The sequence below is a fragment of the Stenotrophomonas sp. TWI809 genome (assembly GCF_039673205.1).
Lineage (GTDB): Bacteria > Pseudomonadota > Gammaproteobacteria > Xanthomonadales > Xanthomonadaceae > Stenotrophomonas.
Window position 1 is genome coordinate 114,639 of sequence record NZ_JBDJLE010000001.1, and the last position, 57,671, is coordinate 172,309.

Annotated in this window: 51 protein-coding genes and 1 pseudogene (2 of these 52 cut by a window edge); all 52 read left to right on the forward strand. The window is 67.5% G+C overall.

Annotated features, from left to right (window positions below; all coding sequences use genetic code 11):
- Positions 1 to 573 carry the 3' portion of a chemotaxis protein gene (locus ABE472_RS00520; protein WP_346462269.1) on the forward strand. 372 nt of this gene lie to the left of the window's left edge, so the window shows 573 of its 945 coding nt (coding positions 373-945); the start codon falls outside the window, past its left edge; its stop codon occupies positions 571 to 573.
- A 159-nt stretch (positions 574 to 732) separates the two neighbouring features.
- Positions 733 to 1,128 carry a flagellar basal body rod protein FlgB gene (gene flgB / locus ABE472_RS00525; RefSeq protein ID WP_152150781.1) on the forward strand — a complete coding sequence of 132 codons (396 nt, stop codon included), beginning with the start codon at positions 733 to 735 and terminating at the stop codon, positions 1,126 to 1,128.
- A 3-nt stretch (positions 1,129 to 1,131) separates the two neighbouring features.
- Positions 1,132 to 1,539 carry a flagellar basal body rod protein FlgC gene (gene flgC, locus ABE472_RS00530; RefSeq protein WP_019184776.1) on the forward strand — a complete coding sequence of 136 codons (408 nt, stop codon included), beginning with the start codon at positions 1,132 to 1,134 and terminating at the stop codon, positions 1,537 to 1,539.
- Positions 1,540 to 1,565: 26 nt separating this feature from the next.
- The gene (locus ABE472_RS00535; RefSeq protein WP_346462267.1) at positions 1,566 to 2,252 is read left to right on the forward strand and encodes a flagellar hook capping FlgD N-terminal domain-containing protein; all 687 of its coding nucleotides are present in this window, start codon (positions 1,566 to 1,568) and stop codon (positions 2,250 to 2,252) included.
- A gap of 31 nt (positions 2,253 to 2,283) precedes the next feature.
- Complete coding sequence (flgE, locus tag ABE472_RS00540) at positions 2,284 to 3,507, forward strand: flagellar hook protein FlgE (protein WP_070471591.1); 1,224 nt, start codon at positions 2,284 to 2,286, stop codon at positions 3,505 to 3,507.
- Positions 3,508 to 3,539: 32 nt separating this feature from the next.
- Positions 3,540 to 4,295 (forward strand): flagellar basal body rod protein FlgF, encoded by a 756-nt coding sequence (locus tag ABE472_RS00545; RefSeq protein ID WP_019184779.1) that lies wholly within the window; start codon positions 3,540 to 3,542, stop codon positions 4,293 to 4,295.
- Between the two features lie 105 nt (positions 4,296 to 4,400).
- Entirely contained in the window at positions 4,401 to 5,186 is a 786-nt protein-coding gene (flgG, locus tag ABE472_RS00550) for a flagellar basal-body rod protein FlgG (RefSeq protein ID WP_346462265.1), read from the forward strand.
- 22 nt (positions 5,187 to 5,208) lie between these two features.
- The gene (gene flgH / locus ABE472_RS00555) at positions 5,209 to 5,901 is read left to right on the forward strand and encodes a flagellar basal body L-ring protein FlgH (protein ID WP_346462263.1); all 693 of its coding nucleotides are present in this window, start codon (positions 5,209 to 5,211) and stop codon (positions 5,899 to 5,901) included.
- Between the two features lie 106 nt (positions 5,902 to 6,007).
- Entirely contained in the window at positions 6,008 to 7,123 is a 1,116-nt protein-coding gene (locus ABE472_RS00560) for a flagellar basal body P-ring protein FlgI (protein WP_346462694.1), read from the forward strand.
- Between the two features lies 1 nt (position 7,124).
- The gene (gene flgJ / locus ABE472_RS00565; RefSeq protein ID WP_313218277.1) at positions 7,125 to 8,339 is read left to right on the forward strand and encodes a flagellar assembly peptidoglycan hydrolase FlgJ; all 1,215 of its coding nucleotides are present in this window, start codon (positions 7,125 to 7,127) and stop codon (positions 8,337 to 8,339) included.
- Between the two features lie 8 nt (positions 8,340 to 8,347).
- A complete protein-coding gene (gene flgK, locus ABE472_RS00570) occupies positions 8,348 to 10,228 on the forward strand; it encodes a flagellar hook-associated protein FlgK (protein WP_346465014.1) in 1,881 nt (626 codons plus the stop codon).
- Positions 10,225 to 11,427 carry a flagellar hook-associated protein FlgL gene (gene flgL / locus ABE472_RS00575; protein ID WP_346465016.1) on the forward strand — a complete coding sequence of 401 codons (1,203 nt, stop codon included), beginning with the start codon at positions 10,225 to 10,227 and terminating at the stop codon, positions 11,425 to 11,427. The genes flgK and flgL overlap by 4 nt, the downstream gene beginning before the upstream one ends.
- Positions 11,428 to 11,668: 241 nt before the next feature.
- Positions 11,669 to 12,916: a flagellin gene (locus tag ABE472_RS00580; RefSeq protein ID WP_346465018.1), complete on the forward strand. Its 1,248-nt coding sequence runs from the start codon at positions 11,669 to 11,671 to the stop codon at positions 12,914 to 12,916.
- Between the two features lie 72 nt (positions 12,917 to 12,988).
- The gene (locus ABE472_RS00585; protein ID WP_346465020.1) at positions 12,989 to 14,236 is read left to right on the forward strand and encodes a flagellin; all 1,248 of its coding nucleotides are present in this window, start codon (positions 12,989 to 12,991) and stop codon (positions 14,234 to 14,236) included.
- Between the two features lie 453 nt (positions 14,237 to 14,689).
- A complete protein-coding gene (gene fliD, locus ABE472_RS00590) occupies positions 14,690 to 16,072 on the forward strand; it encodes a flagellar filament capping protein FliD (protein ID WP_346465022.1) in 1,383 nt (460 codons plus the stop codon).
- Positions 16,073 to 16,200: 128 nt separating this feature from the next.
- Positions 16,201 to 16,617: a flagellar export chaperone FliS gene (gene fliS / locus ABE472_RS00595; RefSeq protein ID WP_070427331.1), complete on the forward strand. Its 417-nt coding sequence runs from the start codon at positions 16,201 to 16,203 to the stop codon at positions 16,615 to 16,617.
- On the forward strand, positions 16,614 to 16,910 hold the full coding sequence (locus ABE472_RS00600; protein WP_070427330.1) for a hypothetical protein: 297 nt from the start codon (positions 16,614 to 16,616) through the stop codon (positions 16,908 to 16,910). Before fliS ends, ABE472_RS00600 begins: the two co-directional genes overlap by 4 nt.
- Complete coding sequence (locus ABE472_RS00605; RefSeq protein WP_313218271.1) at positions 16,907 to 17,488, forward strand: PilZ domain-containing protein; 582 nt, start codon at positions 16,907 to 16,909, stop codon at positions 17,486 to 17,488. The genes ABE472_RS00600 and ABE472_RS00605 overlap by 4 nt, the downstream gene beginning before the upstream one ends.
- A gap of 87 nt (positions 17,489 to 17,575) precedes the next feature.
- The gene (locus tag ABE472_RS00610; protein WP_346465024.1) at positions 17,576 to 18,208 is read left to right on the forward strand and encodes a response regulator transcription factor; all 633 of its coding nucleotides are present in this window, start codon (positions 17,576 to 17,578) and stop codon (positions 18,206 to 18,208) included.
- Positions 18,209 to 18,472: 264 nt separating this feature from the next.
- Entirely contained in the window at positions 18,473 to 19,885 is a 1,413-nt protein-coding gene (gene rpoN, locus ABE472_RS00615) for an RNA polymerase factor sigma-54 (protein ID WP_313218269.1), read from the forward strand.
- 14 nt (positions 19,886 to 19,899) lie between these two features.
- Positions 19,900 to 20,277, forward strand: a complete 378-nt coding sequence (locus ABE472_RS00620; RefSeq protein ID WP_026070040.1) for a response regulator transcription factor — start codon at positions 19,900 to 19,902, stop codon at positions 20,275 to 20,277.
- Complete coding sequence (locus ABE472_RS00625) at positions 20,274 to 21,770, forward strand: sigma-54 dependent transcriptional regulator (protein WP_346465027.1); 1,497 nt, start codon at positions 20,274 to 20,276, stop codon at positions 21,768 to 21,770. Before ABE472_RS00620 ends, ABE472_RS00625 begins: the two co-directional genes overlap by 4 nt.
- Positions 21,771 to 22,080: 310 nt before the next feature.
- Positions 22,081 to 22,443 carry a flagellar hook-basal body complex protein FliE gene (gene fliE, locus ABE472_RS00630; protein ID WP_346465029.1) on the forward strand — a complete coding sequence of 121 codons (363 nt, stop codon included), beginning with the start codon at positions 22,081 to 22,083 and terminating at the stop codon, positions 22,441 to 22,443.
- 12 nt (positions 22,444 to 22,455) lie between these two features.
- Positions 22,456 to 24,096 carry a flagellar basal-body MS-ring/collar protein FliF gene (gene fliF / locus ABE472_RS00635; RefSeq protein ID WP_346465031.1) on the forward strand — a complete coding sequence of 547 codons (1,641 nt, stop codon included), beginning with the start codon at positions 22,456 to 22,458 and terminating at the stop codon, positions 24,094 to 24,096.
- A gap of 13 nt (positions 24,097 to 24,109) precedes the next feature.
- On the forward strand, positions 24,110 to 25,096 hold the full coding sequence (gene fliG, locus ABE472_RS00640) for a flagellar motor switch protein FliG (protein WP_026070041.1): 987 nt from the start codon (positions 24,110 to 24,112) through the stop codon (positions 25,094 to 25,096).
- Positions 25,093 to 25,728, forward strand: a complete 636-nt coding sequence (locus ABE472_RS00645) for a FliH/SctL family protein (protein WP_346465033.1) — start codon at positions 25,093 to 25,095, stop codon at positions 25,726 to 25,728. Before fliG ends, ABE472_RS00645 begins: the two co-directional genes overlap by 4 nt.
- Positions 25,725 to 27,104: a FliI/YscN family ATPase gene (locus ABE472_RS00650; RefSeq protein WP_346465035.1), complete on the forward strand. Its 1,380-nt coding sequence runs from the start codon at positions 25,725 to 25,727 to the stop codon at positions 27,102 to 27,104. The genes ABE472_RS00645 and ABE472_RS00650 overlap by 4 nt, the downstream gene beginning before the upstream one ends.
- 3 nt (positions 27,105 to 27,107) lie before the next feature.
- Complete coding sequence (fliJ, locus tag ABE472_RS00655) at positions 27,108 to 27,566, forward strand: flagellar export protein FliJ (protein WP_070471607.1); 459 nt, start codon at positions 27,108 to 27,110, stop codon at positions 27,564 to 27,566.
- Complete coding sequence (locus ABE472_RS00660) at positions 27,566 to 28,717, forward strand: flagellar hook-length control protein FliK (RefSeq protein ID WP_346462693.1); 1,152 nt, start codon at positions 27,566 to 27,568, stop codon at positions 28,715 to 28,717. The genes fliJ and ABE472_RS00660 overlap by 1 nt, the downstream gene beginning before the upstream one ends.
- 114 nt (positions 28,718 to 28,831) lie before the next feature.
- A complete protein-coding gene (locus ABE472_RS00665; protein ID WP_313211868.1) occupies positions 28,832 to 29,350 on the forward strand; it encodes a flagellar basal body-associated FliL family protein in 519 nt (172 codons plus the stop codon).
- 8 nt (positions 29,351 to 29,358) lie between these two features.
- A complete protein-coding gene (gene fliM, locus ABE472_RS00670; RefSeq protein WP_313211869.1) occupies positions 29,359 to 30,366 on the forward strand; it encodes a flagellar motor switch protein FliM in 1,008 nt (335 codons plus the stop codon).
- Positions 30,363 to 30,701, forward strand: coding sequence for a flagellar motor switch protein FliN (gene fliN, locus ABE472_RS00675; protein WP_121036738.1), 339 nt, complete (start codon positions 30,363 to 30,365; stop codon positions 30,699 to 30,701). The genes fliM and fliN overlap by 4 nt, the downstream gene beginning before the upstream one ends.
- The gene (gene fliO / locus ABE472_RS00680) at positions 30,698 to 31,099 is read left to right on the forward strand and encodes a flagellar biosynthetic protein FliO (RefSeq protein ID WP_346465037.1); all 402 of its coding nucleotides are present in this window, start codon (positions 30,698 to 30,700) and stop codon (positions 31,097 to 31,099) included. Before fliN ends, fliO begins: the two co-directional genes overlap by 4 nt.
- Before the next feature lie 2 nt (positions 31,100 to 31,101).
- On the forward strand, positions 31,102 to 31,884 hold the full coding sequence (gene fliP, locus ABE472_RS00685; protein ID WP_121036736.1) for a flagellar type III secretion system pore protein FliP: 783 nt from the start codon (positions 31,102 to 31,104) through the stop codon (positions 31,882 to 31,884).
- Between the two features lie 39 nt (positions 31,885 to 31,923).
- The gene (locus ABE472_RS00690) at positions 31,924 to 32,193 is read left to right on the forward strand and encodes a flagellar biosynthetic protein FliQ (RefSeq protein WP_019184809.1); all 270 of its coding nucleotides are present in this window, start codon (positions 31,924 to 31,926) and stop codon (positions 32,191 to 32,193) included.
- A gap of 10 nt (positions 32,194 to 32,203) precedes the next feature.
- Positions 32,204 to 32,995, forward strand: coding sequence for a flagellar biosynthetic protein FliR (fliR, locus tag ABE472_RS00695; RefSeq protein ID WP_346462244.1), 792 nt, complete (start codon positions 32,204 to 32,206; stop codon positions 32,993 to 32,995).
- A 179-nt stretch (positions 32,996 to 33,174) separates the two neighbouring features.
- Positions 33,175 to 35,319: an EAL domain-containing protein gene (locus ABE472_RS00700; protein WP_346462243.1), complete on the forward strand. Its 2,145-nt coding sequence runs from the start codon at positions 33,175 to 33,177 to the stop codon at positions 35,317 to 35,319.
- Between the two features lie 70 nt (positions 35,320 to 35,389).
- Complete coding sequence (locus ABE472_RS00705; protein ID WP_346462242.1) at positions 35,390 to 37,222, forward strand: AAA family ATPase; 1,833 nt, start codon at positions 35,390 to 35,392, stop codon at positions 37,220 to 37,222.
- Positions 37,219 to 37,878 (forward strand): 4Fe-4S single cluster domain-containing protein, encoded by a 660-nt coding sequence (locus ABE472_RS00710; RefSeq protein WP_080341543.1) that lies wholly within the window; start codon positions 37,219 to 37,221, stop codon positions 37,876 to 37,878. The genes ABE472_RS00705 and ABE472_RS00710 overlap by 4 nt, the downstream gene beginning before the upstream one ends.
- 4 nt (positions 37,879 to 37,882) lie before the next feature.
- A complete protein-coding gene (locus tag ABE472_RS00715; protein ID WP_346465039.1) occupies positions 37,883 to 44,185 on the forward strand; it encodes an AAA domain-containing protein in 6,303 nt (2,100 codons plus the stop codon).
- A complete protein-coding gene (locus ABE472_RS00720) occupies positions 44,182 to 45,543 on the forward strand; it encodes a hypothetical protein (protein ID WP_346465041.1) in 1,362 nt (453 codons plus the stop codon). The genes ABE472_RS00715 and ABE472_RS00720 overlap by 4 nt, the downstream gene beginning before the upstream one ends.
- Before the next feature lie 54 nt (positions 45,544 to 45,597).
- Positions 45,598 to 46,728 carry a flagellar biosynthesis protein FlhB gene (flhB, locus tag ABE472_RS00725; protein WP_313218260.1) on the forward strand — a complete coding sequence of 377 codons (1,131 nt, stop codon included), beginning with the start codon at positions 45,598 to 45,600 and terminating at the stop codon, positions 46,726 to 46,728.
- A 17-nt stretch (positions 46,729 to 46,745) separates the two neighbouring features.
- Complete coding sequence (gene flhA / locus ABE472_RS00730; RefSeq protein ID WP_183073735.1) at positions 46,746 to 48,827, forward strand: flagellar biosynthesis protein FlhA; 2,082 nt, start codon at positions 46,746 to 46,748, stop codon at positions 48,825 to 48,827.
- A 149-nt stretch (positions 48,828 to 48,976) separates the two neighbouring features.
- Positions 48,977 to 50,623, forward strand: a complete 1,647-nt coding sequence (gene flhF / locus ABE472_RS00735) for a flagellar biosynthesis protein FlhF (protein WP_346465044.1) — start codon at positions 48,977 to 48,979, stop codon at positions 50,621 to 50,623.
- Positions 50,610 to 51,497, forward strand: coding sequence for a MinD/ParA family protein (locus tag ABE472_RS00740; protein WP_313211874.1), 888 nt, complete (start codon positions 50,610 to 50,612; stop codon positions 51,495 to 51,497). The genes flhF and ABE472_RS00740 overlap by 14 nt, the downstream gene beginning before the upstream one ends.
- The gene (locus tag ABE472_RS00745; RefSeq protein ID WP_019182907.1) at positions 51,494 to 52,240 is read left to right on the forward strand and encodes an RNA polymerase sigma factor FliA; all 747 of its coding nucleotides are present in this window, start codon (positions 51,494 to 51,496) and stop codon (positions 52,238 to 52,240) included. The genes ABE472_RS00740 and ABE472_RS00745 overlap by 4 nt, the downstream gene beginning before the upstream one ends.
- A gap of 16 nt (positions 52,241 to 52,256) precedes the next feature.
- Complete coding sequence (gene cheY / locus ABE472_RS00750) at positions 52,257 to 52,649, forward strand: chemotaxis response regulator CheY (RefSeq protein WP_019182908.1); 393 nt, start codon at positions 52,257 to 52,259, stop codon at positions 52,647 to 52,649.
- A complete protein-coding gene (locus ABE472_RS00755; protein ID WP_346465046.1) occupies positions 52,649 to 53,263 on the forward strand; it encodes a protein phosphatase CheZ in 615 nt (204 codons plus the stop codon). The genes cheY and ABE472_RS00755 overlap by 1 nt, the downstream gene beginning before the upstream one ends.
- 5 nt (positions 53,264 to 53,268) lie before the next feature.
- Positions 53,269 to 55,095, forward strand: coding sequence for a chemotaxis protein CheA (locus tag ABE472_RS00760; RefSeq protein WP_346465048.1), 1,827 nt, complete (start codon positions 53,269 to 53,271; stop codon positions 55,093 to 55,095).
- Between the two features lie 113 nt (positions 55,096 to 55,208).
- On the forward strand, positions 55,209 to 55,949 hold the full coding sequence (locus tag ABE472_RS00765) for a flagellar motor protein (RefSeq protein WP_121036725.1): 741 nt from the start codon (positions 55,209 to 55,211) through the stop codon (positions 55,947 to 55,949).
- A gap of 1 nt (position 55,950) precedes the next feature.
- A pseudogene (gene motD, locus ABE472_RS00770) lies at positions 55,951 to 56,796 on the forward strand (flagellar motor protein MotD); the annotation flags it as partial.
- A gap of 161 nt (positions 56,797 to 56,957) precedes the next feature.
- Positions 56,958 to 57,671 carry the 5' portion of a ParA family protein gene (locus tag ABE472_RS00775; RefSeq protein ID WP_346465051.1) on the forward strand. It continues 69 nt past the right edge of the window, so only the first 714 of its 783 coding nucleotides appear in the window; its start codon is at positions 56,958 to 56,960; its stop codon lies off the right edge, out of view.

Sequence of the window (57,671 nt, forward strand, 5' to 3'; positions counted from 1 at the left end):
CACCCGCCGCCCGAACTGGGCGCCGAGTCGAGCTACCTGACCGCCGTGACCCGTTTCCAGGGCGAGCTGATCCAGGTGATCGACGTGGAAAGCGTGCTGGCCGACATCGCTGAGATCCGCGGTGAGGCGGTGCTGGATCCCTCCATGGCCCTGCCGCCCGATGCCCCGCCGATGCAGGTGCTGGTGGTGGACGACTCGCGCGTGGCCCGCCAGCAGATCCGCAGCGTGCTGGACCAGCTGGGGGTCGGGGCGACCCTGCTCTCGGACGGCAAGCAGGCCCTGGATCACCTCCTACAGATCCATGCTTCGGGCGAGAACCCGGCCGAGCGCTACGCCATGGTGATCTCCGATATCGAGATGCCGGCGATGGACGGCTACACCCTGACGACGGAAATCCGGCGTCACCCGGGCCTGGCCGGCCTGTACGTGCTGCTGCACACCTCCCTGTCGGGCGTGTTCAACAACGCGATGGTGGAACGGGTCGGCGCGAACGCGTTCGTGGCCAAGTACTCCCCGCATGAGCTGGCGGACTTCCTGCTGGACCGCCTGCGCAAGGTGGCGATGGCGGCATGACACGCCGCCCACCGCGGCCGGAATGACCCCCGGCCGCTAGGCGACATCCACGCCCGGCGTGGATCCACCCCGGCGTGAACACGCCGCCGGGGAGCGGCCCGCCGCCCCCTCTGGCACGCCGCTTGCACTGCCCCAGGCATCGTCCCGTGGGAGTGCGTCATGCCCAATCTGATTTCGAACTATCTGGGTGTCCACGCCCAGGCCATGCCGTTGCGCGAGCAGCGGATGAAGCTGATCGCCAGCAACCTGAGCAATGCCGACACCCCCGGGTACAAGGCCCAGGACCTGGACTTCGATGCCGCCCTGCGCAATGCCCAGGGCCTGGATGGCAACGGTCTGCTGAAGACCACCAGTGAAAAGCACTATGAGATCGGCGGCGGGTTGAACCCGTTCCAGATCGCCAAGGAAGGCGTGCAGCCGAGCATCGACGGCAACACCGTCGACCCGGATGCCGAACGCGCCGCCTACGGCCGCGCCGCGCTGGAGTACCGCGCCTCGCTGAGCTTCGTCGAATCCAAGGTGCGCTCCATGCTCACCGCGATCACGGGGCAGTAAGCCATGAGCAATCTGCCCATCTTCGACATCGCCGGTTCCGCGCTGCAGGCGCAGTCCGTGCGCATGAGCACCATCGCCTCCAACCTCTCCAATGCCGACACCGTCGCCGGCTCGGCCGATGCGGTCTACAAGCCGCTGGAGCCGATCTTCCAGTCGGTCACCAGCCGCAACGATCCGAACATCACCACGGTGCAGGTCAAGGAGATCAGCCAGAGCAACGCCGCGCCGATCCAGCGCTACGAGCCGGGCCACCCGCTGGCCGATGCCGATGGCTACATCTACCAGCCGGACGTGGACCCGGTCGCGCAGATGGTCAACCTGATCTCCACCTCGCGCAATTACCAGGCGGGCGTGGAAATGCTGACCACCGCCAAGGAACTGGCGCTGGCCACGCTGACCATGGGTCGCTGACCCTCTAACCGCAGGAATCCCCTCCCATGAGCAGCACCACCGGCGTCGGCCAGAACAGCAGCGACATCTACAGCGCACTGGGCCTGAACGCGCCCAACAGCGATACCAGCAAGAAGAAGAGCACCCTGGACCAGGCCGATTTCATGCGCCTGATGACCGAGCAGCTGCGGCACCAGGATCCGCTCAAGCCGATGGACAACACCCAGATGGTCGCGCAGATGGCGCAGCTGTCGCAGGTCCAGGGCATCACCGACCTCAACAACACGGTCAAGGGCTTCCAGGATTCGATGTCCAGCGACCAGATCCTGCGCGGCGCGGCCCTGGTCGGCCACGAAGTGCTGGTGCCATCGGAAAAGCTGGCCCTGGAGAAGGATGGCGATGTGACCGGCATGGTCGCCGCGCCCGGTGCGGGCTTCGTGACGGTGGACATCACCGACGCCAACGGCGTCAAGGTCAACCAGATCAGCGTGGAAGCCAAGGCCTCCGGCGAAGTCACCTTCGATTGGGACGGCAAGGATGCCAACGGCAACCGCATGGCCGAAGGCACCTACACCATCGCCGCCTCGCACACCGATACCGCCGGCACCAAGACCAAGCTCAACACCTACGTGCAGGCCCCGGTGGAGAGCGTCACGGTCGGCACGGACGGCCTGTACCTCAACCTCAAGGGTCTGGGCACGGCCCCGATCGACTACGTGCTCCGCATCAGCTGAGCCGCCTCACCCGCATCCACAGGAGCATCCCATGGGCTTCAACGTCTCGTTGTCCGGCATCAACGCAGCCAATGCCGATCTGAACGTCACCGCGAACAACATCGCCAACGTCAACACCACCGGCTTCAAACAGTCGCGCGCGGAGTTCGCCGATCTGTTCTCGGCCACCAGTTATGGCCTGTCAAAGAACGCGGTCGGTTCCGGCGTGCGGGTGACCAACGTGGCCCAGCAGTTCTCGCAGGGCAACAACGAACAGACCGGGCGCAGCCTGGACATGGCCATTTCCGGCGAAGGTTTCTTCACCCTGACCATGAACGGTGAGCGCGTGTACTCGCGCGCCGGCAATTTCCAGACCGACCAGGCCGGTTACGTGACCAACCCGCAGGGTGCGCGCCTGCAGGTGTTCGCCCCGAATGCGGACGGCACCAACTTCGATGCCGGCCGCCTGACCGACCTGCAGCTGATGACCACCGACAGCCCGCCGCGGCAGACCGGCAAGGTCGATGTGAGCTTCACCCTGCCGGCCAACGCCAAGCAGCCGACGGTCGCCGCCTTCGACCCGACCGACTCCAACAGCTACAACCACTCCACCGGCGGCATCACCGTGTACGACTCGCTGGGCGTGAGCCACACCCAGACCTCCTACTTCGTGAAGACCGAAAACCCGAACGAGTGGCAGGTTTACAACTACGTGGACGGCAAGGCCGCTGGGACCCCGACCACGCTGCAGTTCTCCGACAGCGGTGCGTTGACCAGCCCGGCCAACGGCCAGATCGTCATGGATCCGTTCACCCCGACCACCGGCGCCGGCGTGCTGTCGATGTCGCTGAACCTGAGCGGCTCGACCCAGTACGGCGAGAAGTTCGCGCTGCGCAACACCCAGCAGGACGGCTATGCGGCAGGCAAGCTCAACGAGATCACCGTCTCCGAAGAGGGCATCGTCTACGCCCGCTACTCCAATGGCGATGACAAGGCGCTGGGCCAGGTCGCCCTGACCACCTTCAACAACGCACAGGGCCTGGAAGCCAAGGGCAACAACCTGTGGACGGAAAGCTTCGCCTCGGGCACGCCCCGCACCGGTGCGCCGGACAGCTCCAACCTGGGCAAGATCCAGGCCGGTTCGCTGGAAGCCTCCACGGTCGACCTGACCGAGCAGCTGGTCAACATGATCACCGCCCAGCGCAACTTCCAGGCCAACTCGCAGATGGTCTCCACGCAGGACCAGATCACCCAGACCATCATCAACCTGCGTTGATGAGCCACTGACCGCAACACGGGACTACACCGATGGACAAGGCACTCTACGTCGCGATGACCGGTGCACGCGCCTCCCTGCAGGCGCAGGGCACGCTGTCGCACAATCTGGCCAACACCGATACCCCCGGCTTCAAGGAGGCGCTCGCCAACACCGAGGCCTTCCCGATCAAGGGGACCGGCTATGCCTCGCGCGTGGATGCCCTGCACGTGGATGCCGGCTTCAACCGGCGCATGGGCGCCCAGCAGATCACCGGCAACCCGCTGGATCTGTCCCTGCAGGCCGGCAACTGGCTGGCCGTGCAGGCACCGGGCGCCAATGGCGGCGAGGCGTATACCCGGGGTGCGGCGCTGTCGATCACGCCCAATGGCCAGCTGGTGACCGCCGGCGGCCATCCGGTGCTGGATGAGAACGGCAACCCGATCGCGATCCCGCCGCACCAGGCGATGGACATCGGCAACGACGGCACGATCTCGATCATCCCGCTGGGCGAAGGCCCGCAGACGATGGCCAACATCGGCCGCATCCGCGTGGTGCAGGCCGACGACGCACGGCTGGAACGCGGCCTGGATGGGCTGATGCGCAACAACGACCCGCAGCAGCCCTTCGTGCAGGCCCAGGGCAAGTCGCTGGAAAGCGGCCAGCTGGAAGGCAGCAACGTCGATGCGGCCGGTGCGCTGGTGCAGATGATCCAGCTGCAGCGCCAGTACGAAATGCAGGTGAAGGTCATCAAGCACGGCGATGACAACGCACGCAGCGCCAACAGCCTGCTGCGCCTGGGCGGTTGACCGCGCGCCGTGACGTAATCCCGGCGCCGTTCTGGCACGCGCCATGCATTGCCCTTCGCAAGGGCCGCACCACGCGGCCACCCGCTACAACACAGGAATGACGCCATGAACCAGGCATTGTGGATCGCCAAGACCGGACTGGATGCGCAGCAGACGCGCATGTCGGTGGTTTCCAACAACCTCGCCAACACCAACACCACCGGTTTCAAGCAGGACCGTGCCAGTTTCGAAGACCTGCTGTACCAGCAGGTCCGTCAGCCGGGCGGTGCGTCCTCGGCGCAGACGCAGCTGCCTACCGGCCTGCAGATCGGCACCGGCGTGCGCGTGGTGGCCACCGCCAAGAACTTCGAGCAGGGCAGCCAGCAGCAGACCGGCCGCGCACTGGATGTGATGGTCAACGGCCGCGGGTTCTTTGAAGTGCAGATGCCGGACGGTTCCTCGGCCTATACCCGCGACGGCTCGTTCCAGCGCAACCAGGATGGCGAGCTGGTCACCAACAGCGGCTACCCGGTGCAGCCGGGCATCCAGATTCCCGAAGGCGCGCAGTCGCTGACCATCGGCACCGACGGCACGATCAGCGTGAAGATGGCCGACGCCGCCGCCTCGGTGGAAATCGGCGCACTGACCCTGACCGACTTCGTCAACCCGGCCGGCCTGCAGGCCCGCGGTGAAAACCTGTTCCTGGAAACCACCGCCTCCGGCCCGGCGCAGAACGGCAATCCCGGCCTCAACGGCCTGGGCACCGTGGTGCAGGGTGCGCTGGAAGGCAGCAACGTCAACGTGGTGGAAGAGCTGGTCTCGATGATCGAAACCCAGCGCGCCTACGAAATGAACGCCAAGGCGATCTCCACCACCGACGCGATGCTCGGCTACCTCAACCAGAACGTCTGATCGGTCGACCCGGGAACCTGCCATGTCGCGTCTTGCCCCTATCCTTCGCCTGCTCGCCGCCGCCTTCCTCATCGCCACCCTCGGTGGCTGCGTGATCGCCGGCGATGTCCGCCCCTACCCGGCCATGGCGCCGGTGGAACCGATCATGCCCCCCTCGGCCCAGGCCACGGCCGGTGCGATCTACGCCGCCGGCCCGGGCCTGCAGCTGTACTCGGACCGTCGCGCCCGCGATGTCGGTGACCTGCTCACGATCACCCTGACCGAGAACACCACCGCGCAGACCACCGCCAACACCTCCACCTCGAAAGAGTCGGAGCTGAGCATCGGCACGCCGACGATCTTCGGTGCCCCGGTGACGCTGGGCGGCAAGGACATCCTCAGTGCCAGCGCCGCCGGCTCGCGCGACTTCACCGGTAAAGGCACCAGCGCGCAGAGCAACCGCCTGCAGGGCAGCGTGACCGTCACGGTGATCCAGCGCCTGCCCAACGGCAACCTGGTCGTGCAGGGCGCCAAGAACCTGCGCTTGAACCGGGGCGATGAGCTGGTGCAGGTGCAGGGCATCGTGCGCGCGGCAGACATCTTCCCGGACAACACCATTCCCTCCAGCCGTGTTGCCGATGCCCGCATCGTCTACGGCGGCCGCGGCGCGATCGCCCAATCCAACGCGATGGGCTGGTTGAGCCGCTTCTTCAACTCGGCGCTGGCGCCGTACTGAGCCTGACATGACTTTCTTCCTTTCCCTGTTCGGGCAGCGACGCATGGCGTACCCCCACGTGGCGAAGCAGCGACGCGCGGCGTCGCTCTACATGGTGACGCAAAGCATGGTGTCGCACGGCGCGACGCGTGCCGTGCTGGCGCTGCTGGCCGTGTTCGCGCTGGTCGCGCCCGCCTCCGCCGAGCGCATCAAGGACCTGGCCCAGGTCGGCGGCGTGCGTGGCAACGCGCTGGTCGGCTACGGCCTGGTGGTCGGCCTGGATGGCAGCGGCGACCGCACCAGCCAGGCGCCCTTCACCGTGCAGAGCCTGAAGAACCTGTTGGGCGAGCTGGGCGTCAACGTACCGGCCAACGTCAACCCGCAGTTGAAGAACGTGGCGGCCGTGGCCATCCATGCCGAGCTGCCGCCGTTCGCCAAGCCCGGCCAGCCGATCGACATCACCGTTTCCTCGGTGGGCAACGCGGTCTCGCTGCGCGGCGGCTCGCTGCTGATGGCGCCGCTGCGCGGTGCCGATGGGCAGGTCTACGCCATCGCCCAGGGCAACCTGATCGTCGGCGGCTTCGGTGCGCAGGGCAAGGATGGCTCGCGCGTGTCGGTCAACGTGCCCAGCGTCGGCCGCATTCCCAATGGCGCCACCGTCGAGCGTGCGCTGCCGGATGTGTTCAGCGGCGGTGGCGACATCACCCTGAACCTGCACAAGAACGACTTCACCACGGTCTCGCGGATGGTGGCGGCACTGAACACCGCCTTCGGTGAAGGCGCCGCCCGCGCGATCGATGGCGTCACCGTGGCGGTCAACGCGCCGTCCGATCCGGGCGCGCGCATCGGCCTGCTGGCGCGTATCGAAAACCTGGAACTGACCCCCGGCAGTGCGCCGGCCAAGGTGGTGGTCAATTCGCGTACCGGTACGGTGGTGATCGGCGCGCAGGTGCGCGTGGGCGCTGCGGCGATCTCCCATGGCTCGCTGACCGTGACCATCAACGAGAACGCCAACGTCAGCCAGCCGGGCGCGTTCAGTGGCGGCCAGACCGTGGTGACGCCGCAGTCGACCATCACCGCGACCAACGATGGCAGCCGCATGTTCAAGTTCAACGGCGGCACCACCCTGGATGAAATCGTGCACGCGGTGAATGCCGTGGGCGCGGCCCCGGGCGATCTGATCGCCATCCTGGAAGCCCTCAAGCAGGCCGGCGCGCTCAGTGCCGAACTCGAGGTGATCTGACATGCGCATCCAACCGGCCCTGGAACTCAATCCCGCCCAGCCCAACAGCCCGGCCAAGGTCGACAAGGTTGCCCGCCAGCTGGAAGGCCAGTTCGCGCAGATGCTGATCAAGAGCATGCGCGAGGCGAGCTTCGGCGATTCGCTGTTCCCCGGCGAAAACACCATGTTCCGCGAGATGTACGACCAGAAGATCGCCGATGCGATGACCCGCGGCCGCGGCTTGGGGCTGTCGAGCATGATCGCGCGCCAGCTGGGCGGCGCCGAGGGCGAGACGGCCAAGCCGGTCGATACCACGCTCAACCCGGCCGCGGCCCTGCGTGCCTATCAACTCAATGCACCGGCCGCCGGCATGCCGTTGCCGGCCAGCACCACGCCGTCCGCGCCGCGCGAGGTCGACCTGCTGCAGCAGTTGAACGGCGATGCACCGTCCGCGGTGCTGCAGCCGATGGAACGCGCGCTGGACCTGATTGCCGGCCGTGAAAGCAGCCAGATGCACGAGGCGATCGGCCGCAGCGATCCCTACGCGGCGACCCCTGTGACCGATCCAGCCAGCGCCGACTGGGCCATGGCCGATGACCGCTGGACCGGCGTCAACCGCACTACGGCCACCGGCCCGAGCGCCGCCGATACCCTGGCGGCCAACACAGCCGCCGCCGAGCTCGGCCCGCACACGCCGGAAGGCTTCGTGGCCAGCATCTGGGGCCATGCGCAGCAGGCCGCGCGCGAACTGGGCGTGGATGCCAAGGCGCTGGTCGCCCAGGCCGCGCTGGAAACCGGCTGGGGCCGCAAGCTGGTCCGCCGCAGTGGCGGTGACAGCTCGCACAACCTGTTCGGGATCAAGGCCAATGGCTGGCAGGGTGAGCGCGCCACCAGCGGCACCCACGAGTACGTCAACGGTGTGCGCCGCAACGAGACGGCGAGCTTCCGCGCCTACAACTCGGTGGGCGAGAGCTTCGCCGACTACGTGCGCCTGCTCAAGACCAGTCCGCGCTACCAGAACGCCCTCCAGGCCGGCAGCAACGTGCGCAGCTTTGCGCAGGGGCTGCAGCGCGCCGGCTACGCCACCGACCCGACCTACGCGGCCAAGATCGCCGCGATCGCCGGCGGCCCGACCATCGAGCGCGCCGTCGCGGCGGTGAGCGATGCCGGCGAGCGCCTGGGCCGCACTTTTGCCAGCACCGCCAGCCCGACCGGGCTGGGTGTCATCCGTCGTTGAGGTAACCCATGTCCAGCGTACTCTCCACCGGCACCAGCGCCCTGCTCGCTTTCCAGCGGGCCCTGGCGACCACCAGCCACAACGTCGCCAACATCAAAACGCCCGGCTACAGCCGGCAGAAGGTGGACTTCGCCACCGCCAACCCGCAGAACTACGGGTATGGCGACGTCGGCAATGGCACCCGCATCACCGATGTCCGCCGCGTGGCGGACCAGCTGGCCATCTCGCGCCTGCTCGATGGCAGCGGTGAGCTGGCGCGCCTGAAGCAGTTGTCCACAATGGCCGACCGGGTCGATGCCATGTTCTCCGACGCCTCCACCAACGTCGCCGGGGTCTGGTCGAATTTCTTCGATTCGGTCAGCGGACTCTCATCCAACGCCTCGGGCAGCGCCGACCGGCAGAACGTGCTGGACAGCGGCAAGACCCTGGCCAACCGCTTCCAGCAGCTCAATACACAGCTCAACAACCTCAATGGCGAGGTCAACAACGGCCTCATCGCCGGCGCCACCGAGATCAACCGGCTGGCCCAGGAGATCGCCCAGCTCAATGGTTCCATCGGCAGCAACGCAGCCACGGCGGCCCCGGACCTGCTCGATCGCCGTGACCAGCTGATCGCCAACCTGGTCGGCTACACCGGCGGCAACGCGGTGATGCAGGACGGCGGCATCATGAATGTCTACACCGCCGGCGGCCAGGCCCTGGTGGTGGGCACCACCGCCTCCAAGGTCACCACCGTCACCGATCCGTACCAGCCCGAGCGGCTGCAGCTGGCGCTGGAGAGCCAGGGTCAGAAGATCACCATCGATGGCAAGACGCTCGGCGGCCAGATCGGTGGCCTGCTGGAGTTCCGCAATACCGTGCTGACCCCGGCGCAGGCCGAGCTGGGCAAGCTGGCGATCGGCATGGCCAGCAGCTTCAACGACGTCCACCGCCAGGGCGCGGATCTGTACGGCAACATGGGCGGCGACTTCTTCACCATCGGCAACCCGCGCATCACTGCCAACAGCAGCAACACCGGCACGGCCAGCATGAGCGCCAGCTTCGGCGACCTGTCCAAGCTGGATGGCCAGAACATCGTGATGAAGTTCGATGGCACCCAGTGGCAGGCCACCCGCGCCGACACCGGCGCCACGATCCCGATGACCGGCACCGGCACCGCAGCCGACCCGCTGGTGCTCAATGGCGTCAGCCTGGTCATGAGTGGTACGCCGGCCAAGGACGACCGCTTCCTGCTGCAGCCTACCGCAGGCGTGGCCGGCAGCATGGAAGTGGCGATCACCGACACCTCGCGCATCGCCGCCGCCGCGCCGATCAAGGGCAGCGCCGCGATGGCCAACACCGGCACCGGCAAGCTCACCGGGGTCAAGGTGACCGACGCGGGCAACCCGGCGCTGCGCAATCCTGCGGCGATCGTGTTCACCAGTGCCACCGAATACACGATCGATGGCGTCGGCCCGAACACCTACACCGCCGGGCAGACCATCACCGCCGACGGCTGGAGCTTCGTGCTGGACGGTGCTCCCAAGCAGGGGGATACCTTCAACATCGGGCCGACCCCGGCCGGTTCTTCGGACAACAGCAATGCGCTGCTGCTGGCCAAGGTCGAGCAGGCCAAGACCTTCAATGACGGCACGATCACCCTGAGTGGGGCACTGGGTGGACTGACCACCCAGGTCGGCGCGGCTGCGCGCTCGGCCGAGTATTCCCTGATGGCACAGCAGGTGATCACCGACCAGGCCCAGGCGGCGCGCGACTCGATTTCCGGCGTGAACCTGGATGAAGAGGCCTCGGACATGCTCCGCCTGCAGCAGGCCTACCAGGCCGCCTCGCAGCTGATCTCCACCGCCGACACCATGTTCCAGACCATCCTCGGAGCCGTCTCGCGATGAACAACCGCATTTCCACCGGCATGATGTTCAATCAGTCGGTGTCCCTGATGCTCGCTTCGCAGGCAAAGATGAGTCACCTCGAGCGCCAGATCGCCACCGGCAGCAAGATCGTGTCGGCCAAGGACGACCCGGTCTCGGCCGGTACGGCGGTCGGCCTGGACCGTACCCTGGCGTCGCTGGACCGCATGCAGCTCAACGCGGGTAACGTGCAGAACCGCCTCGGCCTGCAGGAAAATGCCCTGGCCCAGGTCGGCGACATGATGGGCCGCATCACCGAATTGACCATCTATGCCAACAATCCGGGCCTGGCCGCCGCCGACAAGGAGTCGATGGTCACGGAAATCGAGGCGATCCGCGGCAATCTGCTCGCGGTGGCCAACAGTACTGACGGTACCGGCCGCTATCTGTTCGGTGGTACGGACGATGGCAGCCCGCCCTTCAGCCAGGTCGATGGCCGCATTGTCTACAACGGCGACCAGAACCAGCGCGAAGTGGAAGTGGGTCCGGATACCTACGTGAAGGACGCCCTGCCCGGCAGCGAGATCTTCATGCGCATCGTCACCGGTGACGGGCACGTGGACGGAAAAGCCGCCGCCGGCAACACCGGCAGCGGCGTGCTCACGAACATCACCCGCGACAGCGACGGCAGCTGGAACGGGGAAGGCTTCAGCGTGCGTTTCACCGGCACCGACAGCTACGACCTGCTCGATGCCGGCGGCACCGTGGTCTCCAGCGGCGTCCTGAAGCCCGGTGACGACCTGGTGGTCAACGGGGTGCGCCTGCATATCGAGGGTGCGCCTGCCGCCGGCGATATCTTCGAGGTCAGCCCCGCGTCAAGCCGCGATATCTTCGGCACCCTCGATTCGCTGATCGGCGCCCTGAAGATGGATACCGGCACCCCCGCCCAGCAGGCGGCCCAGCAGAACCTGCTGCAGAGCGGCCTGCGCGACGTAGCCCGCGCCTCGGAGCGGATGATCGACTCCCGTGCCGCCGGCGGTGCCCAGCTCAAGGCGCTGGACAATGCCTCGGACATGCGGGAATCGAACGTGGTCACGCTCAAGACCACCCTCTCGCAGATGCGCGACCTGGACTATGCCGACGCGCTGAGCCAGTACCAGCTGGAGAAGACCGCCCTGCAGGCGGCCCAGACGCTGTTCTCACAGATGCAGTCGATGTCGTTGTTCAACATGATCCGCTGACCCCCCTACAACCCGGGTTGGCCTGAAGGCCGCGATGCTTCGAGCATCGCGGCCTTTTTCGTTTTGGGGCGTGAAAGCCAGTCCCCTCCCTCTCCCCTGCAAATCCGTTTGAATCTCCGCCTAAAGGTTGTTGACAAAGCGCCGTTATTGATTTGGCAACAGCGAAGCACACAGCCAAAAACAAAAAAACGGCGGCGCTTCGTTCCATTCACCACCGGGATTCCAATAAGGGAGACGACCCATGGCACAGGTAATCAACACCAATACGATGTCGCTCAACGCTCAGCGCAACCTGAGCACCAGCGGCAACTCGCTCGCTACCACCATCCAGCGCCTGTCGTCGGGCCTGCGCATCAACAGCGCAAAAGACGACGCCGCCGGCCTGGCGATTTCCGAGCGCTTCGGCACCCAGATCCGCGGTCTTGACGTCGCAATCCGCAACGCCAACGACGGGATTTCCCTTGCGCAGGTCGCCGAGGGATCTCTGAGCGAAGTGGGCAACAACCTGCAGCGCATCCGCGAACTGGCGGTACAGGCCTCCAACGCGACCAATTCTGCCAGCGACCGAAAGGCACTGCAGGCTGAAGTGACCCAGCTGGTCAGCGAAATCGACCGCGTTGCCAAGCAGGCGGACTTCAACGGCACCAAGTTGCTGGACGGTAGTTTCACCAGCCAGCTGTTCCAGGTCGGCGCCAACGCGGGCCAATCGATCGCTATCAGCAGCGTAGTCGATGCCCGGGCCAACTCGCTGGGTTCGGCCCTTTTCGCGGACGCCCTGAAGGCTACGGTGCTGGGCGATGACGACGCGAAGGCGGCAGCAAACACTACCTACCAAGGCCTGCAGATTCAGGTGGCGGCCGATGGCGTCGATTTGGATGACCCCGAGGCACGGACTTTCGATATTGGAGACATCAACGTCAAGGCTGGCGAGTCAATCGCTGCTGCGACCGTGTCGGCCATCAACGGCAAGATCGGCGAAACCGGCGTCTATGCCGAGATCGGAAAGGACGGCGGCATCATCCTGAGTTCGGTTAAAGCTGGCCAGCAGTTCAAGATTGATGTTGAAGGTGAAGCGGGCACGGCACCAGAAGGCTATACCGCTGAAGCTGCAACCGATGCCGTACTCGGTCTTGCAGGCACGGGCGGCACCACTCCCACCGACGGCAAGATCACTACTCTGCAGGACATCTCGATTACTACCGCTGCAGGCGCTCAGCAGGCGCTGGAAATCGTGGATAAAGCCCTTGAATCCGTGAACAGCGTTCGTGCCGACCTCGGCGCCATCCAGAACCGCTTCACCTCGGTCGTTGCCAATCTGCAGACCTCGACGGAAAACCTGTCGGCCTCGCGAAGCCGTATCCGCGATACGGATTTCGCGAAGGAAACTGCCGAACTGACCCGCACCCAGATCCTGCAGCAGGCCGGTACGGCCATGCTGGCCCAGGCGAACCAAGTACCCCAGAACGTGCTCAGCCTGCTGCAGCGCTGACATGAGTCGCCCCTGAAGCACGTCGGGGGCGCCTAACCCAACTCACGTGCAACTGCTCAAGGACCTCTCCTCATGGCACAAGTCATCAACACCAACACGATGTCGCTCAACGCTCAGCGCAACCTGAGCAGCAGCGGCGCCTCGCTGGCCACCACCATTCAGCGCCTGTCCTCGGGCTCGCGCATCAACAGCGCGAAGGACGACGCCGCCGGCCTCGCCATCTCGGAGCGTTTCGGCACGCAGATCCGCGGCATCGACGTCGCCATCCGCAATGCCAATGACGGCATCTCGCTCGCCCAGACTGCCGAAGGCTCGCTGTCTGAGATCGGTAACAACCTGCAGCGTATCCGTGAGTTGTCGGTGCAGTCCTCAAACGCCACCAATTCCGCCAGTGATCGCAAGGCCCTTCAGGCCGAAGTCACCCAGCTGGTCTCGGAAATCGATCGAGTTGCCAAGCAGTCCGACTTCAACGGCACCAAGCTGCTGGACGGCTCGTTCAACAGCCAGCTCTTCCAGGTTGGCGCCAATGCCAGCCAGGGCATCGCTATCGACAAGATCGTGAATGCGAAGACGGATTCTCTTGGCTCGGCAACCTTTGCGGAAGCCTTCGTCGGCACCGCTCTGGCCGACGCTGCTTCGAAGCCTGACGCGAATACTACTTACCAGGGCCTGCAGATCAAGGTAGCGGGTGACGGCGTTGAACTGGCTGATGGCAAGACCTTCGATATCGGCGACATCAGTGTCAAGAAGGGAGAGTCCATTGCCGCTGCAACCGTCTCGGCCATCAACGGCAAGATCGGTGAGACCGGCGTCTATGCTGAGTTGAGCAAGGACGGCGCCATCACCTTGACCTCCGTCAAGGCGGGCCAGCAGTTTGAGATCGCAGTTGGTGGTGAGGAGGGAACCGCTCCCGACGGTTACGAGGCAACTGCTGCAACCGCAGCCCTGCTAGGCCTGGAAACCGCAGCTGCCACCGGCGGCACCATTGCCGACGACGCTGCGGGTTCCACTCTGAAGGACCTGTCCATCACCACCGCAGCCGGCGCGCAGCAGGCGCTGGATATCGTCGACAAGGCCCTGGAGTCGATCAACAGCAGCCGCGCCGACCTGGGTGCGATCCAGAACCGTTTCACCTCGGTCGTTGCCAACCTGCAGACCTCTACGGAGAATCTGTCTGCCTCGCGTAGCCGCATCCGCGATACCGACTTCGCCAAGGAAACCGCCGAACTGACCCGCACCCAGATCCTGCAGCAGGCCGGTACGGCCATGCTGGCCCAGGCCAACCAAGTGCCGCAGAACGTGCTCAGCCTGCTGCGCTGATCCACGCCTGCATCGTCCCCGCCGCCGGCTCCAGCCGGCGGCGCGGGCAACCCGAGGCATCGCGAAGCACGCGCAGGAACGGGCCATGGCCATGGACCGGACACTCTCCCGGTCACCACAACATCGTGGCCATGGCCCGCCCCTGCGGCAGAACTGTTATCAGCGCTGTTTGTTTGACTGAACACCCCGGGTGGCTTCGTCTCCCCCCGTTTTTCAGTAGCCTGACCCCTCCTCTGCATTGGAGGAGGGTATTTTGCAGGCTACCCAGCAAAGACGCGGACCGCCGCCCCTGCCCCAGGACACCTGCAACCGGCGTGCCAAACCCGCCCTCGCCCCGGCTGGCACAACTCCTGCATCAACGTGGTTCTAAAGACCTGGCGGCTACGGCCGCTACTTTCGTTGATGGCATCGCCCTGCGACTTCACGGCAGCGGCTATAAACAGGAGATACAACGTGGCGGACTTCGGTTACGGCGGCATCGGTTCAGGACTGGACATTTCCGGCATGGTCAGCAGCCTGGTGGCGGCGGATCGCAAGCCGGCGGACAACGCACTGAACCTGCAGCAGTCCAAGGCCAAGATGCAGCTCTCGGCGATCGGCACGGTCAAATCCGCGTTCGACACCCTGAACACGGCATTGAAGGCGCTGAAGGCCAACACGGCGTTCGACGCACGTACCTTCTCGGCGAGCAAATCCGGTACAGACGAGATATTGACGGTCAGTGGCACCAATGCGGCGGCCGCCGGTTCCCACGCCGTTGACGTGAAGGAACTCGCCACGGCCAACAAGTGGATTGCCGACACTTCGCTCCCGAACACGGACACGTTTGGCGCCGGAACCCTGACGCTCACCGTAGGCGCGGGCGACAAGCAGAAGACGCTGAACATCAACGTCGAAGCAGACGACACCCTCAGTTCGATCCGCACCAAGATCGAGAAGGCGGGGCGCGCCTCGGGCGTCCAGGCCACGCTGATTTCCTCGGGCGACAACCAGTTCCTGTCGATCTCCCAGGAGAAGTCCGGTACGGCCAATGCAATCAAGCTGACCGCCGACCCCTCCAATGCCAAGCTCACCGCTCTGGCCAACAGCCTGTCCGAGCGGACCCCCGCCGCGGACGCCCGGCTGCTGATCGACGGCGTGGAGGTCACCAGCAGCGAAAACACCGTCACCGACGTGGTGCCGGGCCTGACGCTGAACCTCAAGAAGACCGGCGAAAGCACCGTCACCATCACCACCGACGTCGCCGCGGCGCGCAAGGTGATGCAGGACTTCGTCACCGCCTACAACGGCGCCATCGCGGCGATCAACACCGCGACCAAGTACGACATCGAGAACAAGGAGCCCTCTTCGCTGACCGGCGATGCGCAGATGCGAGGCGCCTCCAGCCAGCTGCGCAGCATGATGGGCGGCATTCTCAAGGATCTCTCGGCCGCCGGCCTGGACCCGAAGAAGATCGGCCTGCAGACCCGCGCCTATCCCAATGCCGATGGCAGCCTGGTGCTGGATACCGCCAAGTTCGACGCGGCCCTGGTCAATCAGGGCGGTGCCGTGCGCGAGGCCTTCACCGGTGATGACGGCGCGGCGGCGAAGCTGTTTGCGATGGTGGACGGCTACGTCAATACCACCGTCGGCAAGGAAGGCGCCTTCGTCTCGCGCACCAAGAGCATCAACAATACGCTGACGGACATCGACAAGCGCCGCAAGGCGCTCGATGTCCGCATGGAAGGCGTATCCGAACGTTACAAAAAGCAGTTCCTCGCGCTCGATGCGCTGATGAGCAAGATGAGCCAGACAATGTCCAGCCTTACCTCGCAGCTCTCGCAGCTCAGCGGTTGATCGATCGCGGCAGCGGACTCAAGTTGAACCGGCCCGCTGCCGATATCACTGGCAGGACACCTCGCAGGCTCCACCCGGTGCCGACGATGTCGCGAACTTCGCGGCCCCGCATGAAGGAGACATGATTGATGTACGGTTCCAACCGTCAATTCACCGAGCAGTACCGCAAGGTCGGCGTGCAGAGTTCGGTTACCGATGCCGACCCGCACAAGCTGGTGGCGCTGCTGCTCGCTGGTGCCTGCGAGCGCCTGCGACTGGCCCTGGCCTGCCTGGAACGTGGCGACCAGGCGCGCAAGGGCAAGGCGATCGGCGAGGTCTGCGCCATCGTGGGCCACCTCAACGGCTCGCTGGACCATGAGGCCGGAGGCGAGATCGCCGGCAACCTGTCCTCGCTGTACGACTACGTGATGCACCGGTTGACCGAAGCCAACCTGCACAACGACCCGGCTGCGCTGACCGAGGCCCTCGAACTGCTGGGCGAGATCGACTCGGCCTGGAACGCCATTCCGCAGCAACAGCGCCACACGGCGCAGGCCGCGCCATGAGTTCGCTAGGCGCGCTGAACGCCCGGCTCGACGCGCTGGAAACGGCGTTGCACGACGAGAATTTCGATGAGGCCGGGCTGCAGCTGGACGCGCTCGATGCCGCCCAGCGCAATTATCTGGCCGGTCCTTCAGCCCTCTCCGACGTGCCGGGGCTGTCTTCACTGCAGGCACGTCAGCAGCGCATCATGCTGTTCATGATGCGGCAGCGCGAAGAGGCCAGCCGCCACATCCATAGTGGGCACCAGTCTCTTCGCGCCGCGCAGGCGTACCTGACGGCAGAATCCCTGTCATGAACGAGCTTCGCACCAGCGCCATCCATCACCCGGCCGAAAGCGAGCTGTTCGATGAGACGCTGAGCTGCGAAGTGGCGCTGCCGGCCGAGTTCCGCATCGGCAGCGCGGTGATCCGCCCCGGCACGGCCGAGACCCTGCTGCGCAGCGTGGCGCTGGTGGAGGATGCCCGCAGCGATGACGGTCATGACGACCGCAGCGATGCCACGCTTCAGGTGCAGCGCCTGGAAGCCAAGCTCGATCTGGTCATGGTGCTGCTGGGCCGCCTGGTCCGGCAGAGTGCGCAGGACCTGCCACTGCGCCCCCTGCGCTGGTCACGCCGTGGCATCCGCCTGGAACAGGGCAGCCGCAGCGGCGCCGCACCGGGCAGCATGGGCGTGATCCGCCTGCAGCCCTGCGATTGGCTGCCCGACCATATCGACCTGCCCGTGGTGATCGTGGCCGAAGCGGCCAATGGCTCGGGCGCGCATTACCTGTGGTTGCGTTTCGAAGGGCTGAGCGACGCGCTGGAAATGGCCCTGGAGCGGCATCTGTTCCGCCTGCACCGCCGCCAGATCGCCGAAGCGCGTCGCCTGCGTTGACCGTACGGCCCCGACTGTGACGTATTCGGCTTGGCGGTAGGCCTTCACTCCGTTAAGGTGACGGCCTCCCCGCTCCCCAAGCAGCCTGTGCGCGTTCTCATCGTCGATGATCACACCCTGGTCCGTGCCGGCCTCAGTCGCCTGCTGCAGGGCTTTGCCGACGTCGAGGTCATCGCCGAGGCCAGCAACGCCGAGCAGGCGCTGCAGCTGAGCGTGCAGCATTCCCCGGACGTCGTCCTGATGGACCTGTCCCTGCCCGGCCGCACCGGCCTGGAAGCCCTGAGCGACATCCTGCTGCGTACGCCCGGCTCGCGCGTGGTGATGATGACCATGCACGACGATGCCGTGCATGTGCGCGATGCGCTGGACCGTGGCGCGGTCGGCTTCGTGGTGAAGGATGCCGCCCCGCAGGAACTCGAACTCGCCCTGAGCGCCGCGCATGCCGGTCAGGTGTTCCTCAGTCCGCAGATCTCGGCCAAGATGCTGGCGCCCATGCTGGGCAGGGAAAAGCCGGTCGGTGTGGCCGCACTGTCGCCGCGCCAGCGCGAGATCCTGCGTCAGATCGGCAAGGGCGAGAGCAACAAGGAAATCGCGGCGGACCTGGGCATCAGCGTCAAGACGGTGGAGACGCACCGCGCCCGCATGATGGAGTCGCTGGGCTGCCGCCGTGCCAATGATCTGGTGCTGCTCGCCGCCCGTCATCAGCACGAGCTGGAGTGATTCGCGCCGGTTCTCCGGCGCACGGCGTGTGTCCACCGGGCAGGGCGACGGATTTTTGAAGCCCGATCAGGCGGACTGGCACGGAAGAACAAGGCCTCGACCCCGGACACCCGTCAAAATACCGCGCCGATGTAGGGGTGGCCCCTACACGCTGTCAGGGATTTGACGACCCGACTCAGGAACCCCCTGATTCCCGGCGTACGGGAAGAGAAGCAAGATGTGTTCCATAACGCACCGGGGAGTCGGTGCGAACGGGACACCACTTTGAAAGCCTCCATGTCGACCCAGATGGGTCAGCAGCTCCACCTCACCCCGCAACTGCTGCAGTCGATCCGGCTGCTCCAGCTCGACGGCATGCAGCTGGAACTGGAAATCCGCCGCGCCCTCGAGACCAACCCGCTGCTCGAGATCGAAGAAGCGCCGGAGCCGGTGGCTGCCGACACCGCCGAAGCCACCACCGCCCAGGATGTGGCCGCCTTCGACGAACTGCCGGAAAGCACCATGTGGGACGTGGCCGGTGCCGGTTGGCAGGACGGTGACGATGACCGCATGCAGCGCGTGGCAGCCGGCGAGTCCTCCGATCCGCAGCTGCGCGCCCTGCAGCGGCTGGCGATGGAGCTGGATGACCGCGACCTGGCGGTGGCTGGTTTCTGGCTGGAGCACTGCGACGACGCCGGCTATCTGGATGCCCCGCTTGCCCAGCTGACCCTGCTCGCCAGTGCGCGCTGCGATGTGGATGCTGCCGGTGTGGAAGCGGTCCGTCAGCGAATCCTGCACGGCGATCCCATCGGCCTGGCCGCGCAGGACCTGTACGAATGCCTGAGCGTGCAGCTGCGCGCCCTGCCCGGCCGCGTGCCGGCCCGCCACCTCGCCCAGCGCGTCCTCGACGACGGCCTGGCCGCGCTGGCCGCACACGACTACCCGGCCCTGGCCCAGCAGCTGGATGCCGAAGTGGCCGACATCCATGAGGCCGTCCGGCTGATCCTGTCGCTGCAGCCCCGCCCGGGCGAGAGCCTGCTGCCGGACAGCAACGGCGTCGTGATTCCGGACGTGGTCGCCTGGCATGCCGATGGTCAGTGGCGCGTCGCGCTGAACCCGGCCACCAGCCGCCGCCTCAGTATCAACCCGCACTACGAACAGGCCCTGGCCGAGACCAGTGAAGCGGCGCAGCCGCTGCGTGACATGCTGCAGGAAGCGCGCTGGCTGACCCGCGGCCTGTCGATGCGTTACGACACCCTGCTGCGCACGGCGCGCGTGATCATCGAACGCCAGGCCGGCTTCCTGACCCGTGGCGAAGAAGCCATGGCGCCGCTCACCCTGAAGGAAGTGGCCGACGCGATCGGCATGCACGAGTCCACCGTCTCGCGCATCACCACCGGCAAGTACCTGCAGACCCCGCGCGGCACGCTGGAGCTGAAGCACTTCTTCGCCGTGCGCCTTGAAGGTGCCAGCGTCTCCGGCCAGGCCGTCAAGGCCATGGTGCGCCGTCTCATCGAATCCGAACCGGCTGCCCGGCCGCTGGCCGATGAAGCCATCGCCGGCCTGCTTTCGCGCCAAGGGGTGAACATCGCCCGCCGTACCGTTGCAAAATACCGCGAACAACTGGACATCGCCCCGGCGCGCGAACGCCGCCGCAGCCATGCCAGCACCCCGCACCTCCTGGCCCGGGTGGGCTGAAGGAAATGGAAGACATGAACAAGCTCACCGTCCTGCTGGTCGACGACCACGAAGGTTTCATCAATGCCGCCATGCGCCACTTCCGCAAGGTCGACTGGCTCGACGTGATCGGCAGCGCCGCCAATGGCCTGGAAGCGATCGAACGCTCCGAGTCGCTGCGCCCGAAGGTGGTGCTGATGGATCTGGCCATGCCGGAGATGGGCGGCCTGCAGGCGACCCGCCTGATCAAATCCCAGGATGATGCGCCGTACATCGTCATCGCCAGCCACTTCGATGACGCCGAACACCGCGAGCATGCGCTGCGCGCCGGGGCCGACAACTTCGTCAGCAAGCTGTCCTACATCCAGGAAGTGATGCCGATCCTGGAAGGCCTGAAGGGGAACGGATCATGAGCGAATCCCGCATCCTGGTACTGGACAACGACGCCGTCCGCGCCGAGCGCACCGTCGCCCTGCTGGAGTTCATGGACTTCAACCCGCGCTGGGTGGCCGATGCCAACGACTTCGACATCACCCGCCACCGCCCGAACGACTGGATGGCCGCGATCATCGGGGGGCTGGACAATTCCGACCGCAGCGACGCGCTGTTCGCCTGGCTGGGCAAGGGTGCCCTGCCCCCGCCGGTGATGCTGATCGACGGCGACACCACCGCATTCGCCCAGCAGTTCGGCCTGCACGAGGCCAATGTGTGGCCATTGGAAGCGCCGCTGCGCCACGCGCAGATGGAAGGCCTGCTGCGCCGTGCCAGCCTCAAGCGCCTGGATGCCGAGCACCAGGCCGGCGCCGTGCAGGACCAGGGCCCGACCGGCGATGGCGCGGCCGTCACCCAGCTGCGCCGGATGATCGAGCAGGTCGCCGCGTTCGACACCACCGTGCTGGTGCTGGGCGAATCGGGCACTGGCAAGGAAGTGGTCTCGCGCTCGATCCACCAGCGCTCGCCCCGCCGCGATGGCCCGTTCGTGGCGATCAACTGCGGCGCCATTCCGGCCGACCTGCTGGAAAGCGAATTGTTCGGTCACGAAAAAGGCGCCTTCACCGGCGCACTGAGCGCCCGCAAGGGCCGCTTTGAAATGGCCGAGGGTGGCACCCTGCTGCTGGATGAAATCGGCGACATGAGCCTGCCGATGCAGGTCAAGCTGCTGCGCGTGCTGCAGGAGCGCAGCTTCGAGCGCGTCGGTGGCAACCAGACCATCCGCTGCAACGTGCGCGTGATCGCCGCGACCCACCGGGATCTCGAATCGCGCATCGCCGACGGCAAGTTCCGCGAGGATCTGTTCTATCGCCTCAACGTGTTCCCGATCGATGTGCCGGCCCTGCGCGAGCGCAGCGAAGACCTGCCGGCACTGGTCACCACCATTGCCGCGCAGCTGGCCCGTACCGGGCGTGGTGAAGTGCGTTTCACCGGCGAAGCGCTGCAGGCCCTGGCCGCGTACGAGTGGCCCGGCAACGTGCGCGAGCTGACCAACCTGGTCGAGCGCCTTGCCGTGCTGCACCCCAGTGGCAACGTGCGCGTGCAGGACCTGCCGGCCCGTTATCGCGGTGACTTCGCCGCCGCCGCGCCGGTGGCCGTAGCGGCGCCAGCCGCCGTGGCCGACGAACGCCTGGACCTGCGCAGCTTCTCCTTCCACACCCCGGGCGCCCAGAGCACCCCGGCCCTGGACAACGGCAACGGCCCCGTCAGCCGCGCCCCGGCCCTGCCCGACGACGGCCTGGACCTGCGCAACCACATGGCCAACATCGAGTTGAACCTGATCAACGAAGCGCTGGAACGCACCCAGGGCGTCGTCGCCCACGCCGCCCAGCTGCTCGGCCTGCGCCGCACCACCCTGGTGGAAAAACTGCGCAAGTACGGCATCGAACGCGACCAGACCGAACTGGCTGGCTGAGCCGATCAACACGTGGAAACCAGAAGCCCGGGCCTGTCCCGGGCTTTTTTGTGGATCTGTCAAATGGTCTCCGCCTCGAAGGCTCAGAGCACCCTCCGCCGGTTTTCCGGCGTCGACTCTCCGGCACGCCACCGCGTCACACCGCCGCCCGGCCACTCCCCGGCGCCTGACGAAGATCACGGCCGCGCCTGCAGGCGCCGCTGAATACGCAACCCCGCGCCACCGTTACAAAACTGAATCACTCATCCATTTCGGCACGGCACTTGCAACGTCTCCCGGTGTAACCCACCCCTGCTTCGGAACGTTCCAGATGTCGCACTCCGTCACCTCGATCCTTTCTCAGATCCGCACCTTCCAGACCCAGATGGGGCAGCCCGCCGTCAGCCCGCTGGCGGAGCTGCCGCGCAGCAATGCCATCCAGGGTCTGGTGTCCCCCCAGGAGATCCAGGGCCCGAGCTTTACCGAAACGCTGCGCGGCGCCATCGCCGGCGTCAACGATGCGCAGCAGAAATCCGGCGCCTTGGCCAAATCCTTCGAACTGGGTGAACCCGGTGCGGACCTGGCCAAAGTGATGGTCGCCTCGCAGCAGTCCCAGATCGCCTTCCGCGCCACCGTGGAAGTCCGTAACCGTCTCGTCCAGGCTTATCAGGACGTGATGAACATGCCGCTGTAAGGATAGAAACGCATGGCCCTGTCGCTCTCCAAAGAATCGCTGAACACCGAAAAGGCTGGGCAGTGGTTCGACCGGCTGCAAAGCCTGCAGATCACCCGTCGGCTTGGCCTGATGGCGATGATCGCCGTGGCCGTGGCGGCAGGCCTGTTCGTGTTCTTCTGGTCGCAGAAGCCGGGCATGGTGCCGCTGTACACCGGGCTGGACCAGAAGGCCACGGCCGAGGCCACCGACCTGCTGCGCGCGGCACAGATTCCGTTCCAGCTGGATCCCGCCACCGGCGGTATCACCGTGCCGGAAAAGAACCTGCACGATGCGCGACTGAAGCTGGCCGGCTCCGGCCTGACCGACAGCGGCCGCCTTGGCTTTGAGCTGATGGAGCGCGACCCGGGCTTCGGCGTCAGCCAGTTCATGGAGAACGCGCGCTACCAGCACTCGCTGGAAACCGAGCTCTCGCGCACCATCAATACGCTGCGCCCGGTCCGTGATTCGCGCGTGCACCTGGCCATCCCCAAACCCAGCGCCTTCACCCGCCAGCGCGACGTGGCCAGTGCCTCGGTGGTGCTGGAACTGCGGGGTGGCCAGCAGCTCGAACGCGGCCAGATCGATGCGATCGTGCACATGGTCGCCGCCAGCATCCCGGACCTGGCGCCCGAGCGCGTTACCGTCGTCGACCAGAGCGGGCGCATGCTCAGCGTCTCCGACCCGAACAGCGAAGCTGCCATGAACGCCGCGCAGTTCGAACAGGTGCGCCGCCAGGAAACCTCGTTCAACCAGCGCATCCGCGAGCTGCTCGAGCCGATGACCGGCCCGGGCCGGGTCAACCCGGAAGTCAGCGTGGACATGGATTTTTCGGTGATCGAAGAAGCCCGTGAGCTTTACAACGGCGAGCCGCAGAAGCTGCGCAGCGAGCAGATGAGCGAAAACAGCAGCAACGTGCCCGGCCCGCAGGGCGTGCCCGGCGCCGCCAGCAACACCCCGCCCGGCCCGGCGGCCGCCCCGGCCACCGCGCAGGCACCGACGGAAACCTCCAAGAACGCCACCCGCAACTACGAGCTGGACCGCACCCTGCAGCACACCCGCCAACCGGCCGGTCGCATCAAGCGCGTCTCGGTGGCGGTGCTGGTGGACAACGTGCCGCGCGCCGGTGCCAACGGCAAGATGACCGACCAGGCCCTCTCCGCGGCCGAACTGACCCGCGTTGAAGCGCTGGTCAAGCAGGCGGTCGGCTTCGATGCCGAGCGTGGCGACACGGTCTCGGTGATGAATGCCCCGTTCGTGCGTGAGGTCACCCCGGTCGAAGGGCCGAAGTGGTGGGAGCTGCCGCAGGTACAGGACGCACTGCGTCTGCTGCTCGGTGCGATCGTGGTGCTGGCCCTGGTGTTCGGCGTGCTGCGCCCGGCGCTGCGCTCGATCACCGGCCAGACCAAGCCCAAGGATGACGAGCTGGAACCCCACCGTGCCGATGTGCAGCTGGTCGACGATGGCGAAGGGCTGCCGGCGATCGGCAGCGAGCGCCTGCACGCGGCCGGACATGAACCGCTGGCGCTGCCGGTGGACTCTTACGAGGAACGACTGCGCATGGCGCGTGAAGCTGTAAAGACCGATTCCAAGCGCGTGGCCCAGGTGGTCAAGGGCTGGGTGGCCAATGATTGATGCACCTCCCCCGCTGACCGGCGTTCAGCGCGCTGCCGTCCTGCTGCTCTCGCTGGGTGAACTGGACGCGGCCGAAGTGCTGCGCCACATGGAGCCCAAGGAAGTCCAGAAGATCGGCATCGCGATGGCGACCATGACCGACATCACCCGCGAGCAGGTCGAGCGGGTCATGGACCAGTTCGGCAGCGAGCTGGGCTCCAAGACCTCGCTCGGCGTGGGCTCGGACGACTACATCCGCAACATGCTGGTGCAGGCGCTGGGCACCGAAAAAGCCGGCAGCCTGATCGACCGCATCCTGCTGGGGCGCAACACCACCGGCCTGGACGCGCTGAAGTGGATGGATCCGCGTGCCGTCGCAGACCTGGTCCGCAACGAGCACCCGCAGATCATCGCCATCGTGATGGCCCACCTGGAAACCGACCAGGCCGCCGACGCGCTCAAGCTGCTGCCCGAACGCACCCGCGTGGACGTACTGCTGCGTATCGCCACGCTGGATGGCATTCCGCCGAACGCGCTCAATGAACTCAACGAGATCATGGAACGCCAGTTCGCCGGCAACCAGAACCTGAAGTCGTCCAACGTGGGCGGCGTGCAGTGCGCGGCCAACATCCTGAACTTCATGGACAGCGGGCAGGACCAGGCGATCCTGGGCGAGATCGCCCGCATCGATGCACCGCTGAGCGGCCGCATCCAGGACCTGATGTTCGTGTTCGACGATCTGGTGGACCTGGACGACCGCGAACTGCAGCTGGTGCTGCGCGAAGTCAGCGGCGAGCGCCTCGGCCTGGCCCTGCGCGGCGCCGATATCAAGGTGCGCGACAAGATCACCCGCAACATGTCCCAGCGTGCCGCTGAAATCCTGCTTGAAGACATGGAAGCCCGAGGCCCGGTGCGCCTGTCGGATGTGGAAGTGGCGCAGCGCGAGATCCTGGCCATCGTCAAGCGCATGGCCGATGAAGGCACGGTCACCATTGGTGGCAACGCGGAGGCCATGCTGTGAACAATGCCGTGCGCTGGCTTGCCCCGGATCTGCTGGCGGTGCCCGAGCCGCCACCGGACGAACAGTTCGAGCTCACCGAACCCGATCCGGACCACGAGCCGGAGCCGCTGCTGCAGCTCCCCACCCTGGAGGAGATCCAGGCCATCCAGGACAGTGCCGAGAAGGACGGCTTCGATCAGGGCCACGCCGAAGGGCTGGCCCAGGGCCAGGCCGAGGTACGCCGCCTGATCGCACAGATCGAAGGCATCCTGGACAACTTCAGCCGGCCGCTGGTGCGGCTGGAGAACGAAGTGGTCGCCGCGCTGGGCGAGCTGGCAGTGCGCGTGGCCGGCAACCTGGTCGGGCGGGCCTATGAAGCCGAGCCGGAACTGCTGGCGCAGCTGGTCAACGAAGCGGTGGATGCCGTCGGCGGCGCGAGCCGCGATGTGGAAGTGCGCCTGCACCCGGACGACATCGCCGCGCTGGCCCCGGTGCTCAACCTGGCCCCGAACCAACGCCTCACCCCGGACCTGAGCCTGAGCCGCGGCGACCTGCGCGTACACGCCGAAGCCGTGCGCATCGACGGCACGCTGGATGCACGCCTGCGCGGCGCCCTGGATGCGGTCATCCGCAAAGCCGGAACCACCCCATGAACACCGAGACCCTGCCCCCGCCCGCCGACTGGACCGCCGCCCGCAACCTGCGGCTGGCCTCGCGGCTGGACAACATCCGCCCGGATACCGCGCACGGCCGTGGCCTGATCCGCGAGGGCGTGCTGCGCCGCGCAGTCGGCCTGACCCTGGAGGCGGTCGGCTGCGAGGCACCGATGGGTGCCAGCTGCAAGGTGGAAGTTGCCGATGGCGGCTGGGTCGATGCCGAAGTCGTCGGCTTCGCCGGTGAACGCACCTACCTGATGCCCAGCGCCGAACTGCACGGCCTGCTGCCCAACGCGCGGGTCGTGCCCTCGCTCGGCCGGGGCGGCGTGGAAGTGGGCGAAGGCCTGCTCGGCCGCGTGATCGACAGCGACGGGGTGCCGCTGGATGGCAAGGGCCCGATCCGCGCCGAAGGCACCGTCGGCATGGCCGGCGTCTCGATCAACCCGCTCTCGCGTGAGCCGATCACCCAGCCGCTGGACGTGGGCGTACGCGCGATCAACGCCTTGTTGCCGATCGGTCGCGGCCAGCGTGTCGGCCTGTTCGCAGGCTCCGGTGTCGGTAAATCGACCCTGCTGGGCATGATGACCCGCTACACCGCCGCCGATGTCATCGTGGTGGGCCTGATCGGCGAACGTGGCCGCGAGGTCCGCGATTTCGTGGAAAGCACGTTGGGCGAAGAAGGCCTGCGCCGCGCCGTGGTGGTGGCGGCCCCGGCCGACCGCCCGCCGCTGGCCCGCCTGCACGGTGCCTACCGCGCCACCGCGATCGCCGAGTGGTTCCGCGACCAGGGGTTGAACGTGCTGTTGCTCATGGACTCGCTGACCCGCTTCGCCCAGGCCCAGCGCGAGATCGGCCTGTCCGTCGGTGAGCCGCCGACCACCCGCGGCTATCCGCCCTCCGTATTCGCCAAGCTGCCCGCACTGGTTGAACGCGCGGGCAATGGCGCCAAGGGCCGCGGCTCGATCACCGCGTTCTACACCGTGCTGACCGAAGGCGATGATCCGCAGGATCCGATCGCCGATGCCGCACGCGCGATTCTTGACGGCCACATCCTGCTCTCGCGCCGCGTCGCCGACAGCGGCCTGTACCCGGCCATCGACGTGGAATCCTCGGTCAGCCGCGTGGTCACGGAAATTGCCGACGAACCGTGGCGCCTGCGCATCCGCAAGCTCAAGCGGCTGGTCTCGGCCTATTCGTCCAACCGCGACCTGATCGCGATCGGCGCGTATCAGCGCGGCAACGATCCGGCGACCGACGAAGCGCTGGAGCGCTGGTCGGACATTGTTGAATTCCTCGGCCAGGACGTCGGCAAAGCCGCCGACCTGCCGCACAGTCAGGCCGCCCTCAAGCGGCTGGTGGAACCAGAGAGTTAAGCCATGATCCAATCCAAGCGCTTCGACCCCTTGCTGAAACGAGCCCAGGACCACGAAGACGAGGTCGCCCGCGACCTGGCCGAGCGCCAGCGTGCGCTCGACACGCATGTGTCGCGCCTGGATGAGCTGCGCCGTTACGCCGAGGAATACGCCGGTGCCCAGATGTCGGCCACCAGCCCGGCCCAGCTGATGAACCGCCGCGCCTTTCTGGATCGCCTGGACAGTGCGGTCGCCCAGCAGCGCCAGACCGTGGACAACAACCGCGAGAAGGTGGACGCCGAGCGCGCCCGCCTGTTGCTGGCCAGCCGTGACAAGCAGGTGCTGGAACAGCTCGCCGCCAGCTACCGCGCGCAGGAAAAGGTGGTCACCGACCGCCGCGACCAGCGCGAGATGGACGATCTCGGCGCCCGCCGTTCGCGCCAGGCGCAGCGCGAAGAAGGCGAGAACGGAGGCAGCCCGTGATGCCTTCCGGCCTGCTCGGCGGCGCCGCCTCCGCGCAGAATGCGGGCGGCACCTCGTCCAGCCCCCGCGCGGACAGCACCCGCGGCACCGACCGTCGGGACTTTGACGCGCTGCTCAAGCCAGGTCGCGAGGCGCCCCGCAACGACACGCCGCGCAACGCCGGCAGCAGCCGCGACGCAGGCAAGAGCGCCACGACCGGCACCGCCAGCCAGGACAAGGACGCCGCGACACGCCCCGCCAGGCCCTGCGCCAGGAAGGCAGACGACACGGTCGCCCCCCCCGATACCGCTGCCACGGCACCGGCCACGGCGGAGAAGCCGGCCGCCGAACCGGCCGACGACACCGAGGCCGCATGGCCCCCGCTGGGGCTGGCCGGGCTGGCATTGAACGGCCTGCCGGTACCGGCGCCCACGCCCGTCACACCCGTGGCGACCGGCGCCGCCGCGGGCGCCAATGCGGCCCTGCCGGCCGTGGCCACCGCAGCCCCGGACGCCAACGCGACCCCGCCGGTGCTGGCTGCCGCGCCATCCACCGACGGCAGCATCGCCCTGCCCGCCTTGGCTGCCGAGGCTGCGCCGGCCGACGATGCCTTGCTGCTCAAAACCTTCACGGACGCCTTGACCGCGGCCACCAACGACGGCCCCGACGCCCCCGCCAGCCCGCTGCTGCATGCACTGCAGGGCATGACCGAGGCCAAGCCGACGGTGGCCAGCCTGTTCACCGGCTCGCCTACCGCCACCCCGCATCTGGGGGGTGAGGAGTTCGACGATGCCGTCGGCGCGCGCGTCGGTTGGCTGGCGGACCAGAAGATCGGCCACGCCCACATCAAGATCACCCCGAACGACCTCGGTCCGATCGAGGTGCGCCTGCAACTGGACGGCGACAAGGTCCATGCGAGCTTCACCAGCGCCCACGCCGACGTGCGCCATGCACTGGAAAGCAGCCTGCCGCGCCTGCGCGACCTGCTTGGCGAGCAGGGCTTCCAGCTTGGCAACGCCGATGTAGGCCACCAGCAGACCGCGCCCGATGGCGGACGAGGCGATGGCCGCGGCGGAATGAATGGCGAGGACGGAGAACCGGCGCTGGCCGACACCACGCTGTCGCCCTCGCAGTTGATCCGCCAGCGCGGCCTGGTCGACGCCTACGCGTGATCGCACGCGGCGGCGCGGGCTCCACCGCGCCGCCAGAAAGCCGACACGTCGTCTTCAGCATTCAGGCACGGCCTTTGCATGTAGGCAGGAAGCAATCCTCTGGAGCTTCCCCTCGTGGCCGCAGCCGCCGATAAAACCAAGAAATCCGCCGAGAAGGACAAGACCGCCAAGCCGCGCAGTCCGCTCCTGGTCACCGCCCTGGTCGCGGTGCTCGCCGCTGGCGCCGCCGGTGGCGGGGTCTGGTACTTCACCCAGTCCAAGCATGATGACAAGGCCGCCAAGCCGGCCGCCAGCAAATCCGCGGTGCCTGCCCCGGCGCAGTACTTCGGCCTTGAGCCGCCGTTCGTGGTCAACCTCAACAGCAGCTTCGACGGCCCGCGCTACCTGCAGGTCGAAGTGCAGCTGATGAGCCGCGACCCGGCCGCGATGGAGGCGATCAAGCTGCATGCGCCGGCCATCCGCGCCAAGCTGCTGATGCTGTTCTCCCAGGTCGAGCCGAGCGACATCGCCGACCGCGCCGGCAAAGAGCGCCTGCAGGCCAGTTCACTGGCTGAAGTGCAGAAGCTGCTCAAGGCCGAGACCGGCAAGCCCGGTGCCGACGAATTGCTGTTCACCAGTTTCGTGACCCAGTAAGGGCGACCATGAATGACCTGCTTTCCCAGGACGAGATCGATGCCCTGCTGCATGGCGTGGACTCCGGTGCGGTTGAGACCGACCTCGATGCGCCCACGCCCGGCGAGGCGCGCTCGTACGATTTCGCCAGTCAGGACCGCATCATCCGCGGCCGCATGCCGACCCTGGAAATGGTCAACGAGCGCTTCGCGCGCCTGTGGCGCATCGGCCTGTTCAACCTGATCCGCCGCTCGGCCGAACTCTCCGTGCGTGGCATCGAGCTGATCAAGTTCAATGACTACATGCACTCGCTGTACGTGCCGACCAACCTCAACCTCATCCGCTTCAAGCCGCTGCGCGGGACCGGGCTGATCGTGTTCGAGCCGACGCTGGTGTTCGCGATCGTGGACAACTTCTTCGGCGGTGATGGGCGCTACCCGACCCGTATCGAAGGGCGCGAGTTCACCGCCACCGAGATGCGCGTGATCCACTTGCTGCTCAAGCAGACCTTCGCTGATCTGCAGGAAGCCTGGGCGCCGGTGATGGATGTGGAGCTGGAGTACATCAACTCCGAGATCAATCCGCACTTCGCCAACATCGTGACGCCGCGCGAGTACGTGGTGGTCTGCCGCCTGCATGTCGAGCTTGACGGCGGTGGCGGCGACATCCACGTCACCCTGCCCTACTCGATGCTCGAGCCCATCCGCGAGCTGCTTGACGCGGGCATCCAGAGCGACCGCAACGACCGCGATGCCAGCTGGGGCGTGATGCTGCGCGAGCAGCTCAACATCGCCGAGGTCACGCTCTCCAGCGTACTGGCCACCAAGCGCATGAGCCTGCGCGACCTGACCAAGCTGAAGATCGGCGATGTGCTGCCGATCGAGCTGCCCAAGCAGGTGCCGGTGTGCGTGGAAAACGTGCCGGTGTTCACCGGCGAGTTCGGCGTCGCCAACGGTTTCAACGCGGTGAAGATCACCGCCACCCATCCCCCGGGCATCCGCCCACGCGTTCCCGTACTGCAGGAAGACCCGCAATGAACGATATCGAATCCAACGCGCCGGCACCGGCACAGTTCACCCAGCTGCAGTCGGACGACACCACGGTCGGCGACGAGCTCAACCTGGATGTGATCCTGGATGTACCGGTGACCCTGTCGCTGGAAGTCGGCCGCGCGCGCCTGCCGATCCGCAACCTGCTGCAGCTCAACCAGGGCTCGGTGGTGGAACTGGAACGCGGCGCTGGCGAATCGCTGGACGTGTTCGTCAACGGCACCCTGATCGCCCATGGCGAAGTGGTGGTGATCAACGACCGCTTCGGCGTGCGCCTGACCGACGTGGTCAGCCCGAGCGAACGGATCCGGAGACTGCGTTGAGTGCCGGGCTGCTGGTCGCGGCCGGCGCCTCGACCGTAAAGGTCGGCCAGCATGCCGCCGCCGCACCGGGCATGTTCGGTGCGGTGCTGGCGTTGCTGGGCGTGCTGGCACTGATCGTCGGCCTGGGCTGGCTGCTCAAGCGCATGCCCGGCAGCGGCTTCCGCCCGGCCGAGGGGCTGCGCGTGGTCGCCAGCCTCACTGTCGGCGCCAAGGAGCGCGTGGTGGTGGTCGAGGTCAATGGCACCCAGCTGCTGCTGGGCGTCACGGCCGGCGGCATCAATACGCTGCATCAGCTTCCCGACCCCCTGCCGCCGCCGGCGCCGGCGCGCCTTCCCGATTTCAAACAACTCCCGAATTTCGCCCAGCTGCTGCAACAGCGGCTGCGCAAGGAACCCTGAACATGCGTGGCCCCCGTACCTCCTGGACCCGTTACCTGCCGCTGTTGCTGACCGCCCTGCTGTGCGCGCTGCCGGCCCTGGCCTGGGCTGCGCCCGGCGTGCCGGGCGTACCGGCGCTGCCGGACGTGAATGTCGGCAAGATCGGCGGCCAGCCGGTGAGCCTGCCGCTGCAGACCCTGCTGCTGATGACGGCGATCACCCTGATCCCGTCGATGCTGCTGGTGCTGACCGCCTTCACCCGCATCATCATCGTGCTGGGCCTGCTGCGCCAGGCGCTCGGCACCGGCCAGACCCCGTCCAACCAGGTGCTGCTCGGCCTGGCGCTGTTCCTCACCGCGATGGTGATGCTGCCGGTGTGGCAGAAGGCGTGGGGCAGCGGCATGGCGCCCTACCTCAACGGCGAGATCGATTTCCAGACGGCCTGGACCCTGACCACCCAGCCGCTGCGCGCCTTCATGCTGGCGCAGATCCGCGAGACCGATCTGATGACCTTTGCCGGCATGGCCGGCCACGGCACCTACGACAGCCCGGATGCCATCCCGTTCCCGATCCTGGTCGCCTCGTTCGTTACCAGCGAGCTCAAGACCGCCTTCGAAATCGGCTTCCTGATCTTCATTCCCTTCGTGATCATCGATCTGGTCGTGGCCAGCGTATTGATGTCGATGGGCATGATGATGCTCTCGCCGATGCTGGTCTCCGCCCCGTTCAAGATCCTGTTGTTCGTGCTGGTGGATGGCTGGGTTCTGGTGGTGGGCACGTTGGCCGCCAGCTTCAATGCGGTCTGACCGCCCCACCCTGTTGATCGAAACGGACCCGAGACTGACATGACGCCCGAACTTGCCCTGACCGAACTGCGTGGTGGCCTGATCACCGTGTTGTGGGTTGCCGGCCCGCTGCTGCTCACCGTGCTGATCGTCGGCGTGGTGGTCGGCGTGGTCCAGGCCGCGACCCAGCTCAACGAACCCACCATCGCCTTCGTCGCCAAGGCCGCGGCGTTGACCGTGGTGTTGTTCGCGCTGGGCAGCCTGCTGATCGGCCACCTGGTCGAGTACACCACGCTGCTGTTCCAGCGCATTCCCCATCTGATCGGCTGAGGCAGCCGCCGTGGATTCCGCGACCCAGATGGCCGCCGATGGCCTGCAGGCCTTCGGCATGATCGGCACGATCCTGTGGACCATGCTGCGGATCGGCGCGATGCTGATGGCCATGCCGCTGATCGGTACACGCGCGGTGCCGTCACGGATCCGCGTGCTGCTTGCCGGCGCATTGGCGATCGCGCTGTCGCCGATGCTGCCGCCGGTGCCGGAATGGACCGGCTTCGATGCGGCCACGGTGCTGACCATTGCCCGCGAACTGGCGATCGGGGTATCGATCGGCTTCCTGCTGAGGCTGGTCTTCGAAGCCGGCGCGATGGCCGGCGAGCTGGTCGCGCAGGGTACCGGCCTGGCCTTCGCGCAGATGAGCGACCCGCTGCGTGGCGGCAGTTCCGGCGTGATCGGGCAGTGGTTCTATCTGCTGTTCGGCCTGCTCTTCTTTACCGCCAATGGTCACCTGGCCCTGATCTCATTGCTGATGGACAGCTACAAGGCCCTGCCGATCGGCACCTCGCTGCCCGACCCCCAGGCATTCCTGAGCATCGCGCCGACGTTCCTGCTGCAGGTGTTCCGCGGCGCGCTCACGCTGGCGCTGCCGCTGACCGTGGCGATGCTGGCGATCAACCTGGCCTTCGGCGTACTGGCCCGTGCGGCGCCCGCGTTGAACCCGATCCAGCTCGGCCTGCCGGTCGCGCTGCTGTTGGGGCTGTTCCTGCTGACCGTGCTGGCCGGTGAGATGGGCCCGCCCGTGCAACGCCTGTTCGACGCGGCGTTCGATGCCGCCGACAGCGTCAGCCGCTGACCCGGGACACGTGCGGGACAACCGCGTGGCCACCGTATCGCCCTGCACGCCTGCCACTTGCGATCCCCCCGGTGCGTGGCGTTAGTCTTGGCTGACGACGAAATCTTCACCCGCGCTCTGCGCTGATGGCGGCGCGTTCTGTCGTATCGCTCAGGCGTTGACCAAGGAGAGCGTCATCCATGCTGATCGGCAGTTACACCCCGTGGTTGGTGGTCGTGTCATTCCTGGTTGCCGTGCTGGCCTCGTTCACTGCGCTGGACATGGCCAGCCGCGTCACCACCGCGGCCACGCGCCGTACCACCTGGTTGTGGCTGATCGGCGGCGGCTGCGCGATGGGGCTGGGCATCTGGTCGATGCATTTCATCGGGATGCTGGCCTTCCGCCTGCCCATCCCACTCGGCTATGCGCTCGGCCTGACCACGGTTTCGCTGCTGGCTGCGATGGCCTCGTCCATCTTCGCGCTGTGGCTGGTCTCGCAACCGACCCTGCCGCACGGCCGCCTCGCCCTTGGCGCACTGCTGATGGGCAGCGGCATCGCCGCGATGCACTACCTGGGCATGGCCGCGCTGCACATGCAGCCCGGCATCGACTACCACCCCGGCTGGGTGGCCCTGTCGTTGCTCATCGCCGTCGTCGCCTCCTGGACCGCGTTGTTCATCGCCTTCCGCCTGCGCAGCAGCCATCGGCGCCTGCGCGACCGCGCCGCGCCGGCACTGGTGCTGGGCACGGCGATCGTGGGCATGCACTACACCGGGATGGCCGCCGCCCGCTTCCCCGCGGGCAGCATCTGCGGTGCCGCCGGCGGAGAGGGCCTGCAGGCGCAGTGGCTGGCACTGGTGGTGCTGGCCCTGACCATCGCGATCCTGGCGGTGGTGCTGATCGTGTCCTGGCTGGACCAGCGCATGGAGGCCCAGCTGCTGCGTCTGCGCAACACCGACCTGAGCAGTTCGCTTGACGATGCCTACGCCGAGCTGACCCAGGCGGCCCTGCACGACCCGCTCACCCGCCTGCCGAATCGCCGCCTGCTGCAGCAGCGGATCGAGCAATCCCTGGCCGAAGCAGAGCAGCGCGGCAGCCGGTTTGCGGTGATGTTCATGGACCTGGACGGCTTCAAGCAGGTCAACGATGCCTACGGCCACCAGACCGGCGACGCCCTGCTGGTCGCCGTGGCGGACCGCACCCGCAAGCTGCTGCGCCCGGCGGACATGCTGGCGCGGCTGGGCGGCGATGAATTCGTGCTGGTGGTGCCGATCGAGAACGACGAAGACGTGGCGACACTGGCCAGCCGCATCATCCAGACCGTCGGCCGCGAGCCGTTGCTGCCGCGCCACGACCTGCAGGTGACGGCCAGCGTCGGCATCGCGATCTGTCCGGACCACGCCGCCAGCGAGCGGCAGCTGATGGCCTTCGCCGATGCCGCGATGTACCAGGCCAAGGAGGCCGGGCGCAATGCCTACGTGCTGTTCGCCGAGTGGATGAACGATAGCGCCGAACAGCAGTTCCAGCTGTTGGCCGACCTGCGCCGCGCGATCGGCACCGAGCAGCTGTTCCTGCACTATCAACCCAAGACCCGCGTGGCCGGGCAGTCGGTCAGTGGCGCTGAAGCCCTGATCCGCTGGCGCCATCCCCAGCAGGGGCTGATTCCACCAGACCGCTTCATCCGCCTGGCCGAGCGCAGCGGCGTGATCAACGAGATCGGCCGGTGGGCGCTGGACGAAGCCTGCCGCCAGCTGCGTGTGTGGCACGACGCCGGGCATGACGGCTGGACGGTCTCGGTGAACCTCTCCCCGATCCAGTTCGCCTCGCCCAACCTGCTGCGGGAAGTGCGCGAGGCGCTGCAGACCCACCGGATCGAACCACGCCGGCTGATCCTGGAAATCACGGAAAACACGGTCATGCGCGACACCGAGGCGAGCCTGACGCTGCTGCTGGCGATGGCGGCGCTGGGCGTGGGCATCTCCATCGACGATTTCGGTACCGGCTACTCCAGCCTGCTCTACCTCAAGCGCCTGCCGGCGACCGAGATCAAGATCGACCACGCCTTCGTACGCGACCTGGAGAACAGCTCCGAAGACGTGGTGATCGTCTCGGCGATCGTGGCGCTGGGGCACGCGCTGGACATGGACATCGTGGCCGAAGGCGTCGAGACCGCCGGGCAACGCGCCTACCTGGAACGGCTGGGCTGCGACTACCTGCAGGGTTACCTGCTGGGACGCCCGGTGGACCCGGAGCGGTTCATGCAGCTGCATGACCACCCGCGCCCGCGGGTGGAGATCGCCGCCGGATGGAAGGCGCAGGCACGGCCAGGCGCGGCAACAGGCTAGCCGCACGCGCTGGAAATTGGCGGCTGCGCGCAATACCCTGCCCCCTACCATGGGAACAGCAGGCAGCAGGATGTCAGGGAAGAATGTGTTTGAAGGTCCGCGCTGGCAGCGCGATCTTGTTCGTTTCCTTCCCTTGAAGAGCCAGTTCGTGCTTTCCGGGAACATCCGCGACCTGCAGGCCGCCGAAGTGGCACCGGGCACGGTCACCGCGCAGAGCTTCAATCAGACCCTGTGCAACACCCTGCTCGACCAGGGCTATGCGCAGGTGCTGGGCTGGGATCCGTTGGCCGGCTTCCGCGCCCTGGAACGCCCCGGCACCGATCCCGCCAGCGGCATCGCCCTGCTGCAATCGCTGGGGCTGACCCCGGTGGACGGCGCCGCGCCCGCCGGTATCGACCTGCTCAGTGCCACGCTCCAGCGGCTGGTCGTGCGCCAAGGCGAGCCGGTGGCAGTGATCATCGATTTCGCCTCGCGCTTGGCAGTGCGCAGCGACGCCCTCAGCGCCGCCGAACACCAGCTGTTCACCCAGGCCCTGGTGCTCTCCCACCAGGCACGCAGCCGACCGGGCAGCGTGCAGCGCAAGCCGTTCTTCAACACGGTGCTCTGGGTAGTGGAGAAGGAAGGTGACCTGCCCGACTGGCTGCTGGTCGGCAACCCGCGCATCCGCCACATTCCGGTGGCCAAGCCGGACCAGCTCACCCGGCGCGCACTGGCCCCGGCGCTGCTCAAGGGTCTGGCCGGTGCCCCGGACGCCAGTGCCGAGGCCACCGCGCAGGCGGTGGATGCATTCGTGCAGAGCACCGAGGGGCTGCTGTTGCTGGACCTCAGTGCCATCGCGCAGCTGGCCCGGGTCGAAGGGGTGGCGGTGGACCAGATCGGCGACGCCGTGCGCCGCTACAAGGTCGGGGTCACCGAAGACCCCTGGCTGCGCATTGACCGGCAGCGCATCCGCATGGGCGACGCGTTCGTCCATCAACGGGTCAAGGGCCAGCACCATGCGGTGACCCACATGCTGGACATCGTCAAGCGCGCCATGACCGGCGTGGGTGCCAGCCGCAAGGGCAACCGGCCGCGCGGCGTGGCGTTCCTGGCCGGCCCGACCGGCGTGGGCAAGACCGAGCTGGCCAAGACCGTCACCAGCCTGCTGTTTGGTGACGAAAGCGCCTACATCCGGTTCGACATGTCCGAGTTCAGCGCCGAGCATGCCGACCAGCGACTGATCGGCGCTCCGCCCGGCTACGTGGGCTACGATGTGGGCGGCGAACTGACCAACGCCATCCGCGAGAAGCCGTTCAGCGTGGTCCTCTTCGATGAGATCGAGAAGGCCCATCCGCGCATCCTGGACAAGTTCCTGCAGATCCTCGATGACGGCGTGCTCACGTCCGGGCGTGGCGACCGCGTCTACTTCTCCGAGGCGCTGATCGTGTTCACCTCCAATCTCGGCATCTACCGTCAGGGCGAGCATGGCGAGCGCGTGGGCAACGTGTTGCCCGGCGAGCCTTTCGAGCAGGTGCAGAGCAAAGTGCACGACGAAATCGACCGGCACTTCAAGCTGGTCCTGAACCGGCCGGAGATACTCAACCGGATCGGCGAGAACATCATCGTGTTCGATTTCATACGCGAGGAGGTCGCCGTGCAGATCTTCGACCAGATGGTCGACGCGACCCTGGCCGACCTGCAGGCCCAGCACCTGCGCGTGACCCTGGCCGCGCCGGCCCGCGACGCGCTGCGCGCGCTATGCCTGAAGGACCTCTCCAACGGCGGGCGCGGCATCCGCAACCAGCTCGAGGCGCACCTGCTCAATCCGCTGGCGCGTGCCCTGTTCGACCAGGACGCGCAGCCCGGCCAGCAGTTCACCATCGTTGCGGTGGATGCCAACGTACTCCACCTGGAACGCGGTTGAACCGTCCCCTGCAGCTGTCACGCGTGCATTTCCCGGTGACCACGCTGGGGCCGGGGCAACGCCTGGGCATCTGGTTCCAGGGCTGCAGCATCCGTTGCAGCGGCTGCATTTCAGCCGACACCTGGGGGCCGGGGCGCACTGTCGTCGACGTGGCCTCCCTGCTCGAGCAGGTGGCCCCGTGGCTGGACCAGGCCGACGGCGTCACCATTTCCGGCGGCGAGCCGTTCGACCAGTTCGACGCCCTGCTGCAGATGCTGGTGGGGCTGCGCCAACGCACCGCCGCGGACATCCTGGTGTACAGCGGCCACCCGTTGGAAACGCTGCAGCCCATGCTGGACCAGGCGCGCGACCTGATCGATGCGGTGATCAGCGACCCCTACCTCGAACAGGCGGACCAGTCGCTGGCGCTTCGGGGTAGCGACAACCAGCGCCTCACCCTGCTTACCGCGCTGGGTCGGTCGCGCCTGGCCGGCCTGGAGCGGGCCAGCACGCCGGCCGACAAGGCACTTGACCTGATGTTCGATGCCACCGGCACCGTCTGGATGGCCGGCATCCCCCGCCGCGGCGACCTGCTGCGCCTGCGCGAGCTGCTGCGCGCGCAGGGCCACCAGGTACAGACCAGCGCACACACTTCATCGCGTCGTCCAGTCGAGTAACTCCATGATTCGTTTTTGCCCCAATTGCCACACCGAACGCGCGCTGGCCGAGATGTTCTGCGAAGGCCATGTCGATGCGCACGCGTGCGGCTGGGATCTGGCCGGCGAGCCGATCCATCCCGATGGCTGGCGGCCGCAGAGCGTGGTCACCCAGGCAGCGGTGCAGGCATCGACGGTCGGCGCCGTTGCCGCGGAGGTGGTCTGCGACAACGGCCACCCGATGACCCCCGGCGACCTGATGTGCCTGCACTGCGGCGCCAGCGCGACCGATGGGACGGCGGCGGCGGACCTGCCGCCTCCGGTGGCCGACAGCAGCGAAACGGTCATCGATGGCTGGCGGCTGCTGCGCCAGATCAGCAGCACCGACGGCGTGCGTGACCGCTACCAAACCGAACACACCACCACGGCGGTGCAGGCCGTGCTGACCCTGTACCGCCCCGGTGCCGAGCCCGACCCGGCCATCTATGATGTGATCCGCCGCCTGCCGCGCGCGCACGTACCGGAGATCATCGCCACCGGGCGCTGGGATGACCGCGCCTTTGAAGTGGTGGAAATGCTCACCGGTGGAACCCTGGCCGAACTGGGCAGCGTGATCGGCGACCGCGATGCGGTCCGGCATATCGTCAGCGAACTGGGCCAGGCGCTGCATGCGTTCAACGAAGCGGGGCTGCGCCACCGCGACCTGCGCCCGGCCAGCCTGCTGGTGCGAGCGCGCGCGCCACTGGACCTGGTGATCAGCGGATTCGGTTCGGCCCGGTTGTCCGAGTTCGACCTGGACATCGTCTCGCCCCTGGAGATCAGCCGCTACATGGCGCCCGAGGCGATCGCCGGTGGCGTGGCTGCCGCGTCGGACTGGTGGAGCCTGGGGATGATCCTGCTCGAACAGCTCACCGAGGGCGCCTGCTTCGAGGGCATCCATCCCAATGCCTTCCTGATCCACGTGCTGGCCAATGGTGTCCCGATTCCGGAAACGCTGGACCCGGAGCTGGCGCTGCTGCTGCGTGGGCTGCTGGCCCGCGACCGCCACCAGCGCTGGCAATGGCCGCAGGTGGCCGACTGGTTGGCCGGCATCGCCGTGCCGGCGCCGCCGGCGGCGCAGCACGCGCACGACGAGGGCGATGGCGCCAGCCTCCCGCTCGGCACGCGCCGCTATCATCGCCCGGCCGTATTCGCGCTGGCCGCCGCCCAGGCCGATGGCTGGGACCAGGCGCTGGACCACCTGCTGCGCGGGGCGATCATCACCTGGGCCGAGCAGGTCGGCCTGCCTGCCACCGGCATCGCCGGGCTGCGCCAGATTGCCCGCCACGAAGGCATCGAGGACGATTTCCGGCTGATGCTGGCGTTGAAGGTGCTCAACCCGGAAATGCCGTTGATCCATCGGGGCGACATCGTCACGCCCGGCTGGTTGCTTGAGCACCCGTTGGAGGGCTACCGGCTGATCAGCGGTTCGGTGCCGGACCTGCTGGAACACCTGCAGACCGACAACTGGCTGTGCAGGCTCAAGCGGCGCGAGGAAAGCGTACGCCAGCGCGCGCTGCACCAGCACATCGCCCTGGTCGAGGAATCCCTGCGCGTCTACCTGCTGTCCACCTCGCGGGCCAAGCTGGCCTCGCAATGGCAGGAACGCCAGCGCCTGCTGCCTGACACCGCGCATCCCGGGCTGCTGTCGCTGGCCGAGCGCCGGGTGGTGGCCGAAGAAGACCTGATCGTGTTGCTGAGCGCGGAAATCGGCCAGTTCCGCAGTGCCGAGGCCATCCTTGCCGAGGCGGCCACACTCGCCGCAAGCGCCGGTCTCGACGCCTTCGACAGCGACGCAGCCGCGGCCCTGCTACAGCACCCGCGTACCGAGCTGTATCGCAGCGTGGACGCGCGCATCCTGGGCTTCGCCCGCTCCGGCCTGCCCGTGGTGGATGGCTGGGCCGAGCAGTTCCGGCTGGAACGGCGCATGCCGCTGGCGCGCGCCCTGGTGGTGCTGGCCGTGCCCGCCAGCCGCTGGCTGCAGCCGCAGAAGCAGCAGTACGTGTCGCAGATCCTGGACTTCTTCGAAAAGAAAGTGGTCACGGCGGTGATGCGTGGCCCGCTGGTGCGCATGAGCATCGGCAAGACCACCGCACGCGTGGACATGCACGACGTGGACAGCGCCCGGCGCCCCGCCGCCGCGCTGCTCGATCACCTGTTGCAGCGCAACGCGCGCGCCGTGCAGCTGGACCCCGAATCGTTCCAGCGCAACCCGCTGCTGGAGCCCCGCCTGATGGCCCTGGCACGACAGAGCGCGCTGTACAAGCGCGACACCGGCATCGATGGGCTGTATCTGGGCTTTCCGTTCCTGCTCAGCCGCGATCCGCGCGGCACCTCGCGCACCCGCATCATTCCGCTGCTGCTGTGGCCGGCCACGCTGCTGCTGGAGCCGGGCACGCGCGGCCAGGTCGGGCTGGCCTTCGATGGCGAACGCGAGGAAGTACGGCTCAACCCTGCGCTTGAAAGCGTGCTGGGTGCCGAGACCTGCAAGCGCTGGCGCAGCACCGCCGACGAACTGCTGGGACGCTCGGCGATCCGGGCCGCCGATGTGATGGATGCCTTCGGGATGCTGGCCACGATCCGCTCGCGCAGCCTGGTCGGCCTGCCCCCGAGCAGCGTGGAGGTGGCGCCCTACCAGGACGAACTGGAGTGCGCCGCGGTACTGTTCCATGTCACGTTCATGGGCCAGGCCATCGGCGAAGACCTGCGCCAGCTCAAGGTTCTGTCGCCGTCCGGCACCGGCCTCGAAACCGCGTTGCGGCTGGCACCGCCGACCGACACCGACGGCACGGCCTCGCCTGCCACGCCGGAGCTGCAGCGCTACTTCACCGTGGCCAGCGATCCCTCGCAGGAAGCGGCAGTGCTGCAGGCACGGCAGGGACCGGGCCTGTTGATCGAAGGCCCGCCTGGCACCGGCAAGAGCCAGACCATCGTCAACATGGTGGCCGACGCGATCGGCCGGCAACGCAGCCTGCTGATCGTCTGCCAGAAGCATGCGGCGTTGGAGGTGGTGCACAAGCGCCTGGTCGCCGAAGGGCTGGGCCAGCGCGTGGTCATGCTCAACGACGTCAACCGCGACCGCGAACCGGTCATCCGCAGCATCCGCGAGCAGCTCGACGCCCTGTTTACCGCCGGCGCCACGCAAACGGCCTGGCAGCAGCAGCGCCAGCAGGTGGCCGCGCGGATCGAGGCACTGGAAGGCGAACTGGATCGCCACCAGCACAGCCTGCACCAGATCGACGACGCCACCGGGCTGAGCTACCGGCGCCTGCTCGGCGAACTGATCGCGCTGGACGCCGGCACGCCCCCGCTGGTCCTGCCCGCCCTGCGCCAACGCCTGCTGGCACTGGACCTGCCCACCCTGGTGCAGCGCGAAGAAGCCTGCGCGCCCTTGATCCGGTTGTGGCTGCCGGCCCGTTACGAGGGCAGCCCGCTGGCGCAGCTGCGCCCCTTCGCGGCCGACGCGGACACCCTCGCCGCGTTCGTTGCCGCCCTGCAGACGTTCACCGCGGCCGAACAGCACCGGCAGGCGATCCTGCTGGCGCACCCGGCCACCTTCGAGCTGGACGATCCCGCGCCGCACCAGGCGTGGAAGTCGGCGCACGTGGCGACCCTGCTCGGCCTGGATGACGCACAACGGAGCCGACTGGCACGCTGGCTGCCGCTGTTCCGCACCGCACGCGTGGGGCAGCCAAGCCAGGGTGACATCGCGCTCGACCGGCTGCAGCAGATCGAGAAGGCCGTGGCGGCGCTCGACCTTGAGGCCTACTCCAGCACGCTGTCACCGGTGCTCGCCAGCGTCGACGAGCGCACGCTTGCGCAGCTGCAGCGCGATGCCGCGCGCGTGCTGGGCGCGCGCGGCCTGCTGGCGCGCATCAACCCGCTGCACCTGCTGCGCCGGCGACGGGTGAACCGCGTCCTGCAGGCGCAGTCCCATGCGATGGGGGAAGCGGGCACCGCAGCACTGCTGGCCGGCGCGACGCTGGAAGCGCGCCTGCGCCCGCTGCGCACCGAACTGGCCGGCCTGCACCAACAGCTGGCGCTGGACCCGGTTGGCCAACAGACCGGCATCGCGCTGGGCCCGATGGCACGCGCCAGCGCGCGCCAATTGCTGGATGTACAGGCACTGGCGCAGGCGCTGGCGCAGTCGCCGCGCCCCCAGCAGGCCGACGACGCGGCGCTGGCGGGCGACCGCGCGCACCTGGACGCACTGCTGCAGGACCTGGATGCCTCGCTCGCCCGGCATGCCGCCCGCCATGCCAGCGCGCAGCAGCTCGCACTGCTGGCCGACTGGCTGGAGCAGGCGCTGGTCGATGCATTGGCCGCCGCCATCGCCCACAACCACAGCAACGCCCAGGTGCTGCAGCACCTGCACGATGCCCTGCCCCATCTGCCCGCCTATCAGGCCTTCCGCGGTCGCGCCGGGCAGCTGTCAAGCGCAGACCTCGAACTGCTGGCACTGCTGCGCCACCTGCAACCGCAGCTGGATACTCTTGCCAGCGACGCGCTGGAGCCGGCCGTGCGCCGCCTGTTGCATCGCGAAGCACGGCTGGGCTGGAAGCACCGCATGGAGCAGGCGAACCCGGCGCTGCAGTTCGGTCAGGATGAAACCCAGGCCAAGGTCGCCAGCCTGGCCGCTGCCGACCAGCAGATGCGGCGGCTCAACCGCCAGATGCTGGGCACCCACATCGACCTGGAGCAGTTGGGCAACCGCAAGCAGTGGGAAGACGTCACCCGGCTGACCGGGCGCCGTTCGCGCCGCCTGCGCGAGTTCATCGAGCTGGGCAGCGAACTGGGCCTGATGCACCTGCGCCCGGTCTGGCTGATGAACCCGGACGTGGCCAGCCGCGTGCTGCCACTGCAGGCGGGGCTGTTCGACACGGTGATCTACGACGAGGCCTCGCAGATGCCGGTCGAGTTCGCCCTGCCCACGCTGTTCCGTGGCCGGGTCACGGTCGTCAGCGGTGATGAGAAGCAGATGCCGCCCACCGCCTTCTTCTCCAGCCGGGTGGAAAGCGATGAAGCAGAGGTCTTCGATGGCGACGAGCCCGATGCCGAGGTCGATGCCGAGCAGCGCGACGCCTTCGAGGAAACCTGGAACCGGCGCGAGATCAAGGATTGCCCGGACCTGCTGCAGCTGGCCCGCAATGCCCTGCCCAGCACCACGCTGCAGATCCACTACCGCTCGGCGTACCGCGAACTGATCGGCTTCTCCAATGCGGCCTTCTACGGCAACCGGCTCAACGTGCCGGTACGTCATCCGCGCAGCAGCATCGCGCGGATCAAGCCGCTGGAGCTGATCCAGGTCGACGGTGTGTACCAGCACCAGAGCAACCCTGCCGAAGCGGCGCGTGTGGTGGAGTACCTGGCCCAACTGTGGCAACGGCCCTATGCCATGCGCCCCTCGGTGGGCGTGGTCACCTTCAATCGCAAGCAGGCCGAGTTGATCGAGGAACACCTGGAGCAGCGCGCCGGGCAGGATGCCGCCTTCCGCGCCGCATTCGCCGAGGAACGCGAGCGCAGCGAAGACGGCGAGGACATGGCGGTCTTCGTCAAGAACGTGGAAAACGTACAGGGCGACGAGCGCGACATCATCGTGTTTTCCTCCACCTTCGGCCGCAACGCGCAGGGCACCTTCCGGCGCAACTTCGGCGTGCTCGGCCAGACCGGCGGCGAGCGCCGCCTCAACGTGGCCGTCACCCGCGCCCGGCAACGGGTGGTGATGATCACCTCGATGCCGATCGCCGACATCTCCGACCTGTTCAACACCCAGCGTGCCCCGGCCAGCCCGCGCGACTACCTGCAGGGTTACCTGGAGTACGCCCGGGCCCTGTGTGCCGGCGAGTTCGACGGCAGCGCACGGCTGTTGGATCGCCTGCAGACCGACCGCAGCGTGGCCAACCGCACCCACGCGGCGCCCGCCGACGGCTTCACGCAGATCGTCGGTGCCTACCTGCAGTCGCTGGGATGGAATGCGGCCGCCGCCAGCGAAGGCGATGCATTCGGGCTGGACTTCGCCATCGAACACCCCGACACCGGCAACTTCGCCATCGGCATCGAGTGCGACGCGCCCAGCCACCCGCTGCTGGCGCATGCCCGCGCCCGTGAAATCTGGCGACCCTCGGTCCTGCGTCGCGCCATCGGCGGCATCCACCGGGTGTCCTCGCATGCCTGGTACCACGACGGCGAGGCCGAACGGGCACGCCTGCGCGTTGCCATCGAGGCGGCCATGGCCCCCGCCCCGGTGCCGCCCCCGCCTGTCCCCGCGCAACCGGAAACCCTGCCATGAGTGGTCCCAAAGTCGTCCGTATCGTGACTGCCGAAGAACTGCTGGCCCTGCGCGAGGCGATGCTGCACCGGCTGGACCAGGCGGTAGCGCGCTGGCAGGCGCAGTGCGAGCAGGTCGGCGAGCGTGACGCCTCGGCCGTGGCCGCCGTCATGGCACGCCGCCAGGCGCTGCAGGCACTGCTGGCAGACAGCGACAACACGCGGTATGCGCAACTGATCGAGGCCGAAATCGCCTTCCTGCAGGCCGACACCCGCGACCGCGAGGCGCGCGCCGTGGACCGCGCTGCGGCAGGCCGCCAGCAGCAGCGGCGGCAGCGCGACAACGCTGCGGCCGTGCTCAAAACGCTGCAGGATCGACCCGTCGATGCAGACGCGGGCCTGCTGCAGGCGCTACGGGCACTGGCCGACGGTCACCCCGGCGCTGACGCAGAGGCGGTGCTGGCCCGTGCCTTCGCCCTCCTTTCGCCCCCGCAGGAGCAGGCAACACTGAGCGACGGCCAGCGCGCCTTGGCTGCCGCATTGCAGACCTCGGCGCCCATCCCCACGCTGGCCGACTGGGCCGCCGGGCAGCCCGCCGAGCCCGGACGCGAGGCGCGCCTGCTGCGCGTGGACCGCTACATCGCCGAACTGCAGGTACTGCAAGGTCCGGCAGTCGCCGCGCCCTACCTGGAGGCGCTGCACCACGCCGAGCAGGAAACCGCTCCGCAGCGCCGCAACCTGCTGCTGGACAGCCTGGTTCTGGAACTGGCCGCCGCCTCGGTCGCGTTCGCCCAGCGCCGCGTGCAGCTGGAGCGGCTGCAGGATGTGGCCAGCAGGCTGGCGGCACTGGACCCGGTTGACCCTGCGCCGTTGCTGGCCCAGGTGGGCGCGTGCAGTACCGACACCGCGCTGCCGCTGCTGTCCGCGCTGACCCAGCAGTGCGACAGCGCCCTGGCCAGCCACCAGCAGGCGCTGGCGGCAGTTTCCCGGCGCCAGGCCGTACTCGACGGTCTGGCAAGTCTCGGCTATGAGGTGCGCGAAGGCATGGCCACCGCTTGGCAGGACAGTGGCGCGGTGGTGCTCAAGAAAGCCGCCACCCCCGGCTATGGCGTTGAAGTGGGCGGCCAGGCCGACGGTGGGCGTCTGCAGGTTCGGGCCGTGGCGCTGGCGGCCGACCGCGACCGCAGTCGCGACCGCGACATCGAAACCCTGTGGTGCGGCGAGTTCGGACGGCTGCAGGCGCTGTTGCACGGTCAAGGCACCGAACTGGTGGTCGAACGGGCCCTGGGCGTGGGTGAGGTGCCCTTGAAGGAGGCCATCGCTACCGCGACGCCGTCCGGACAGGTGCAGGTGTCGCACGCGCGCAGCGGCTCGATCTGACGTCACGGAACGGTTCTTGCACGACCCCGGGTATTCCCCCGTGTCGTGCAGCCCATGTCCGAGAACGAACAAGCCGGCGAAAAGACCGAATTACCGACCGAAAAGCGCCTGCGCGATGCCCGGGAACAGGGCAACATCCCGCGCTCGCGGGAACTGGCGACGGCGGCCGTGTTCGGTGCCGGCGTACTGGCGTTGATGGCGTTCTCCGGCACCATCGCCCGCAACGCCAAGAGCTGGATGCAGTTCGCGCTCAGCCCCGAGCCGGGCCTGCGCCTGCACCCACAGGCGCTGTTCGGCCACTTCGGCGAATTGATGCTGCGCTTGATGCTGGCCATGTGGCCGCTGCTCGTGATCTGTCTGCTGGCCTGTTTCCTGTCGCCGGTGGCGATGGGCGGGCTGCGCTGGTCGAACAAATCGCTGATGCCCGATTTCAAACGGCTCAGCCCGATGGCCGGCATGAAGCGCCTGTACGGGCCTGAAGCGATTGCCGAGTTCACCAAGTCGCTGCTGCGCATCGCCTTCGTCGGCACCGCTGCGGGGCTGGTGGTGTGGCACGGCACCCGCTCGCTGCGCGACCTGCTCAACCAGCCCCTGGAAGCGGCGATGGTGCATGGCCTGGGCTTCACCCTGAAGCTGATGCTGGCCACCGGCGGCGCGATGATGCTGTTGGCCGCCATCGATGCGCCGTACCAGCGCTGGAACTGGATGCGCAAGCTGAAGATGACCCGTGAAGAGCTGCGCCGGGAAATGAAGGAAAGCGAAGGCAGTCCCGAGGTCAAGGGCCGCATCCGCCAGCTGCAGCAGCAGATGTCCAACCGCCGGATGATGGAGGCGGTGCCCACCGCCGATGTCGTGGTGGTCAATCCCACCCATTACGCGGTCGCCCTGAAGTACGACGGCGGAAAGATGGGGGCGCCCACCGTGGTCGCCCTGGGCGTGGATGAAACCGCCCTGCGCATCCGTGAAGTGGCCGACGGCAACAAGGTCGCCATCGTCTCCGCCCCGCCTTTGGCACGCGCCTTGTATCGGGAAGGTCAACTTGGAAAGGAAATTCCCGTGAGACTGTATTCGGCCGTGGCCCAGGTGCTCTCCTACGTCTACCAGCTGCGCAGCTGGGGGACCGGCCCGATGCCGGCGGCACCGAGCATCGATATCGATGAATTCGGCAAGGGAGGCCGCCCATGAGCGCGCAACCTGCCGGGATGAACGTGCGCCGCGCGCTGGACATGATCCGCCACGGCCTGGGGGCCCCGCTGATCGTGCTGGCCCTGCTGGCCATGGTGGTGGTGCCGCTGGCGCCGCCGGTGCTCGATGCACTGTTCACTTTCAACATCGCCATCTCGCTGATGGTGCTGCTGGCGGTGGTCTACGTGAAGCGCCCGCTGGATTTCACCATCTTCCCGATCGTGCTGCTGGTCACCACGATGCTGCGGCTGGCATTGAACGTGGCCTCCACCCGCGTGATCCTGCTCAACGGCCAGAACGGCCACGAAGCGGCCGGCAAGGTGATCGCCTCCTTCGGTGAGTTCGTGATCGGCGGCAACTACGCGGTCGGCATCGTGGTGTTCGCGATCCTGACCATCATCAACTTCGTGGTGATCACCAAGGGTGCCGGGCGCGTGTCCGAAGTGACCGCACGCTTCATCCTCGATGCCATGCCCGGCAAGCAGATGGCGATCGACGCCGATCTCAACGCCGGTTTGCTGACGCGTGAAGAGGCCAAGGCCCGTCGTGAGGAGGTCCGCGAGGAAGCCGACTTCTACGGCGCGATGGACGGTGCCAGCAAGTTCATCCGCGGCGATGCGATCGCCGGCATCCTGATCCTGTTCATCAACCTGGTCGGTGGCCTGGCGGTCGGCGTGCTCCAGCACGGCATGCCGTTTGGGGATGCCGCCGCGACCTACACCCTGCTCTCCATCGGTGACGGCCTGGTCGCCCAGCTCCCGGCGCTGCTGGTGTCCTCGGCGGTCGCCATGCTGGTCACCCGCGCCTCGCGCTCGCAGGACATGGCCCAGGCCATGATGGGCCAGGTGTTCGGCCAGTACCGTGCGCTGACCATCGCCGCCGCGATTCTGGCGGTGGTCGGCCTGGTGCCGGGCATGCCCAACGTCGCCTTCTTGACGCTGGCCGCGATCCTCTTCTTCATCGCGTGGAAGGCCTGGAAGAAGAGCACGGCCGAAGCCCGCGCCGCCGAATCTCCCGCCGCCAACCGTCCCGATACCCTCGGCCTGCCCGGCGCCGCGCCCTCGCCCACCGCCGAGCTGACCTGGGATGAACTGCGCCCGGTCGATCCGCTCGGCCTGGAAGTCGGCTACCGGTTGATCCCGTTGGTGGACAAGAACCAGGGCGGCGAGCTGATGGCGCGGATCAAGGGGGTGCGCCGCAAGCTCACCCACGACATCGGCTTCCTGATTCCCTCCGTCCATATCCGCGACAACCTGGAACTGCCGGCCACCGCGTATCGCCTGCTGATCCACGGCGTGCCGGTGGCAACCGCCGAGATCCACCCCGACCGCGAACTCGCGTTGGACCCGGGCAGCGCCCTGGGGACCCTGGAAGGCATCGCCGGCAAGGATCCCGCCTTCGGCCTGGATGCGACCTGGATCCAGCCGCACCAGCGCGCCAATGCCGAATCGATGGGCTACACCGTGGTCGACCCGGCCACCGTGGTCGCCACCCATCTGTCGCACCTGATCCGTGAGCACGCCCCGGAACTGCTTGGCCATGAAGAAGTGCAGCAGCTGCTGGCCAACCTGGCCAAGAGCGCGCCGAAGCTGGTCGAAGATCTGACGCCCAAGTCGCTGCCGCTGTCGGCCGTGGTGCGCGTGCTGCAGAACCTGCTGATCGAGCGCATTCCGATCCGCCAGCTGCGCAAGATCGTCGAATCGCTGGTGGAAAGCGCGCCGACCAGCCAGGACCCGGCCGTGCTCACCGCTGCCGTGCGCAACGCGCTGGGCCGTTTCATCGTGCAGGAGATCGCCGGGATGTCGCCGGAGCTGCCGGTCTTCACCCTCAACCCGCAACTGGAACGGGTCTTGCAGGAGTCCACGCAGGGCAACGGCGCCGCGCTGGAACCCGGACTCGCCGAGCGACTGCATCAAAGCCTGGCCGAATGTGTCGGCAAGCAGGAAGCGAAGAACGAGCCGGCGGTCGTGCTGGTGCCTGGCCCGGTTCGTGCCGCGCTGGCACGGCTGGTACGCCACAGCGTCCCCTCGCTGTCCGTACTGGCCTACAGCGAGGTGCCCGAGGACAAACGGTTGAAGCTGGTCGGCACGATCAGTTGAGCCGGACACCCAACGGCACCGCGACAGAAAACAGACACCTCATTCGATTTCACCGCAGCAGGAAATAAAGGGACTCCCTGACCGTGCAGACCACCGACAACCAGCGTTTCCCTTCCACCACTCCGCCGCCCCAGTCCCGGTACCACAGCATGAAAATCAAACGCTTCGTCGCCTCCGATATGCGCTCGGCCATGAACCTGGTGCGCAAGGAACACGGTCCGGACGCAGTGATCCTGTCCAACCGCCGGATCGAGGAAGGTGTCGAAATCGTGGCGGCGGCCAACTACGACGAAAGCGCCGTACAGCGTGCGCTGGAAGCGGCCCGCAAGGACGTCGCGCCGCCGGCACCGCGCCCGCGCAGCGCCGCCGATGCCGTGATTGCCGCCGTGACCCGCCGCAAGGCCCCGGTCGCCACGCCCGAGCCGGTGGCCGCGACCACCTCGGCCGTGGCCGCACTGGCCCGCGCCGCCGTCGGCGCGACCGGTCGCACGCTGGATACCGCCAACGAAATCGTGCCGCCGCCGGGCAGCGACGGTTTCGCTGCCACCCTGGCCCGCGCCAGCGTCAGTCCTGCCGTCAATGAACCGTCGCTGCCGGAGCAGATCTTCGCGCCGTTCAATGTCGAGCAGGCCGCGGCCGCCTCGCCTGCCGCACCGGTGGATGCCGTCGCCGCGCCGGCCCCGATCAACCGCGCCCGCTTCGTGATCGATCCGCCGTTGGAGGAGACGGACGAGACCGTACTGCAGGGCGCCGCCGTGCCGGTGCCGGTCGTCGCTGCTGCCCTGCCGCCGGCACTCCCGCTGCCGATCGCCGAGACCGTCATCGCCGCCGCCAATGAACCGGCACCGGTCGTGGCGAGCGTGCCGGAACTGACGGTCATCCAGCGCGACGACGAAGAAATCCGCCAGCTGCGCCATGAAGTGGCCGGCATGCGCCATGTCATCGAGCGTGAGATGCACCGGTTCACCGATGAGCGCCTGCGCGGCTCGCCGGTCCGCGCCGCCGCGCTGGACCTGATGGACGAATACGGCTTCGACGCCGGCATCAGCCGCGACGTGGCCATGCAGATTCCGCTGGATACCGAGGCCCACCGTGGCCGCGGCCTGATGCTCGGCCTGCTCTCCAAGAAGCTGCCGATCGCCCCGGTCGACCCGCTTGAAGCCGGCGGCGTGATCGCCCTGGTCGGCCCGACCGGCGCCGGCAAGACCACCACCATTGCCAAGCTGGCCTCGCGTTTCGCCGAGGCGCATGCCGCCCGCGACGTGGCCCTGGTCACCACCGATACCGGCCGCATCGGCGCCCGCGAGCAGCTGTACGGCTTCGGCCGCCAGCTCGGCATCGCCGTCCACGAGGCCAGCAGCGGCAGTGATCTGAACCAGCTGCTGGAGCGGCTGAAGGACTACAAGCTGGTCCTGATCGACACCGCTGGCCTGGGCCCGCGCGACCGCGCCCTGGCCGCCCAGCTGCAGTGGCTGCGCGCCGCCGAGCAGATCCGCACACTGCTGGTGCTGCCGGCCAACACCAGCTTCGGCGACATGGACGAGGTGGTGCGCCGCTTCAGCGCCGCCAACCCGCAGGGCGTGGTGTTGAGCAAGCTGGACGAAACCGGCCGCTTCGGTACCGCCCTTTCGGTGGCCGTGGATCACCGCCTGCCGATCACCTGGGTCACCGATGGCCAGGACGTTCCTGAAGACCTGCACCGTGCCAGTGCGGCCAATCTTGTACTTCGCCTTGAAGATTTGCGCCGCGCGGCCGATATGCCCTGCAACCCGGAGTTGAACCATGCCGTCGCGTGAGTATGCCAAGCTGACCAAGACCTTCCCGTTGTCGGCTACCCGAAGCCAGCCGCTGGGCCCGGTCCGCACCATCGCCGTCACCGGCGGCAAGGGCGGCGTGGGCAAAACGAACGTTTCGGCCAATCTGGCCGTGGCGCTGGCGGACATGGGCAAGCGCACGCTGCTGCTGGACGCCGACCTCGGCCTGGCCAACATCGACGTGATCCTGGGCCTGCAGCCGAAGGTGACCCTGGCCGACCTGGTCGCCGGGCGCTGCACGCTGGAAGAAGTGATCATCGAAGGCCCCGGCGGCGTGCTGGTGGTCCCGGCCGCCTCCGGCCGTCGCCACATGGCCGAGCTGCAGCCGGCCGAGCACGTCGGCCTGGTCAACGTGTTCTCCGAGCTCGAGCGCGAGCTGGACATCATGATCGTGGATACCGCCGCCGGCATCACCGATGGCGTGCTGACCTTCTGCCAGGCCGCACAGGACACCGTGGTGGTGGTCTGCGATGAGCCGGCGTCGATCACCGACGCCTACGCGCTGATCAAGGTGCTCTCGCGCGAGCGCGGCGTGGACCGCATCCAGGTGGTGGCCAACATGGTCCGCGACCCGAACGAAGGCCGCGTGCTGTACGAAAAGCTGAGCCGCGTGTGCGAGAAGTTCCTCGCCGATGTCTCGCTGAACTACCTGGGCTGCGTGCCGCAGGATGACTGGCTGCGCCTGTCGGTGCAGCGCCAGCAGCCGGTGGTGAAGGCCTACCCGTCCAGCCCGGCCGCCCTGGCGCTGACCGAGATCGCGCGCCGCACTGCCCGCTGGCAGGCCCCGACCGAGCCGCGTGGCGGGGTCGAGTTCTTCCTGGAACGCATCCTCAAGCAACGCGGGGTGACGGTATGAAGGGCGCAGCACAATACAAAGAGGTCCAGCGCACCGCGGCCAACGAGTGCATTGCCCAGCACTCGGATCTGGTCCGCCGCATCGCCCACCATCTGGCGGCACGTCTGCCAGCCAGCGTGGAGGTCGACGACCTGATCCAGGCCGGCATGATGGGCCTGATCGAGGCCTCGCGCAGCTACGACGCCGACCAGGGCGCCTCGTTCGAAACCTACGCCTCGATCCGCATCCGCGGTTCGATGATCGACGAGATCCGCCGTGGCGACTGGGTGCCGCGCTCGGTGCACCGCCGCGCCCGCGATGCCGCCGCGACCATCCGTCGCCTGGAGCAGAGCACCGGCCGTGCCGCCAGCGCCACCGAAGTGGCCGCCGCGATGGACATGCCGCTACCCGATTACCTGCGCCTGATGGAAGACGCATCACGGGGCCAGGTGCTGAGCCTGGAATCGCGGATCGAGGACCAGGGAGAACTGGACACCGTCGCCCAGGGCGGCCCGACCCCGCAGCAGGTGCTGGAACGCGGTGAGTTCGGGCGTGAGCTGGGCAACGCGATCGGCCTGTTGCCCGAGCGCGAACAGCTGGTGCTGTCGCTGTACTACGAGCAGGAACTGAACCTGAAAGAGATCGGCGCCGTGTTGGGTGTCAGCGAATCGCGCGTGTGCCAGATCCATGGCCAGGCCGTGCTGCGCCTGCGGGGCCGGCTGAAGATCTTCGAGGCGGCAGACGCCGGCCTCGAGAACCATTGAAATCGAGGAAAGTGCTTTGAACAAGAACATGCGTATCCTGATCGTCGACGACTTCTCGACCATGCGTCGTATCGTCAAGAACCTGCTGGGCGATCTGGGCTTCACCAACACGGCCGAAGCCGAGGACGGGCATGCGGCGCTGGCGATGTTGCAGAGCCAGCCGTTCGATTTCGTGGTCACCGACTGGAACATGCCGGTGATGACCGGCATCGACCTGCTCAAGGCGGTGCGTGCCGACGCCAAACTCAAGACGCTGCCGGTGCTGATGGTGACCGCCGAAGCCAAGCGCGAGCAGATCATCGAAGCGGCCCAGGCCGGCGTGAACGGCTACATCATCAAGCCGTTCACCGCCCAGACCCTGGAAGAAAAGCTCGGCAAGATCTTCGAACGCCTGGCGGCGAGCGCCTGATGGACACCCTGAGCGACAAATCCGCGCTGGTGCAGCGCCTGCAGGACGCCCTGGCCGCGCTGGAAAGCGGTGACGAAGCCGGTTGGCGCCGGGAAATCGACGCCCTCGCCGCGCTGCGCACGCAGCCGATGATGGCCGGCCTGAACCGCCTGGCCCGCGAGCTTGGCCAGGCCCTGGGCGAACTGCCCAGCCTGCCCAGCGAAGCCGGCGAGCTGGATGATGCCTGCGCGCGCCTGGACCACGTGGTGGCGATGACCGAACAGGCCACCCACCGCACCCTGGACCTGGCCGAGGAATGTCGCTCGCTCACCGAACAGCTGCGCGCCAACGGGCTGACGCCCGATCAGGGCCAGCAGCTGGACCGGATCCGCCACAACCTCACCGAAATCGCGCTGACCCAGAGCTACCAGGACCTGACCGGGCAGATCATCCGCCGCGTGGTCGGGATCGTGCGTCGCGTGCATGAGGGCTTCGGTGCGCTGGGCCTGCCCCCGCAGGAAGATGAGAAGAAGCGCGACACCAACGGCCTGGCCGGCCCGGCCGTGAACGGCCTGGATCGCCATGCGGTGTCACAGAACGACGCCGACGACCTGCTCTCGGACCTGGGACTGTAACGCTCATGAGTGCTGTGCCAGACGATATCGCTGCCGACTTCATCCTCGAGGCCCAGGAAATCCTGGATCGCCTCGGCGAACAGCTGGTGTCGCTGGAGCAGGCGCCCCAGGATGCCGACCAGCTCAACGCCGTGTTCCGTGGCTTCCACACGCTCAAGGGCGGTGCCGGCTTCCTCGGCATCCAGGCGATGGTCGAGCTGTGCCACGCGGCCGAGGAAACCCTCGGCATGGCCCGCTCCGGCCAGGCCACGCTGCAGGCTCACCACTTCGATGCAGCCCAGCAATCGCTGGATTACCTGCAGTCGATGCTGGATTCGGTCTCGGCCGGAACCGAGCCCGGCTATGCCCCGCCGGAGCTGATCGCCCAGTTCGACGTCAACGGGCCGGCCTCGCCGGCGCCTGCGGCCACCGCCACGGCCAGCAGCGGCGGCGGCGAGATGATCACCGATGATGAGTTCGAGGCGCTGCTCGACCAGTTGCACGGCGGCGCCGCACCGACCGCCATCGCGGCCCCGAAAAGAGATGACGGCCTGATCGGCGAGGACGAGTTCGAAGCCCTGCTGGACCAGCTGCACGGTGGCGCCGTTCCTGGTGCCAAGGCCATTGCCGCCGCGCCGGTGGCTGCACCGCGCGCCGTGGCTGCGCCGGCCGCCCCGAGCGCCAAGCCGGCCCCGGCCAAGCCGCTCGCCGAAGCCGAACACACCGTGCGCGTGGATACCAAGCGCCTGGATGCGATCGTCAACCTGATCGGCGAGCTGGTGCTCTCGCGCAACCGGCTCAAGACTCTGCGTGCGCGCCTGCACGATGAAGAACTGGACCGCGCGGTCTCCACGCTGGACATCGCCACCGCACGCCTGCAGTCGGCGGTCATGCGCACCCGCATGCAGCCGGTCGGCAAGGTGTTCTCGCGCTTCCCCAAGGTGGCACGCGATGTCGCGCGGTCGCTGAAGAAGGAGGTCGAGCTTGAGCTGATCGGCGCGGAAACCGAGCTGGACCGCAACCTGGTCGAAGCGCTGGCCGATCCGCTGGTCCATCTGGTCCGCAACGCGATCGACCACGGCGTGGAAATGCCGGACCTGCGCGAGGCCCAGGGCAAGCCACGCAGTGGCCACGTGCGCCTGTCGGCCCAGCAGGAAGGCGACTACGTCAGCATCGAAGTGCAGGACGACGGCGCGGGTATCGACCCGGAACGCCTGCGTCAGAAAGCACGCGAGAAGGGCTTGATCGATCCGGAGGCCGCCGCCCGCCTGAGCAGCGAGGAATGCCTGCACCTGGTGTTCCTGCCCGGCTTCTCGACCAAGCAGCAGGTCACCGACATCTCCGGCCGCGGCGTGGGCATGGACGTGGTCCAGTCCCGCATCCGCGAGCTCAGCGGCCAGATCCAGATCCAGTCCGAGCTGGGCCGCGGCAGCCGCTTCATGATCCGCGTGCCGCTGACCCTGGCGATCCTGCCGACCCTGCTGGTGCAGGCCGGCGAAGACGTCTACGCCCTGCCCCTGGCCCGCGTGATGGAGGTGCTGCACGCCCCCAACACGTCCCTGGGCTGGTTCGACGGCCGCGCCGTGCTGGACCGCAAATCGCACACGCTGGCCCTGGTGGATCTGCGTCACTGGCTGGATGTGGAGCCGATGCCGTCCTCACTGCTGACCATCGTGGTGCTGCAGGCCGGTGAAGCCCGCTTCGGCCTCGTGGTCGACCAGGTCCGCGGCCGCGAGGAAGTGGTGATCAAGCCGCTGCCCAAGGCCCTGCGCGGCCTGCGCGGCTACGCCGGTGCCACCCTGATCGGCGACGGCCGCATGTCGCTGATCCTCGACGTAGACGGCCTCCGCTGACGCCGGTAGAGCCGACCGTTGGTCGGCTGCTTTACCCCCAAAAACTGTGACCGCCGCCCCACCGGATTCCTTCGGCATCTCAAGTCCCATTCACACAAGCCGATAACGGACCCATGGACAGACTCAGCCTCATTGGACTTTTCCTCGCGTTGGCCTCACTGGTCGGCGGCAGCATCCTCAAGGGGGCTGGTCTGGCGTCGCTGTGGTCGCCGGCCGCCTTCGTGATCGTCATCGTCGGCACCATCGCCTCGATCCTGCTGCACACCTCGCCGGCCGTGTTCAAGCACGCCTTCAAGATCGTGAAGTGGGTGATCCTGCCGCCGAGCAGCGACCGCCGCCACCTGATCCAGCAGATCGTGGAGTGGAGCAACATCGCCCGCCGCCAGGGCCTGCTCGGTCTGGAAGCGCAGGTCGACGCCCAGGACGATCCGTTCCTGCGCAAGGGGCTGCAGCTGCTGGTGGACGGCGTGGAGCCGGAAACCATCCGGCACATGATGGAGATCGAGCTGAGCAGCCAGGAGAGCCAGGACCTGGCCGCCTCCAAGGTGTTCGAGGGCATGGGCATCTATGCGCCGACGCTGGGCATCATCGGCGCGGTGCTCGGCCTGATCGCGGTGATGAAGAATCTTGCCGATCCGAGCAAGCTCGGCCACGGCATCGCGGCGGCGTTCACCGCCACCATCTACGGCATCGCCTCGGCCAACCTGCTGTTCCTGCCGGTCTCGGCCAAGCTCAAGAGCGTGATCCACCACAACAGCCGCGACCGCGAGATGATCATCGAGGGCCTGATCTCGATCGCCCAGGGTGAGAACCCGCGCAACATCGAAACCAACCTGTCCGGGTTCCTGCACTGACATGGCCCGCCGCAAGCACCACGAAGAACATGCCAACCATGAGGCCTGGGCGATCCCTTACGCCGACCTCATGACGCTGCTGCTCGCCTTCTTCGTGGTGATGTACGCCATCTCCTCGCTCAACGAGGGCAAGTACCGGATCATGGCTGACGCGCTGACCACCGCCTTTGGTGGCGCGCCGCGCACCATCAACCCGGTGCAGGTCGGCAACCAGCAGGTCCAGGGCGGCGGCTGGGACAGCCCCTCGGTGATCAGGGCCGGGACCAAGATCGGCCCCTCCGCCCCCGCCCCCAGCAACGATCCGACCCTGCTGCCGGCGATGGCCTCGCAGATGCGCATGCCGGTCTCGATCCGCAACCAGGCACAGCTCCAGAGAGCCGAGCGCCAGCTCAACGGCATCGCCGACAAGCTCACCGCCACGCTGGCGCCGCTGATCGAACGCGGCATGATCACCGTGCGCCGCACCGAGCTGTGGATCGAAGTGGAGATCAACAGCGACATCCTGTTCCCGACCGGCTCGGCCACGCTGGATGTGCACGCGCGCGACACCCTCTCCAAACTGGCCGAAGTGCTGCGCGATGCGCCCAATGGCGTGCGCGTGGAAGGCCACACCGACAACATCCCGATCGCCACCTCGCTGTTCCCCTCCAACTGGGAGCTGTCGGCCGGGCGTGCGGCCAGCGTGGTGCATCTGTTCGCTGATCAGGGCCTGCAGCCGGCACGGCTGGCGATGGTCGGCTACGGCCAGTTCCGCCCCCGCGAAGACAATGCCAGCGCCGAAGGCCGCAACCGCAACCGGCGGGTGATGGTGATCATCCTGGCCGACACCGCGCAGAGCATCGATCCGATCACCGACCGGCTCAGCGCCGATGCCGAGGCGGCCGATGCCACCCAGGCAACCGCCGCCGGCACCCCTGTTACCCCCATCGCACCGGTGCAGTTGCCACCGGTGCCGGCCGGCAGCCGCGTTGGCGCCGCCGTTCCGCCCGCAATGAAGGAGTGAACCGCATGCGTATCTGGGCTGTTGCCAATCAGAAGGGCGGCGTGGGCAAGACCACCACGACGCTTGCGCTCGGCCGCGGTCTGGCCACGCAGGGCCACCGCGTACTGTTGATCGATCTGGATCCGCATTCGTCGCTGACCCGCGCCTTCGGCGTGCCGCTGGATCCGCCGCCGCAGGGTGTGCTGGAACTGTTCGCCGCACCACCGGCCGAGCTCTCCACCCTCGCCCACCGCAGCGGCATCCCGGGCCTGGACTACGTCTGCGCGCAGGCCGCGCTGGCCACGCTGGAGCGCCGCAGCGCGAACCAGCCTGGCCTCGGCCTGGCCCTGCAGAATGCGTTGGGCCGCCATCAGGGCCAGCACGATTACATCCTGCTCGATTGCGCCCCCACCCTGGGCCTGTTGATGATCAACGCACTGGCTGCGGCCGACCGCCTGATCATCCCGACCCAGGCCGAGCCGCTGGCCCTGCACGGCCTGGATGGCATGGTCCGCACCGGCGAAATGGTCGAGCGCTCGCGCCGCCGCCCGCTGCCGATGTCGATCCTGCCGACCCTGTTCGACCGCCGCACCCGCGCCGGCAACGAAACCGTCAAGCTGATGCAGGACAAGCACGGCCACCGCGTCTGGGAAGACGCGATCCCGGTCGACACCCGCATCTGCAACGCCGCCAGCCTCACCGTGCCGCCGCAATCGGAGGATTACCCCGGGCGTGGCCTG

Bases quoted from the DNA above. Each gene is read 5' to 3' on its own strand.
- flgB (WP_152150781.1), top strand. From the start codon at position 733: ATGCCCAATCTGATTTCGAACTATCTGGGTGTCCACGCCCAGGCCATG.
- flgC (WP_019184776.1), top strand. From the start codon at position 1,132: ATGAGCAATCTGCCCATCTTCGACATCGCCGGTTCCGCGCTGCAGGCG.
- ABE472_RS00535 (WP_346462267.1), top strand. From the start codon at position 1,566: ATGAGCAGCACCACCGGCGTCGGCCAGAACAGCAGCGACATCTACAGC.
- flgE (WP_070471591.1), top strand. From the start codon at position 2,284: ATGGGCTTCAACGTCTCGTTGTCCGGCATCAACGCAGCCAATGCCGAT.
- ABE472_RS00545 (WP_019184779.1), top strand. From the start codon at position 3,540: ATGGACAAGGCACTCTACGTCGCGATGACCGGTGCACGCGCCTCCCTG.
- flgG (WP_346462265.1), top strand. From the start codon at position 4,401: ATGAACCAGGCATTGTGGATCGCCAAGACCGGACTGGATGCGCAGCAG.
- flgH (WP_346462263.1), top strand. From the start codon at position 5,209: ATGTCGCGTCTTGCCCCTATCCTTCGCCTGCTCGCCGCCGCCTTCCTC.
- ABE472_RS00560 (WP_346462694.1), top strand. From the start codon at position 6,008: ATGGTGTCGCACGGCGCGACGCGTGCCGTGCTGGCGCTGCTGGCCGTG.
- flgJ (WP_313218277.1), top strand. From the start codon at position 7,125: ATGCGCATCCAACCGGCCCTGGAACTCAATCCCGCCCAGCCCAACAGC.
- flgK (WP_346465014.1), top strand. From the start codon at position 8,348: ATGTCCAGCGTACTCTCCACCGGCACCAGCGCCCTGCTCGCTTTCCAG.
- flgL (WP_346465016.1), top strand. From the start codon at position 10,225: ATGAACAACCGCATTTCCACCGGCATGATGTTCAATCAGTCGGTGTCC.
- ABE472_RS00580 (WP_346465018.1), top strand. From the start codon at position 11,669: ATGGCACAGGTAATCAACACCAATACGATGTCGCTCAACGCTCAGCGC.
- ABE472_RS00585 (WP_346465020.1), top strand. From the start codon at position 12,989: ATGGCACAAGTCATCAACACCAACACGATGTCGCTCAACGCTCAGCGC.
- fliS (WP_070427331.1), top strand. From the start codon at position 16,201: ATGTACGGTTCCAACCGTCAATTCACCGAGCAGTACCGCAAGGTCGGC.
- ABE472_RS00600 (WP_070427330.1), top strand. From the start codon at position 16,614: ATGAGTTCGCTAGGCGCGCTGAACGCCCGGCTCGACGCGCTGGAAACG.
- ABE472_RS00605 (WP_313218271.1), top strand. From the start codon at position 16,907: ATGAACGAGCTTCGCACCAGCGCCATCCATCACCCGGCCGAAAGCGAG.
- ABE472_RS00620 (WP_026070040.1), top strand. From the start codon at position 19,900: ATGAACAAGCTCACCGTCCTGCTGGTCGACGACCACGAAGGTTTCATC.
- ABE472_RS00625 (WP_346465027.1), top strand. From the start codon at position 20,274: ATGAGCGAATCCCGCATCCTGGTACTGGACAACGACGCCGTCCGCGCC.
- fliE (WP_346465029.1), top strand. From the start codon at position 22,081: ATGTCGCACTCCGTCACCTCGATCCTTTCTCAGATCCGCACCTTCCAG.
- fliF (WP_346465031.1), top strand. From the start codon at position 22,456: ATGGCCCTGTCGCTCTCCAAAGAATCGCTGAACACCGAAAAGGCTGGG.
- ABE472_RS00650 (WP_346465035.1), top strand. From the start codon at position 25,725: ATGAACACCGAGACCCTGCCCCCGCCCGCCGACTGGACCGCCGCCCGC.
- fliJ (WP_070471607.1), top strand. From the start codon at position 27,108: ATGATCCAATCCAAGCGCTTCGACCCCTTGCTGAAACGAGCCCAGGAC.
- ABE472_RS00660 (WP_346462693.1), top strand. From the start codon at position 27,566: ATGCCTTCCGGCCTGCTCGGCGGCGCCGCCTCCGCGCAGAATGCGGGC.
- fliM (WP_313211869.1), top strand. From the start codon at position 29,359: ATGAATGACCTGCTTTCCCAGGACGAGATCGATGCCCTGCTGCATGGC.
- fliN (WP_121036738.1), top strand. From the start codon at position 30,363: ATGAACGATATCGAATCCAACGCGCCGGCACCGGCACAGTTCACCCAG.
- fliP (WP_121036736.1), top strand. From the start codon at position 31,102: ATGCGTGGCCCCCGTACCTCCTGGACCCGTTACCTGCCGCTGTTGCTG.
- ABE472_RS00690 (WP_019184809.1), top strand. From the start codon at position 31,924: ATGACGCCCGAACTTGCCCTGACCGAACTGCGTGGTGGCCTGATCACC.
- ABE472_RS00700 (WP_346462243.1), top strand. From the start codon at position 33,175: ATGCTGATCGGCAGTTACACCCCGTGGTTGGTGGTCGTGTCATTCCTG.
- ABE472_RS00705 (WP_346462242.1), top strand. From the start codon at position 35,390: ATGTCAGGGAAGAATGTGTTTGAAGGTCCGCGCTGGCAGCGCGATCTT.
- ABE472_RS00715 (WP_346465039.1), top strand. From the start codon at position 37,883: ATGATTCGTTTTTGCCCCAATTGCCACACCGAACGCGCGCTGGCCGAG.
- ABE472_RS00720 (WP_346465041.1), top strand. From the start codon at position 44,182: ATGAGTGGTCCCAAAGTCGTCCGTATCGTGACTGCCGAAGAACTGCTG.
- flhB (WP_313218260.1), top strand. From the start codon at position 45,598: ATGTCCGAGAACGAACAAGCCGGCGAAAAGACCGAATTACCGACCGAA.
- flhA (WP_183073735.1), top strand. From the start codon at position 46,746: ATGAACGTGCGCCGCGCGCTGGACATGATCCGCCACGGCCTGGGGGCC.
- flhF (WP_346465044.1), top strand. From the start codon at position 48,977: ATGAAAATCAAACGCTTCGTCGCCTCCGATATGCGCTCGGCCATGAAC.
- ABE472_RS00740 (WP_313211874.1), top strand. From the start codon at position 50,610: ATGCCGTCGCGTGAGTATGCCAAGCTGACCAAGACCTTCCCGTTGTCG.
- ABE472_RS00745 (WP_019182907.1), top strand. From the start codon at position 51,494: ATGAAGGGCGCAGCACAATACAAAGAGGTCCAGCGCACCGCGGCCAAC.
- ABE472_RS00755 (WP_346465046.1), top strand. From the start codon at position 52,649: ATGGACACCCTGAGCGACAAATCCGCGCTGGTGCAGCGCCTGCAGGAC.
- ABE472_RS00760 (WP_346465048.1), top strand. From the start codon at position 53,269: ATGAGTGCTGTGCCAGACGATATCGCTGCCGACTTCATCCTCGAGGCC.
- ABE472_RS00765 (WP_121036725.1), top strand. From the start codon at position 55,209: ATGGACAGACTCAGCCTCATTGGACTTTTCCTCGCGTTGGCCTCACTG.